Source organism: Yersinia sp. 22-579 (genome assembly GCF_030433455.1).
Taxonomy (GTDB): Bacteria; Pseudomonadota; Gammaproteobacteria; order Enterobacterales; family Enterobacteriaceae; genus Yersinia; species Yersinia enterocolitica.
Genome location: NZ_JAUJTZ010000010.1, coordinates 1 through 57,671, shown reverse-complemented (window position 1 = coordinate 57,671; position 57,671 = coordinate 1). Strand labels below are relative to the sequence as shown.

Here is a 57,671-nt window from a genome sequence, read left to right as displayed (position 1 = left end):
AAGCATCATGAAAAGCTTGTTGAGACAGCAATGTCAGTGCTTCCGGCTCAATTTTTAATATGTCTTTATCTTCAACTTTAATAGTAGAAACATACTTATCTGTTAATAAATAATACTCTGTTTGGTCCTCAGAAAGAGGGAATAGCTCTTGATAAAAAAAGTCATTTTTATACATTATATTCACTCAATTAGCTAAATGATAAATAGCGAGCAGAACTGGCCATTAATTACATAAAATTATTAAGTAATAACCGATTAACATACCATATGTGTTACTGAACCATTATTGATGGAATGAAATAAAAAGCAATTGTTCTCTCTGCAACACATAATGCTTATTAGTTAATAAGACTCTAATGACTTTTTTAATTTCAAAAAAACACGCTACTCTCTTAACGAGAATTTTATATTTAATCACTTCACGAACAAGTAATTTATAAAAATTAGTCAACCCACGTTCTTTTCAACTCTTCTTCTTTCGATTTATCGTGGATCCAGCGGCTAAATTTTTGCAAACTCCGTAGCCCTCTTTTTCCGTCCTTATAAGTCAAAACAAAATGGTTTCCGGTGCTCATCGGTAAATCACAAGGAATGACCATATCCCCATTTTCTAAATCTTTATGAATCGCAAAACGAGGTAATAACGCCACCCCAAGGTTGGAACGAACAGCAGAAATCAACATTGATAGCAGATCCAAACGTGGCCCCATCCTGACTTTCGGACTATTAACACCCGACAATGCAAACCAGTCATACCAGGCATCCAAACGTGTTGTTTGATGAAGTAATGTAAATTCTTCCATCAATTGCTCCGCGCGCATCACTTTTTTATCATCACGCCACAACATACGGCTGCAAACAGGGACCAACTCTTCTTCAAACAGATGCTCATTTTGCGCCCAAGGACTACTGAAATCTTCGCGCATAATTGCCGCATCATATTTCAGATTCAAAAAGTCAGCACCTGTGGTAAGTGCAGTTAAATTGAGTACAATTTCCGGATGATCTTCATGAAAACTACTGAGATTAGGAATAAGCCAATGGGTACTAAACGTGGGAGTTACAGCTAATTCCAGCACTTGTTGTGTCGACTGGTAAGACATAATGCTTTGCGTATCTTTTTCCAGTTGTTCTAGTGTATCCCTGACTAAATCGAGGTAATAACGCCCTGCATCATTGAGAAAAATCCGTTTACGAACATGGTGGAATAATGACACGTTAAGGAATTCTTCCAGGGCGGTGATCTGGCGGAAAACGGCACTTTGCGTTAGCGCTAGCTTCTCCGCAGCTCTTGTGTAGCTTTCATATTGAGCTACGGCTTCAAATGTGACTAATAAGTCAGTTTTTGGAATTTTGTAACGCATTGTAACTCACCCATTATTTCATAAAATAATTCGCTAAACGGCCGGTGTTGCCGAGGCAGTTATATTAGAAATATATATCGTATTTTATTGGTTTTTTAACATACACAGTTTTATTTATATGGACATAGTACTCAGTCGTTTTTGTGATAGTCTTCATAATTATAAATAATAAATGTAATGTTACAGTTAAAAACAAAATTAATTAATAAAAACACAACTGATAACAATGCAATTTTAAATTCAAAAGAAAAATTGAACATCATATATTTTGAAGAGTTCATTCCATAAAGTGATTAAATAATGGGAGCAAGGTCAAATATCGGATGTATCTATTCATGGATAATGGCGCGGTATTTTTAAGTTGTTCGTGGCTTATATAATATATTTTTAATAATTAACGTTAAGAAATCATATATGCTAAATAATTCGAGTTGCAGGAAGGCGGCAAGCGAGAAAATCCCGATGAGCTTACACGAGTAAGTGATTCGGGTGAGTGAGTGCAGCCAACGCATATGCAGCTTGAAGTATGACGGGTATAAACCGCATCTGCTATAAAGGTTATTCTAATGAGAATAGGGAAAGTATTGTTAGTTGGTGCGGGTCCAGGGGATGCATCATTAATCACTGTAAAAGGATTGCTTGCCATTCGTGAAGCTCAAGTTCTTGTTCATGACCGTTTAGTCAATTTGGAGTTAATTTCTCAAGCTCCGGCCAATTGCCAGATTATTAATGTCGGAAAAACCTCAAACCACCATCCGGTACCTCAGGAACAGATCAATCAAATCCTCATTAATCATGCTTTAGCGGGCAAGAATGTGGTGCGCCTCAAAGGTGGTGACCCTTACGTGTTTGGCCGTGGTGGTGAGGAAGTTGAAAGTCTTTCGCGCTATCAAATCCCCTTTGAAGTTGTTCCCGGTATCAGTTCTTCTATTGGTGGATTGGCCTATGCCGGTATTCCTGTGACCCATCGCCATTATGCTTCCAGCTTTCATGTGGTCACCGGGCATATGTGTCAGGGAAATGAGCCACAAAATTGGAACGCGTTGGCACAATTAGACGGCACACTGATCGTACTGATGGGCATGACCCGACAAGAAGAAATTTGTCAGTTGTTAATCCAGGGAGGGAAATCACCAGATACCCCCGCTGCCGCAGTGATGTATGCCAGCCATCAACAGCAGAAAATGGCCAAAGGGACACTTAGTACACTGAAAGACGAAATCGCACGTCAAAAGTTGCACGCCCCCGCACTGTTGGTGATTGGCAACGTCGTGAATCTGAGTGATGTTTTGGCTTTTACTGCCCAGCAAACCGATATCAATCATAAGTCACTGTCACCGGCAATATAATGTGCTACCAGCAAAAATATTTTGGCGGTGAGGCTCCCTCGCATGGCTGAAGCGTGCTGCCCCGCCTCTTGCGGTGAATTGCTCCAAGGATGGATCCTCGGTGGAGAAAAACTAATCTCTTGTCCAATAAATTGGTATAGCAGAGTCTCGGTTACACCAGGAAAACCGGGGCGAAATGAGCGGCCACGGATGCGTCAAATGCTTAGGCAAGTCCTGGTGCACTTTGGTGAACCCCCATTGCTGGCAGAGAGCATCTGTATCGAGTTTGAATCAACAATTCCCGTTGCAAAAGGTTTAGCCAGTAGCACCGCTGATATTGCAGCAACAGCCATTGCCACAGCGCGGTTACTTGGGCAATCACTGAGTGACATGGCATTGGCCCGACTCTGCGTCGCGCTCGAGCCAACTGACAGCACCATATTTAAAGCCCTTACCCTGTTTGATCATCAGACGGCACAAACTCAACTGCCATTCTCTTGGTTACCTGATATCGATATTGTGTTGCTTGAAAGTTCACAGACGCTGGTGACAGCAGAATTCCACCAACGAAATCGCCATTCCCTTTTGTTGAAACAAGCACCCAATTTGGCAAAGGCGATGCAGCAATTTCGCCTGGCGAATGAGAGGCGTTGCTGTCATAGGCTTGGGGAGGCAACCACATTGAGTGCTATCGCCAGTGAATCCGCACTGCCTAAACCGCAATTTCGCCAATTACTAGATATTGTTGAACACAGTGGCATTTATGGTTTGAATGTGGCCCATAGTGGTAGCGTTATTGGATTGTTATTTAATCCTCATCAGCATGATCGAGATCGTCTTATTCACACTTTGCATCACAAATCATTAATACAATATTATCCAAAGATACATTTAGTCAAAATAGTGGCTGGCGGGGTGAGTTAATAAATATGCCTCTATTACTAACATTACTAATAACAGTTATTAATCATGATGGTTAAATATATGAGCAGCATCACAATACTGACATAAATAATAATCATACCTGGATCACGCTTTTGATTTAAATATGACTGTCAATTCACATTGCATTTATAGATGGTTATTAAAAATCAACATAAAACAAAAAATAAGGTGATGATTTAATTCGAAATAAATTAAAATCATTTTTTTACAACCTGTTTTTTCAAGATGTTCTGACAATAAATCAATTGTATTTGACTTATCGGAGAAGCACATTACGAACCAATGAAATCCCAGCTAGCCACTATCTGGTTTTATATAGAGCACGTGAATGAAGTAAGTCATGAAAAATATAATAGTTTCATGTGGAAACCTTGTTAATTTTTAACTTTCCACCAAAAAAAATATATGGAATGTAATCTACATAGAGGGCAAAACATGCAAAACCCAACAATTGTTATTGGCGTCATTGGTGCTGATTGCCATGCTGTTGGTAATAAAGTGCTCGACCGGGTATTTACCATGCACAATTTCAGCGTAATTAATCTCGGTGTCATGGTAAGCCAAGATGAATATATTGATGCAGCCATTGAAACCGGCGCTCAGGCCATTGTCGTTTCCTCTATTTATGGACATGGCGAAGTAGATTGCATCGGTATGCGTGAGAACTGTGTTGAACGCGGAATTGGTGAAATATTGCTCTATGTCGGCGGAAACCTGGTTATCGGTAAACATGATTTTTCAGAAATCGAAACCAAGTTCAAAGGAATGGGCTTCAACCGTGTTTTCGCACCCGACACTGATCTGGAATTAGTCTGTTCCCTGATGAAACGCGATATTGAGCGTGTTATGCAGACAGAGGAAGCTGCTGAGGGTATGCAATGATCAGCGTTTCTATCGATATCGGCTCCACCTGGACCAAAGGGGCGGTATTCGAGGTAACAGATGACTCTCATATTGAAGTGAGAAACTACGCATTATCCCCAACGACCCCACACCATTTAGCTGAAGGGTTCTTTTCAGTATTAAATAAGGTGCTGGATGTCCGCGATGCGCGGCCAATGTTGGCTTCAGGAGAGCTCAATATTGATTACTCTTCTTCTGCTAAGGGGGGGCTTGCCGTTGCCGCCATTGGGTTGGTACCCAGTATTACACTTGAGTCAGCTAAGGTCACCGCGCATTCTGCCGGGGCTAAAGTGTCACAGCACTTTGCCTATAACCTGAATAAGTCAGATGTGCGGGCTTTAGAAGTATCACCCCCCGATATCCTGCTATTTACTGGTGGTACTGATGGTGGTGATTATGGCCACGGCTTGTTAAACGCCAAATTGTTAGCTCAATCTAACCTTGAGTGCGCCATTATCTATGCTGGAAATCGTGACCTGCAAGATGATGTGCAAGAGATCCTCGGTGGTAAAGATTTAACCATCGTCGATAACGTGTTACCCAACCTCGATAGCCCGAATCCTCATAGTGCGCGTAAAGCCATTTGCGACATTTTCCTGCATAAAATTGTTAAGGGGAAAGGTTTAGATGTCATCGTCGATCTGACCGGTGAAGAACCCCTGCCAACCCCTTATTCAGTCTTTGAATTGGTACAGCAAATTCGCCAACACGTCCCCGATTGGGAAACCTTCATGCTGATCGATATGGGAGGTGCGACTACCGATGTTTACTCCTCTTATAACAACCATTTACTGCCTGACACCGTCATGCACGGTATCCCTGAGCCACTGATTAAACGCACTGTTGAAGGTGATCTGGGGATGCGCGTTTCAGCACTCAACGCGGGCGAGACTGGCACGATGATGATTGATCACTATTTTGCTCATCAACAAACCAAGATTGATGCTTTTCATCACTATCTAAAATACATCTCCGCCCATCCCGACTATTTGCCCCAGAGCGATGAGGAAATTGTATTCGACCAATTACTCGCCGGAATGTGTATCGGATATGCATCTGAACGCCATGCGGGTACCAAAACGCAGGTTTGTACCTGTGCTGGCAACATTGACCTACAAATTGGGCGCGATTTAACCCAAGTGAAAAAAGTCATCGGTACCGGAGGTTGGCTCTCCCGAGCAGATTCATTTGATATTCATAACTGGCTGAAATATCGAAATTTAGATGATAAAAGCCGGAAAGTGCTGCTCCCTGACCAGTTTGAGTATTACAGAGATACCCAAGGCTTATTCCCCCTGCTCGCTAATGTCTCCCGTCGCTTTCCTAAAGCTGCCGCCCAGACTGGTGTTCGAATTTTGCACAAATAAAAATTGGAGTCATGATGGAACTTCGAAACAAAAAGATTTCTTTAGATGATTTTATGTCCGAGCGCTTTCACGTATTAAAAACCTGGCATACCGGCAAAGATGTTGAGAATTTTGAAGATGGGGTCAAGTATCAACAAACCATTCCTGAGTCGAAAAACTTTGCCAGAGCCTTGTTTGAAGCTGACTGCAACGGCATCACGCTGAGTCAACCTCGTGCAGGGGTAGCGTTAATTGAAGAACACATTGAGCTACTGAAAACACTACAAAAAGATTGCGACCTGTTACCGACCACCATTGATGCTTATACCCGTCTCAATCGCTATGAAGAAGCGGCGGTTGGTATTCAAAAATCCATTGAAGCGGGTACTTCCAAACTCAACGGGTTACCGGTGGTCAATCATGGCGTAAAAGCCTGTCGCCGCATTACCGAGTCCTTATCTAAGCCACTGCAAATTCGGCATGGTACACCCGATGCACGCCTGTTGGCTGAAATCGCGATGGCCAGTGGATTTACCAGCTACGAAGGTGGTGGCATCTCTTACAACATCCCTTATGCAAAACGTGTGACGTTGGAGAAATCCATTCGTGACTGGCAGTACTGCGATCGTTTGATTGGGGTCTATGAAGAACACGGTATTCGTATCAATCGCGAACCATTTGGCCCGCTAACCGGCACCTTGATCCCGCCATTTGTTTCCCATGCAGTTGCCATCATAGAGGGTCTACTAGCACTGGAACAGGGGGTGAAATCCGTCACCGTCGGTTACGGTCAGGTGGGTAATATTGTGCAAGATATTGCTGCAATTCAGTCATTACGCGAACTGGCACATGAGTATTTCCGTGGCAATGGTTACGAAAATTACGAGCTCAGCACAGTATTCCACCAATGGATGGGTGGGTTCCCGGAAGATGAATCTCGTGCCTTCGCGGTGATCTCTTGGGGAGCGGCGGTCGCCGGGATGGCAGGGGCAACTAAAGTAATAACTAAAAGCCCTCATGAAGCCTACGGCATCCCTACTGCTGAGGCTAATGGTCAGGGATTGCGGGCATCCAATCAAATGCTGAACATGGTTCGTGACCAAAAATTCCCACCTTGCGTGGAAGTTGATCGCGAAGTTGCACTGATTAAACGCGAAGTACGCGCCGTCATGGATAAAGTCCTGGAACTGGGCCAAGGCGACATTGCGATAGGGACTGTACGGGCCTTTGAAGCCGGCGTGCTTGATGTACCTTTTGCTCCAGCCACCTGCAACTCCGGCAAGATGATGCCAATCCGTGATAACCACGGCGCAATCCGCGTGTTCGATCCCGGTTCAGTTCCCCTGCCTAAAGATGTGCTGGCACTCCACCATGATTTTATCGCTGAACGCGCTAAAGAAGAGGGACGCATCCCTTCATTCCAAATGATTATTGACGATATTAACGCCGTATCCCACAGCAAATTAATAGGAAGACCATAATGAAAATCAAGCACGCACTATTCACCGCAGGCAACTCATCTTTCTACTTCGATGACCAGCAGGCCATCAAAAATGGTGCGAAATTGGATGGATTTATCTATCAAGGTAAACCTGTAACTGAGGGATTTAGCGCAATTCGTCAGGCGGGTGAATGCGTTAACGTCCAACTAATCTTAGAAAATGGTGCTGTCGCTGTGGGCGATTGTGCTGCCGTACAATACTCAGGTGCCGGTGGCCGTGATCCTTTGTTTATCGCTGCAAATTTTGTTCCTTTCCTGGAAAAACACATCAAACCTCTGCTGGAAGGGCGCGATATCAGTGAATTTCGTCTGAACGCAACCTTCTTTGATGAAGTGACTATTGATGGCAAACCGCTGCATACAGCCATCCGTTATGGTCTTTCTCAGGCATTACTGGATGCAACCGCATTAGCGACTGGCCGTTTAAAAGCAGAAGTGGTGTGCGATGAATGGCATCTGCCATTGGTTGCCAAACCGATCCCTCTGTTTGGTCAAAGCGGTGACGACCGTTATATCGCCGTCGATAAAATGATTCTTAAAGGTGTGGATGTTCTGCCACATGGCCTTATCAATAATGTTGATGAAAAACTGGGGCGTAATGGCGAGAAACTGCGTGAATATGTGAGCTGGTTGGCTAAACGCGTCAGTGATTTGCGCGTCGACCCGAGCTACAAACCGGATTTACATATCGACGTTTACGGCACTATTGGCCTGATTTTCGACATGGATCCGATGCTATGCGCAGAGTACATCGCCAGCTTGCAGGAACAGGCCGGTGAACTGAATTTATATATCGAAGGGCCGGTTGATGCGGGCAATAAACCAGACCAAATCCGTCTGTTAACCGAAATCACCCACAACCTGGAAAAACTGGGTTCGAACGTCAAAATCGTGGCCGACGAATGGTGTAACACCTACCAAGACATCATCGATTTTACTGATGCAGGTAGCTGTCACATGGTGCAGATCAAAACCCCAGACTTGGGCAGTATTCACAACATTGTTGATGCTGTTCTGTATTGCAATAAAAAAGGTATGGAAGCGTATCAAGGCGGTACTTGTAACGAAACCGATATCAGCGCTCGCACCTGCGTACATGTTGCTATCGCCTCCCGGCCAATGCGTATGCTCATCAAACCGGGTATGGGTTTTGATGAAGGGATGAACATTGTGTTCAACGAGATGACTCGCACCATCGCGCAACTGAAGACAAAGGCTAACTGATATGTCTAAAACTTTTAAAATCCTATCGCCAACAGCCATTCTGGGATATGGATTTCCAGAAGAAAGCTTTATAAGGGCGATGGAGGAATCACCTGATTTAATCGCCGTAGACGCGGGTTCCTCTGATCCCGGCCCGCACTATCTGGGTTCAGGCAAACCATTTACCGATCGGGCGGGAGTCAAACGGGATCTGCGCTATATGATAACCGCAGGTGTCAAACAGGGCATTCCGGTGGTTATCGGCACCGCAGGGGGATCAGGGGCTGCACCGCATTTGGAATGGTGTCGCCAGATCATTTTAGAAATTGCCCAAGAGGAGTCGCTAAACTTTACTCTGGCGGTTATTCCAGCTGACGTGAGTAAAGAAGCAGTTCATGCAGCCCTTGATGCTGGCAAAATTCAGGCGCTGGATTTTGTCCCTGAATTGACTCATGAAGCCATTGATGCAACCACTTATATCGTTGCGCAAATGGGAATTGAGCCTTTCCAGGAAGCATTACAGGCTGGCGCACAAGTGGTGTTAGGTGGCCGTGCTTATGACCCCGCATGCTTCGCCGCGCTCCCTATCATGATGGGGTTCGATGAAGGCCTGGCGTTACATTGCGGCAAGATTCTGGAGTGCGCTGCCATTGCAGCAACACCAGGTTCAGGTTCTGACTGTGCCATGGGTATTCTGGATGAAACCGGTTTTACGTTGAAGACCTTCAACGAGAAGCGCCAGTTCACTGAAACCTCTGCTGCCGCACATACATTATATGAAAAATCAGATCCTTACTTCTTGCCTGGCCCCGGTGGGGCATTGAATCTGAAAGCATGTAACTTTAAAGATGTGGGTAATGGTCAGGTGCGTGTCACTGGATCGGTACATGAACATACGCCCTACACCGTGAAGCTGGAAGGTGCTCGTCCGGTGGGTTATCGCACGCTAAGTATTGCCGGTACTCGTGACTCGATTATGATTGCCGACATCGATAACATCTTGCTGGAAGTGCGCAAAAGTGTGGAAAAAAATCTGAGTATCGAGCCAGACTCAGTGCAGCTTAATTTTCATCTGTACGGCAAAAATGGCGTGATGGGAAAAATGGAGCCAGAGCCGGATACCACATCTTATGAATTGGGTATTCTGCTTGATGTTGTGGCTCCGTCTCAAGCGACAGCCGACAGCATTTGCTCACTGGCCCGCTCTACCTTGCTTCATTATGGCTATGCTGGCCGTATTGCAACCGCAGGTAATTTAGCTTTCCCATTTTCCCCATCAGATATTAGGGCCGGTCTGGTTTATGAATTCTCCATTTATCACTTAATGGAATACACACCAGAGATTGCCTTTAAGTTTCGGCTGGAAAATGTCACAGCAGAAGGAGTGATGGCATGAAAATATCAATTCTAGATTTAGCTCATGTCGTCAGATCAAAAAATGCCGGGCCATATGAATTAGTGCTAGATATTTTGTTTAAGGATAAAGATATATATTCATCCATTAAAACATCCGGCCAATTTAAAAAAGAGCTAATAGCAGGGCTTTATAAAATTGAACCTGCCCTTGTTCATCGTATTGTTTGGTTTGATCCGGCCAACGCCGTCAAAATAGTTATGCCGCGTAGCCTGGTATCTGGTGCCGTAGGCGACACTGACGTCTATGGAGCCCAACAACATGCACCATTATTGAAACTTGAGTTCAATATTTAGTTTTTCATTAGTTGTAACCGTAGAACATATTTCCTAAATCATCCGGTGCATTGTGCTGCGCTATGTGCTTCGCCCTGCACCGTTTTCAATATACCGATAAATACAGCATCATTAAATGACTTTAGAAAAACAATACCACCCTACTTATAAATGGAATCATTATGAAATCAAAAAATTTGACCACAATGATCATATTGGGTCTGATAATAGGTATTATTGTCGGGTTTTTAATAAACTCCTTTAGCAGCCCTGATTTTGCAAAGTCGTACTCTTCTGAAATATCTATTTTCACCGATATATTCCTACGATTGATCAAAATGATCATTGCCCCGTTAATCATCTCAACATTAGTGGTTGGGATTGCCAAAATGGGTGATGCCAAAACATTAGGGCGCGTTTTCTCAAAAACACTGTTCCTGTTCATTTGCGCAGCATTCATTTCCATTCTACTCGGTCTCGTGGTGGTTAACCTCTTAAGACCGGGTGATGGTATTAACTTCGTGGCCGCAACCGCCAGCGCTGTGGATGGTATTGCACCGGTTCCATTCTCTGCGAAGGTCTTTATCTCACATGCCATTCCAACCAGTATTGTTGACGCAATGGCACGCAATGAAATCCTGCAAATTGTCGTCTTCTCCATTTTCATGGGGATTAGCCTTTCCGCCATTGGTGAAAAAGCACAACCGATTGTTTCCGTATTAGATTCACTGGCTCACTTGATGCTGAAACTCACAGGCTACGTCATGCTATTTGCGCCATTGACTGTATTTGCCGCCATATCCGCGATGATTTCTGAACGTGGTTTAAGCGTATTGATCAGTGCCGGTATTTTTATGGGTGAGTTCTATCTGACCCTGGGCCTGTTGTGGCTTATTTTAATTGGCTGTTCAATTCTTCTGATTGGTCGCTGTACGCTTCGATTAATAAAAGGTATCAGTGAACCGGCATTGTTAGCTTTTACCACTTCAAGTTCTGAAGCCGCCTTCCCCGGCACATTAGAAAAACTGGAAGAGTTCGGCGTTTCTAACAAAATTGCCAGTTTTGTTCTCCCTATCGGTTACTCATTCAACCTGGTAGGTTCAATGGCATATTGCTCATTTGCAGTCATATTTATTGCTCAGGCATGTAATATTCATCTGAGCATGGGCGAGCAAATCACCATGTTGTTAATTCTGATGCTGACCTCTAAAGGTATGGCGGGTGTGCCGCGCGCGTCATTAGTGGTTATCGCAGCCACTCTCAGCCAATTTAATATCCCGGAAGCTGGCTTGATTCTATTAATGGGTGTTGATCCCTTCCTCGATATGGGTCGTTCAGCCACTAACGTGATGAGTAATGCGGTTGGTGCAGCACTGGTTGGGCGTTGGGAAGGTGAACATTATGGTGACGGTTGCCGTGGTGTGGCGAAAATAGGTACCGAAACGGTAGTCATCCAAGAAGCCGTCGCCGTTCAAGAGAGTTTCACTCTTGAGGCGCAAGCTAAATAACGCCACCTAAGCCTTTACGCCACATCAGGGAAACAAAACCCCAGGCTTATATAAGCCTGGGGCCGATGGCTGATTAGCAAACGCTATGATCTCGGTTTGGCCGCCAGTGCCTGCGCACAGGCCCAGGCAGAGCTCCAGGCCCATTGGAAGTTATAACCCCCTAGCCAGCCAGTGACATCAACCACCTCGCCAATAAAGTACAGCCCAGGCACTTTATGAGCTTCCATGGTTTTGGAAGAGAGCTCTTGGGTATCGACGCCACCCATCGTGACCTCAGCAGTACGATAGCCTTCTGTTCCATTAGGTTGTACCCGCCACTGTTGCAGGTTTGCCACCAACGCAGCCTGTTGCGGTACATTTAACTGCTTCAAGGTGACATCCGGCAGTTGTTCCAGCGTCTGTAGACATTCCACCAACCGCTTAGGTAACAGTTGAGCCAGCGTGTTCTTCAACGTCTGATTGGGGTGAACTTGCCGCTCATTGTTCAGAAATTCGTCTAAATCAGTATCAGGAAGTAAGTTAATGCTCACATACTCGCCAGCCTGCCAATAGCTTGAAAGTTGTAAAATAGCTGGGCCAGAAAGACCACGATGGGTAAATAAAATACTCTCACGGAAACTGACACCATTCTCTGCCGTCACCACCGCTGGGACTGAAACACCCGAAAGTGTTTGTAGATGATCTAACAAAGGCTTATGCAACGTGAAAGGAACCAGTGCTGCGCGGGTCGGTAATACTTTCAAACCAAACTGTTCTGCCAACTTATAGCCGAAGGGAGAGGCTCCCAATCCGGGCATAGACAATCCACCTGAAGCCACCACAAGTGAGTGAGCGCTCACTTTCAAATCATTAACCTGCAACACGAAACCCGTTTCGGTTTTTTCAACTGACAACACATCGCTGCGTAATCGAATCGTGACTTGCCCCAATTCGCACTCTTTCAGTAAAAGCTCAACCACTTGTTGGGCTGAATCATCACAAAACAGTTGCCCTAGCGTTTTTTCATGCCAGGCGATGTTATAGCGATTCATCAGGTCAATGAAATCCCATTGGGTGTAACGTGCTAAAGCAGATTTACAGAAATGAGGGTTTTGTGAGAGGTAAGCTGCGGGTTCGACAAACATATTGGTAAAGTTACAGCGGCCACCACCGGACATCAGGATCTTACGCCCAGCTTTTTTGCCATTATCCACCAAGAGTACCCGGCACCCGGCTTGCCCAGCTTGAGCTGCACAAAACAGGCCCGCAGCACCTGCGCCTATCACTACCACATCAAACTGTTCCACACTGGGCCTCACTGAGTAAAATCATCATCACTGCAAAAGTGTCCGTTTTTTTTCGCCAGGTCGCATGCTATTTGTTCATTCAACCGACAAATTAGCGGCGGGAGATTGTAAGTCGCCCACTCTCAGGAAGCTATAGTAAGAAAATGTCTCATAGAGTAAAACTAAGTAACCTGCTGATATAACATGCATATGTTGTTAAAAATGGCGAATTCATCCGCGGTCATGTCAAAAAAAGGTCATATTTTCCTTTTCCCCACCCCCCATTGTCACTGATAATGCGCCGCGTTCATGTCCACAAACTGGCGTAACGCTTATGCTACATCTTTTCGCTGGCCTGGATTTCCATACCGGCCTAATGTTAGTTCTTGCTTTGTTGTTTGTGCTGTTTTACGAAGCCATCAATGGTTTTCATGACACAGCCAATGCGGTTGCAACCGTAATATATACCCGCGCCATGCGTTCACAGGTGGCTGTCGTGATGGCAGGGGTGTTTAACTTCCTCGGCGTGATGCTGGGTGGTTTGAGCGTGGCTTATGCCATTGTTCACTTACTGCCTACTGATCTGCTGTTAAATGTCAGTTCGGCACATGGGTTGGCGATGGTCTTCTCTATGCTGCTGGCGGCGATCATCTGGAATTTGGGCACTTGGTATTTCGGTATCCCAGCCTCCAGTTCGCATACGCTGATTGGTGCAATCATCGGTATTGGTTTAACCAATGCATTAATGACCAGTACATCTGTAGTAGATGCACTGAACGTTCCTAAGATGATTCAAATCTTCCTGTCTTTAATCCTGTCCCCGATTGTGGGTCTGGTTATTGCCGGTTTGATGGTGTTCCTGTTACGTCGTTACTGGAATGGAACCAAGAAGCAGCAACGTATTCACCTGACACCTGCTGAACGTGAAAAGAAAGACGGTAAACGTAAACCGCCATTCTGGACCCGTACTGCCCTGATCCTATCGGCTATTGGCGTGAGTTTCTCTCATGGCGCTAACGATGGTCAGAAAGGGATTGGCTTGATCATGCTGGTATTAATCGGCGTGGCTCCGGCTGGGTTTGTCGTGAATATGAATGCAACAGGCTATGATATTGCCCGCACCCGCGATGCAGTGACTCATCTGCAACAATATTATCAGCAGCATGTTGAAGCATTGCCTCATGCTGTCGCGCTGAAGCCACTGGTACCGACACCAGATACATTGCCAAACACCCCAGAACAGTTCCACTGTGATAGTTCACGCGCCATGATAGCAATTGATCATGCACAGACGCTGTTAGCGAATTTGCAAAGCTATGACGACCTGACGGTCGATCAACGTAGCCATATGCGCCGCTTGCTGATGTGTGTTGCTGAGACCGCTGGGGCCGTTGCCAAACTGCCAGAAACCAGTGCTCAAGACCGCCGTTTCCTCAATAATCTGCGTACAGATTTGTTAGAAACCGTGGAATATGCACCAACCTGGATTATCGTTGCCGTCGCTCTGGCCCTGTCTTTGGGTACCATGGTTGGCTGGAAACGTGTTGCAGTGACTATCGGTGAGAAAATCGGTAAGAAAGGCATGACCTACGCACAAGGGGTTTCTGCCCAGATGACTGCGGCGGTCTCCATCGGTATTGCGAGTTATACCGGTATGCCAGTATCGACAACTCAAGTGCTCTCATCAGCGGTTGCCGGCACCATGTTGGTGGATGGCGGTGGTGTACAGAGTAAGACGGTGAAGAACATTATGTTGGCGTGGGTCTTAACCTTGCCAATCTCAATTCTTCTTTCCGGCGGGTTGTACTGGATCGCGTTGAAATTTATCTAAATCCAGCGAAATAGTCATACTCAAATTGAGCAAACTCGAATTTGAGATAAATAAAAAGGCGGCCTTATTGGTCGCCTTTTTACCTATTTTTATGCCAAAAGTTCATACTAATACCACAATATTAAGCCCACCAGACTGACCATAACCAAACCACATAACGCGCTGGTCAGCATAAACTGTCCACGTAGCCTCTCACAACGGCGGATAAATTCCGGGTCATGATGATCAAGATAACGTTGAGCAAAGATATAACCGACTAATCTAATCTGTTTGCTCGGCTGACCGTGAGAGGTGAAAAATCCACCGCCATCAACGTATTGATACAGCAACGGGTCGCAACCACGTAATACCACTAACAAAGCACGCAGTGATGAATAATAACGTGCCATATTAATTACACATACCACACACAAAGCCCAAAAAAGCGCGACGGTACTGATCATAATCATCCTCCCAGCGATATCACACGCACCAGATCCATTCCCCTGAACCCTTGCGCCATCGCTCACTCTAGCCGATACAAACACCCCCAGGGCCTCAAAAGCCACCCCCTATTGTTCGCTCACTGATGGTGACTCGATGTGATATTCACTCGACACACTATCCGAACGTGTTGAACTCCCTTTATGAGTGTAGGAAATGAAATGAGAAATAGCCTGATAATCTCTAAATTAAGCCAAATTGGGTGTTTGTTAAGTATCGATTAGTATTAACTTATAACGAACTTTGCTCTCTATAAAATGCGGGTTGCACCCGAAAACAGTGTCTAAATATTAATCTTTCTTAACTGATTTATGTAAATCAAACAGCCATTATTTTTAGGTTATATTTGCATCACAAATATGAAATTCCCCACATCATGCTATCTGAACAGCGCTATACTTAGGATAATGATCTGCTTTAAATTCAATCAGTGCGACGATATATTAGGGCCATGCGCGGTAGAGTTTGGTCAGTTTTTGGTGTAAAAAGACAGACACTGACTTTAGTGATCATCATCAAAACAGTGTGTTGTGATCCGTGAAACACTTCGGTTAGGGGTCATAATGGTACTATGTAGATATCGCGTTAGCACCCGTTCAACAGGTTGAATGTTTGCTTACCCATTAATTAACATTATGGAAGGAGTTTACTTATGGCTTACAAACACATTCTGATTGCGGTTGACCTATCTCCGGAAAGTAAGGTGTTGGTGGAAAAAGCGGTTTCAATGGCCAGACCGTACAATGCCAAAGTTTCCCTGATCCATGTCGATGTAAACTACTCAGATCTCTATACCGGCCTGATCGACGTTAATCTTGGCGATATGCAGAAACGCATTTCTGAAGAAACACACAATGCGTTGACCGAGCTTTCTCAAAACGCAGGCTATCCAATTGAACAAACGCTGAGTGGTAGTGGCGATTTGGGTCAGGTACTGGTTGATGCCATTAAAAAATACGATATGGACTTGGTATTATGTGGCCATCATCAGGATTTCTGGAGCAAGTTGATGTCTTCAGCACGCCAACTGATCAACACCGTACATGTCGATATGCTCATCGTACCACTGCGCGATGATGAAAATGGTGAAGACGATTAAGCTACATAAACCACACTAGCTTAGCATTATCACCTCTCACGCCCGCCTTTCGCGGGCGTTTTTTATGCTGAACCCCACCCTCACCCTATATTTCCTCACATTAATAACCCTGCTAAGTTTTTGTCAAAATCCCTTGCGGCATGAATATAAACCAGTGATATAGTCGAAGATGCACAACATCGTCTCCTCACTATTTTGGATAATAATAATAGGCCGCAAAAATCTGTCAGGAGAGTCTTAATTGGTACAAGGAATTATTAGTGATGAATGCTTTAACCTCTCTGGAGTCATTTTTAGAATCTTTACAACAACGTGATGCCAACCAACCAGAATATCTCCAAGCCGTACGTGAAGTTTTCACGTCACTTTGGCCCTTTCTGGAGCAAAACCCTCATTACCGAGAACAGAGCCTACTGGAACGTTTAGTCGAACCGGAACGCGTCATCCAATTTCGCGTTGCCTGGACTGACGATCAAGGAAAGGTACAGGTTAACCGTGCATGGCGTGTTCAGTTTAACTCCGCGATTGGCCCCTATAAGGGCGGGATGCGCTTCCATCCATCAGTAAACTTATCCATCCTTAAGTTCCTGGGTTTTGAACAGACCTTTAAAAATGCCCTGACAACACTGCCAATGGGCGGGGGCAAAGGCGGCTCTGATTTTAATCCGAAAGGGAAAAGTCAGGCTGAAGTGATGCGTTTTTGTCAGGCGTTGATGACCGAGCTTTTCCGTCATCTTGGTCCGGATACTGATGTTCCTGCGGGTGACATTGGTGTTGGCGGCCGTGAAGTAGCCTTTATGTCCGGCATGATGAAGAAACTGTCTAATAACACCGCCTGTGTTTTCACCGGTAAAGGGCTTTCCTTCGGCGGCAGTCTGATTCGCCCGGAAGCGACCGGTTACGGTTTGGTTTATTTCACCGACGCGATGCTAAAACGTCACGGTTTAGGTTTTGAAGGTAGAAAAGTTTCTGTTTCCGGTGCCGGTAACGTAGCCCAATATACTATCGAAAAAGCCATGGAACTGGGTGCTAAGGTCATTACTGCTTCTGATTCCGGCGGCACAGTGGTTGATGAAGCCGGTTTCACACCGGAAAAACTGGCCCATTTAGCTGAGATTAAAAACAAACGTTATGGCCGTATTGAAGATTATGCGCGCGAACGTAATCTGGTTTATTTAGCCGACCAACAACCGTGGAATGTGCCGGTTGATATCGCCCTGCCATGTGCAACACAAAACGAGCTGGACTTACCTGCCGCCCGCCAGCTCATTGCCAATGGGGTTAAAGCCGTGGCCGAAGGCGCTAATATGCCAACGACCATTCAGGCTACTGATGCTTTTCTCGATGCCGGTGTACTGTTTGCACCAGGTAAAGCCGCCAATGCCGGTGGTGTTGCAACCTCTGGCCTGGAAATGGCACAGAATGCGGCTCGCCTGAGCTGGAAGTCAGAGAAAGTTGATGTCCGCTTGCATCACATCATGCTGGATATTCACCAATCTTGTGTCGAATATGGCGGAGAAGGTAAGCAAACTCACTATGTTCATGGCGCTAATATTGCCGCCTTTGTCAAAGTGGCCGATGCTATGCTGGCCCAAGGCGTGCTGTAAATAATAAAACTCCCATATTCTTTGAGATAAATATTGATAAGAATATGGGATTATACCCAATTACATTCACCACTCGTATTTATATACGTTAACTCATTAATATTAAAATCTCTCTTTAAGATTTCACTTATTTAAAATAGAAATCTCATCAGTAATATCTAACCGCACTAATAAATATCAAAGTATATTATTTTAAATCATTACAGGATGAAGTATTCATGGAAGAGATAAGAAACGTTATTGATAATAAGTTACGAAATATAAAGCACGCAACAATACCTTATAATGAAAAATGGAAAACAAAAAAAAGCGATAGTATCCCTGTTGTAACTTATTCATTTACTCAGAGCATCCCACGTGGATATTATAGTTATGAACTCAATCATAAACATCCAATATCGTCTCTTAATCAGTTACAGATTGACCAGGCAAAAACCGCGTTTAAAAATATAGCAGATGTGGCAAATATAAGATTTATTGAGGTTAACGATACTAAAGCTAATATTCCCATCATTAATGCATACCCAGAAAGCCCGATGAATATCAGCGGTTATGCGTTCTCACCTAACTCAGGAAACTTAAGCCCAATATGTATTAATGCCGATCACTCAGAGAATCTTACTCCCACTTACTTAAACAGGGGCGGTTACGTTATCGTTCATGAAATTTTACATGCTGTTGGTTTGAAACATACCGATGGGTTATCACACCGAGAAAGTGTCATGCACCCGTTTATCAAGTCATACCCAAGTAAAAACCATGACGAGTATTTTGCTTCCACGCCACAACTGTATGATATCGCTGCACTCCAATATCTTTACGGTGCCAATATGCATACCCGTACCGGTAATACTACTTATGGTTTTAATTCTAATAGTGGTAGAAGGCATTTCAGTGCGCGCAACAGTAACGATCCATTAATATTCTGTGTATGGGATGCGGGTGGTATTGATACTTTTGACTTCTCCGGTTATACGCAGGATCAAATGATTAACCTTAATCAGGGCAGTTTCTCGAATGTCGGAGGATTAACCGGGAATATCTCTATTGCTTTTAATGTGACAATTGAAAACGCCAATGGAGGCAGTGGTGATGATGTATTAATTGGCAATCAGGTAAATAACACTTTAAAAGGGGCCGGTGGCGATGATCAATTATATGGCGGGCCAGGAGCTGATCATCTTTGGGGAGGGGAAGGGCGAGATATATTTCGTTATAGTGATATAAATGATTCAACACTAAATGCTGCGGATACAATATATGACTTTGAATCTGGTCAGGATAAAATAGATTTATCATCTCTGGCGAACGGTAACATTATACTAACGGATGAATTTAGATCTACAGACCATCATCGTGGTCGTACAGAAGTGGCACAATTTTATGGTGAGACGAGTGATCTCACTTATTTAATGATTAATTTTGATCATACCGATCAGACAGATATGGTGATTAAACTCGCGGGTAAGCATCAACTAACTGCCCACGATTTTATTTGTGCGCCACTACTAACGGCCTAACCCTTTATGACAGGCTGCAAACACTTAAGTGCCACAGCCTATATCTAAAGGCATGCCGCTAAGGCAAATAAAGATCAAAACGATGACTTTTAGTTGTCACTGCGGCCTGAGCAGCAACCCCTGCCAGTGGTTCGGCATAATCCGGGCGCTTAACCACCACCCGTTTGGTTGCCAATGCGCGCGCCGGTGCCAGTAAACCATCGGCGTCTTCGTCAGCCCCGACCAATGACTGGAATACCCGCATTTCCTTTTTAACCAACGCACTTTTTTGCCGGTGCGGGTACATAGGATCGAGATACACGACTTCGGGCCGAGGTTCAATTTCCGCCAGCGCGGTTAAACTGGAAGCATGTAATAGCGTTAACCGCTCGCGTAACCACGGGCCAATTTCCGCATCCTGATAACCACGGCGCAGCCCATCATCCAGCAATGCAGCAACCACTGGATTGCGCTCCAGCATCTGCACATGACAACCCAGTGCCGCCAGGACAAAAGCATCTCGCCCAAGGCCTGCCGTCGCATCAACCACGCGCGGCAGATACCCTTTTTTGATACCGACAGCTTTAGCCACCGCCTCACCGCGCCCACCACCAAATTTACGACGATGGGCTAGCGTGCCAGCAACAAAATCAACATAAATGCCGCCGAGTTTTGGCTCATCCCGCTTACGCAGCTCTAGGCGCTCAGGTGTTAATACCAGCGCCATAATAGACTGCTCGTCAGACACCAAACCCCAGCGTTCAGCCAGAATAGACAAGGCGCCGGGATCGGCGCCTGCTTCAGACAATAAACAAATACTTACTTGTGACACATTCTAGCCCTTAATACCGTAATGGCGCAGCATAGCATCCAACTGCGGCTCACGGCCACGGAAGCGCTTGAACAGCGTCATTGGCTCCTCAGAACCGCCACGGGACAGAATATTATCGAGGAACGACTGCCCCGTTGCGGCATTGAAAATACCTTCCTCTTCAAAGCGCGAGAAAGCATCAGCCGAGAGCACTTCCGCCCACAAGTAACTGTAATAACCCGCGGCATAACCACCGGCAAAGATATGGCTAAAAGCATGTGGGAAACGGCCCCAAGTTGGCGATGGTACTACCGCGACCTGTTTTTTCACTTCATATAAGATCGGCAGGATCTGCGCGCCAGTCAGCGGATCGAACTCATAATGCATCCGGAAATCGAATAGACCGAACTCCAGTTGGCGCAGGATAAACAGCGCCGCCTGATAGTTTTTCGCCGCCAGTAGTTTATCCAGCATCTCTTGTGGCAGTGGCTCATGGGTTTCGTAATGACCGGAGATAAACGCCAGTGCTTCCGGTTCCCAGCACCAATTCTCCATAAACTGGCTTGGTAATTCGACCGCATCCCACGGTACGCCGTTGATACCCGAGACACCGGCAGTATCAATTTTGGTCAACATATGATGTAAACCGTGGCCGAACTCATGGAACAGCGTGGTCACTTCGTTATGGGTAAACAGCGCCGGTTTGCCGCCCACAGGCCCGTTAAAGTTACAAGTTAGGTAAGCGACAGGTTTTTGTAATTGGCCATTCGCTAAACGCAAGCTGCCGACACAATCGTCCATCCAGGCTCCGCCGCGCTTGTGTTCACGGGCATATAAGTCCAGATAGAAGCTGCCGCGCAGTTCACCGCTGGCATCATATAGCTCGAAGAAACGCACATCTGGATGCCAGGTATCAACATCGTGACGTTCTTTGGCAGTAATACCATAAATGCGTTTAACCACTTCAAACAGCCCTTCTACCACCCGCTGTTCCGGGAAGTAAGGGCGCAATTGCTCGTCACTGATGGAGAACAAGTGCTGCTTTTGTTTTTCGGAGTAATAGGTGATATCCCACGCGGCTAACTCGCTGACGCCATAATGTTTTTCAGCAAAAGCACGTAACTGCGCCAGCTCTTCTTCTGCTTGTGGTCGCGCGCGTTTTGCCAAATCATTCAAGAAGCCCAGCACCTGTTGTGGGCTTTCTGCCATCTTGGTCGCCAGTGATTTATCGGCATAACTGCTAAAGCCCAGTAATTGAGCCAATTCATGGCGCAATGTCAGGATTTCGGCCATGATTTCGCTGTTATCCCATTTGCCCGCATTCGGCCCTTGATCAGAAGCGCGAGTGGCAAAGGCGCGATACATCTCTTCGCGCAATTCAGCGTTATCGGCATAAGTCAGCACCGGCAAGTAACTCGGCATATCCAGAGTCAGCAACCAGCCCTCTTGCTCTTTGGCTTCGGCCATGGCTTTAGCGGCGGCTAATGCACTTTCTGGCAAACCTTTCAGTTGCTCAACATCGGTAATCAACTTACTCCAACCCATAGTGGCATCGAGCACATTATTGCTGTAAGTCGACCCCAACTCAGATAAGCGGGCCACTATTTCGCCATAACGTTTTTGTTGTTCCGGCTCCAGACCAATACCGGATAACTGGAAGTCACGCAGCGCGTTTTCTACCGCTTTACGCTGTGGAGCCGTCAAGGCATCAAACCCCGGCCCTTCTTTCAAGCTGACATAGGCCTGATACAAACCTTTATGCTGACCGACCCAAGTGCCGTATTCAGATAGCAGTGGCAAACTTTGTTCATAAGCCGCACGCAATTCCGGGCTGTTTTTGACTGAATTCAAATGCCCGATGGGCGACCAAATGCGTGATAAGCGGTCATCGGATTCGGCCAGCGGCTGACACAAGTTATCCCAGGTGAAAGGCCCTGGCTGGGCGACCACCCGCTCCACCGCTTGACGGCATTCATCCAATGCGGATTTCACCGCAGGCACGATATCTTCAGGGCGAATAGCAGAAAATGGCGGCAGGGAGAACGGGGTCAACAGCGGATTTGTCATAAGGAAGTCCTGATTATTTTTTGAATTTCAGCGCCAGACAATGCCCAGCAACAGAGAATAAATTATGTATTAATAATTAAGATGAGGTCTGTCAGTATGAAAATCAATGGCTGACGGCTTAAATTGGTCAATCAACAGCCTCAACCTTTCCATTGCGTAACGGTGAGATTTTTATCACCAATTAATGCTTTTCACTTTTTATCCACCAGACAGTTTATACTAGTTGCCATAATGTGTTGGCTGCGGTGACTGACGACGATGTTTTGTCGCATTCACAAAGAAAGGCCGCAAGAAACACTGCCGCAATGTACAGACATATCAATTGGTTAAAATAAAATGTTAAGTTACCGCCATAGTTTTCACGCCGGCAACCATGCCGACGTTCTGAAACATACCGTTCAAAGCCTGATTATTGAGTCTTTGAAAGAAAAAGAAAAACCGTTCCTTTATCTGGATACTCACGCCGGTGCTGGCCGCTATCAGTTAAGCGGCGAACATGCTGAACGCACGGGTGAATACCTTGAAGGTATCGGCCAACTGTGGCAACGCGATGACTTACCCGCTGATTTAGCCCCGTATATGAGTGCAATCAATTATTTTAATCGTGGTGAGAAGTTGCGTTACTACCCCGGCTCACCGTTGATTGCCCGCCATTTACTGCGTGAATACGACAAGATCCATCTGACTGAACTGCACCCTAGCGATTACCCGCTGCTGCGCAATGAATTTGCCAAAGACGAACGCGCCAAAGTCCAGCGAGCCGATGGTTATCAGCAGCTTAAATCACAGTTACCGCCACCATCACGCCGTGGGCTGATTCTTATCGATCCACCATATGAAATGAAAACTGATTATCAGGATGTGGTGAAAGGTATTCAGGAAGGTTATAAACGCTTTGCAACGGGCACCTATGCATTATGGTATCCGGTGGTTTTACGCCAGCAAGTCAAACGTCTATTGCGGGATTTGGAAGCCACTGGCATCCGCCGTATCTTGCAAATTGAATTGGCCGTTCGCCCTGACAGTGACCAACACGGTATGACCGCGTCTGGCATGATTGTGATTAACCCGCCGTGGAAGCTGGAGCAGCAAATGAACACGCTGCTGCCGTGGTTGCACAAAGCACTGGTACCTTCTGGCCATGGCCATACGCTGGTGAAATGGGTAGTGCCAGAATAATTCTTTTCTAAATGAATCGCCTATCAGAGCCATTGATGCATAAAGCTTTATCAAGCGCTACACTGATAGGCAATTTTTTAAACGACTTGGAAACGACACTGATGACCAAACATTACGACTATCTGGCAATTGGCGGTGGCAGTGGTGGGATCGCATCGATCAACCGGGCAGCCATGTATGGCAAGAAATGTGCGCTGATCGAAGCTAAAGAGCTCGGTGGCACCTGTGTCAACGTCGGTTGTGTACCGAAAAAAGTGATGTGGCATGCGGCGCAAATTGCAGAAGCCATTAAACTGTATGGCCCGGATTACGGTTTCGACACCACAGTGAATCATTTCGATTGGAAAACGCTGATTGCCAATCGTACTGCTTACATCGATCGTATCCATCAGTCTTATGACCGTGGTTTAAGCAATAACAAAGTGGATGTTATTAAGGGTTTCGCGCGTTTTGTTGATGCGCATACCGTGGAAGTGAACGGTGAAAAGATAACTGCCGATCACATCCTGATCGCCACCGGCGGTCGCCCAAGTCATCCAGATATTCCAGGGGCGGAATACGGCATTGATTCCGATGGTTTCTTCGAATTGGACGAGATGCCAAAACGGGTTGCCGTAGTGGGTGCCGGTTATATTGCGGTAGAAATCGCAGGTGTACTCAATGGGTTAGGCACAGAAACGCATCTGTTTGTACGCAAACATGCACCGCTACGTACCTTTGATCCGCTGATTGTTGAAACCTTGTTGGAAGTGATGAATACCGAAGGGCCGAAACTGCATACCGAGGCAGTACCGAAAGCGGTTATCAAAAATGCCGATGGCAGCCTGACACTGCAATTGGAAAATGGCACAGAAGTGACTGTCGACCATCTGATTTGGGCCATCGGCCGTGAACCGGCAACCGATAACCTGAATCTGGCCGCCAGCGGTGTCAAAACCAATGAAAAAGGCTATATCGAGGTCGATAAATTCCAGAATACTAACGTCAAAGGTATCTACGCTGTTGGCGATAATACCGGTGCCGTTGAATTGACGCCGGTGGCAGTGGCGGCAGGTCGTCGTCTGTCTGAACGCCTGTTTAATAGCAAGCCAGACGAGCATCTGGATTACAGCAATATCCCAACCGTGGTATTCAGCCATCCACCCATCGGGACTATTGGCCTGACTGAACCGCAAGCGCGTGAGAAGTTTGGCGACGAGCAAGTGAAAGTCTACAAATCGTCCTTCACCGCGATGTACAGTGCTGTTACGCAGCACCGCCAACCATGCCGAATGAAACTGGTGTGCGCTGGGCCGGAAGAGAAGATTGTCGGTATCCACGGCATCGGTTTTGGTATGGATGAAATCCTACAAGGGTTCGCTGTCGCCGTGAAGATGGGCGCAACCAAGAAAGATTTCGATAATACGGTTGCTATCCACCCGACTGCCGCCGAAGAATTTGTTACCATGCGCTAAGGTCAGCTAAAAGAACGGTAAGGCTATAAACTGCATGGTTTATAGCCTTTTTTATTGCGTTGAATTCTAAATAAAGTGGACACGTTACTTATTTAATTTTACGTTAATGGCTGAGTTCAAATGCGCTTAAAGTGGCTAAGTGTCCTAGTCCCCATACTGATCGTTGTCGAATGAATAGCTCAACAATAATGTTCAGCAGCAGAAACATCTCACACAATTATTCCATTTAAAAAGATCATGATGATGTTGCATAACATATAGAACAGATAATTAAACTTATAAAGGATACATTGCTGTAGCCACGGTAGTAATTAAATTATATTTATATGAAAGCCATCAAGAGTGTAAATTTCCGACGCAATATTATAAACCAGTGTGATATCTTAAATAGCTCCTTAAATACCATATGAAGTTTCTAGAAAAAAATTTTCTATTACGATAGGAACCCAGATGAACCGCTTTGATATTAGGATAATAAATTATACTGAAACCCATTTCCCCAGCCCTTCTACATATGTCAGCATCCTCAAAATACATAAAGAACCTTTCATCAAATCCATTAAGACACCCATAAACATTAGATCTGAATAACATAAAAGACCCAGGCGCCCAATCTATATTAATAGCGTCATCTATTGAAGATTTAATATAGACATCCGATCGCTGCCTAAAAATAGCAGTTTTAATTGGTGTCGATAATCTTGGGAAGTTTCTTATTGATTCTTCAGGGATTAGTTTTTCCATATCTCTAAATAAATTTATAGTGCAAATTTCTGCATTATCCTTTTCAACCAAAAGTAATAGGTCATTTAGAGAGGTCTTATCAATAATCACATCTGGATTTAGAACAAGAAACAAATCTTCAGGACCCATGTTTAAAAGATCACAACAATAATTGTATATATAATTATTGTTCACCCCAAAACCACAATAAAAATCATTATTTATTAAATAAACCCCATTGTTTTTAGTATATTCTTTTAAGTTCTCAGTCGCAGGTGTATTGGATTTTAATACGACTGTAAAATCTGAAGCAAGCTCCGCTAGTACACCATTAGCAATGATCATTTCATCATTATAATGGCTTACAACAGAAATATAGAGGTGGACCATGTATTAACCTTTCTAAACTTAAACCACGGTATAACCTATGCTCAATTCTAAATTGCGAGAAAGTGAAAACATTCATCTTGTGCTAATATAAGCGTCATTATTTTAATACCATTGTGTTTCTTAATTTAAGAATTAAAGCAGGTATGGATTGAAACAAACAAAATATGAAAATAAAAAATTAGCACCAGAATATTATCATAGTATTAATTGAACAGCAGATATCCTAAAAATTTTACTAATAGAAATTGAGATGCCTTCTAGATAACTCCCACATCTATTCATACGATAGGAGTGTATTGTCAGAGGAATATAAAATATGCTTTATGTCTTTTGTACACTCTTCTGTATACTATAGTTAAACTCCTCAAAAGTTGTACGACTCAAGCCAGCATAAGCTGCGTAATCGAATCTAGTGTCTCCCTTAGATAAACTCAACGCCTCCTCAATCTTCTCCAATAAACTATCTACAACTGGATTATAAGGAATTAAATTATTGGATATTTTCAGAAAGTAATCTTTTTTTCTATTATCAAATTCATTAGTTACAGTTGGAATACCAGAGGCTGCAGCTTGGAATGCGATGACACCTGGATGAGCAGAATATATTAGTGCAATGACAACATCGCAAGAAGCCAATAAGTCTATATATTCTTTTTTGGGTAGTTTACTGAGTACGGTAACATCCGTGTTGTGGATCTTAATAGAATATGAAGTATCAACAGTCCCTACAAGAAATATTTCATATCCAGAATGTTTCTTGCAAAACTGTTCTACAGTTGTGAGGATTACTTCAGGCATATTTCTAGAGTTGAATTTTTCGGGTCTAAAATAGAAAAAAATCCTATTTTTCTTTTCTTTTACACACTCGATTGGTTCTATTATCGGGGCAGTAATATATAAGTTAGCATGACTATTTAATAGACATTTCTCAACAACGAAGTCTTTCAAGATCTTAGTGGAAAAGATAATGTTCTTAGAAAGATAAAGCGCCGAAAGAGCTCTTGTGTACATAGAGCCAAAAGGGAAAAAACCAGGCTCAAAATCTTGACAATAATAAACCGTAATTTCAGGACTTTTAAAAATATCGGAAGCCTGAAAGAAAGTTTCAGTATCAAAGCAATATATCAAATCAGGTTTTGACTCTATTTTTTCCACATCTGACAAAGAGATAACTTTTATTTTTGAGGAGTACCGATCAAGTAACCTAGGATTCGGACTTCCGATACTAACAACAACTGTTATGCTATCAAAATGGTCGAATATCTTGGATAGATCAGAGAAGAAGCCAGTGTAACCAGCAAAAAATAAATCATCAATCAAGTAAGGAATAAATATAACAATCGAACGATAATCACTGGGTGGTAACTGGCTAAGGTCAGGAGTATAAATTGGCAGAGCTCTAGCATTCAATGGTTCTGCAAGTCCTTCTGCAAGGTGGGGACCGCATGAATTATAGTCAAATATACGCTTTGTACTCCAAAACCTTGGTTCAAGGTGACCACAAAGACAGAAATGAATATACCCACAACAGAACGAACCATTTTCCACTGCCTTTCTAACATCAATATTATTTTTTAAATAAAACTCTTCATTGAAATCTATATGAGAATCTTTCTTAGTCGAAATTAGATAAACATTATCTAAGAACCAATCAAAGCTTTGTATATCTTTATAACTGGATTTAGAGTACGCGAGTCTGACCGAGTCACCAAACTTTTTTTGCCAACGCGATCTATGGCTCAACTTATTTAACATTTAAAATCCTCTCTGCATCAATTCTCAAATTGCCAGACAAGTATTGTAGCAGAATGCTTGCCTCTTGCTTTTTCCCGCAGTTATAAAGAGCTCTAATTAGAGTATAAATAGCGGTCTGGTCTGAAGGCATAATTCTATGAGCATTCTTTAAAAATCTAAGCGAAAGCCTTGTAAATCCAAGATCGAGTAGTGTGCAACCTAACCCATGATTAACACCTAAGTTATTAGGCATCGATCGATAACTTATCCCAAACCAATATAGTGCTCTGTAGAGAGCTCTTTTGGTAAAATAAAACTCAGCTAAGCGAATTTGCAAGGACGCTGATTTTTTAAAATATGGTTTTAATTTTTTAATAGCAACATTAATTAAGTCTTTATTTTGTGAGAATGTGAAAATATCCAACATTCTTTCAAGTACAAACAACTTATCATTATCAGATACATAATTTAATTTTTTATCATGCTCCAGCATCCAATGATAAACCATTTCCAGCGTATCTCTATCGCGCTGCCTTATATTCCAAGCTAAGGCATTACTTAGCAAGTTGGCATCTGGATTAATCTTAGAAAGCTCATTAGAAATTAACTTCTGTCTTAATATTACTATATCAGAGTACTCTCGTTTTTCTATATTCCTAATTTCCTCCAACTTATCTCTGAATGGTAACATTGGTGTCCACTCAGTTTCATTTGAAGGGCTAAAGATACTGGTCGAATTAATAAATGGTGCATCTATAGTCGAATTTATATCATATATAGGGTGACATGATAACAGAAGTTTTATTTTTTCATATTCATCTCTATCTCCTGTCTGATAACTCCAACTTCCTTCATTTATTCCCCAAGCATCAGCACGAGAACAGTGTATTACATCAGAAATAAACGTATAATTCTTATCAAAGGCATCAAACCATATTCTGAATAGAGAAACAATGGTAGGGTCTAATGTGCTCCAATCGAAATTAAAGACATCGCCATTAACCATCAGTTTATTTGAAACCTGCCTAAGATCTACTTTCTGTATTAATGACATAACGAGTGGATCAAGTGAGCATGATTCTAACCACAGAAAACATTCTGGACCAATACCATTGAATATATGATCGGCTGTATATTGAGTTCTAACGGAATAATGTACAACCTTTCTCATTGCCTCTCGCGTACCAAGATAAATCATATCCTTGGCCATAAACGGCAAACTAATAGACACATGCTCAACGGCTAGTTGATTATTTTCAATAGTAAAAATAATTTCAGGAGAATTTAAGTCTACTTGTAAAAATGCATCTATAGCATCTTTTCTTAATAGAAATTTATCAGTTCTTCCCTTTAGAATATAACTTTCTTGAGGTATTATACTTAAACCGGCATCAAGAGTTCGCCACTGCCTAAATATATTTGCGGGGCCGCCTATATCGATATTACCAGAACCAACAACACGAATGCCTTTCGATACGATCCAAGTAAACAGATCTATATTATTATTTATATCCTCATGCCAAGTTGAAATGATAATATCAACATCTTCTTTAATTAAACTTTTTTTATATAAAATATAATCAATTATGAGAATAAATTCTTCTGTATCTCTTATAGCACCATTCAGTAAAATAACTTTTCTCATTTATGAAACATCCCATTCATTATCAACGTCTCAATAGAGCAGCATTTACCGCCGTTCACTGATGCTATATACCCAAAATACCGCTCTATTGCGTGGACACAGCAGCCATCTAGTTGACCATTTTCTTTTTCTATCTGGAAAAGATGTAATTGAAGGTCACGTATCAAAACTAGAAAAGCTCTATTTCCGATAAACATAGTACCCGGTATGAATGATGCCTCAACTGAGGCTGGCTCTTTTTCTAACAAGTAAGTTAACCAATGAATATTATTCGCTATGTGATCTTGTATCGGAAGAATATACTCTCCATATATTTGAGGTTCATCATCGCTCATTATAGAAAACAGTCCATCAGTTGCATTTTTATTGCCAACAAGATAGTCTAAATTATTATTAAACCATGCACCATTGTCATTTAAATGTTGAGACCGCTTTGTATGTACTTTCACAAAATATTCATATTTTTCAATCACAATTAGCTGTAAGCAAATTAAAAACGGGAGAATATCTCGGCCATAGTTTGGCATTATGAACCCGATCACTCGTTCCTGTCCTAAGATTTCTTTAGCTTTGCATATAATATTGTTATATGGTGATGTAATCACAATATCATAGTCAGTAAAAGCCACTAACCGATTGAATATTTCTTCAGCTTCACGCTGATAAAATGCATGGACAATAATTAATTTTTTATTATCAGTATTTGGTTTTATTTTATTTAATTCAAAGGATCCGTCATTTGATACATGTTTATTCTTTTCACTTAATAAGAGATTGATGCTATAGATATTATTATTTTCATCAAGTTTACTTATATCAATAAAACCACTTGAATTATATTTTCCTGCTGGTTTTTGTGATAAGACTAGATTAGATAGCTTCTGGTACTTTATAAATCTATATATCCGTCTAAACGGTTTAATTAACGAAATACATATAAATCTGAAAGGGTGGTTGTATAGAAAATCGACACGAACCCTATCTTTATTAACTTGTTGTTTTAGCTTTATCATGGAAAAATATGACAAAAGATCCATCTTACTTCCCCTTTTTACGCATAAGATAACGAGCATAAAAATCGGTTAGTCTTGGCATTTTATACTTAAAGAAAACTATCGTACTTCTTGGTAGAAACCGACTTAGGATTCGATGAAAGAATGAATTACTAATAGTGACATTAAGTTCCTTTCTTAAAAAATCATTCTCACGCCGAAGAGCCGTCACTTGTTCATGATAGCGTTTACTTGCTGAGTCATTTTCATCTTTAACGAAGAAATGTTGCGCGGCTCCATGGATTAATAACTTCTTACTGGCTGAGCACGTAGCTTTGGGAGAAGGGAGATCGCTGAATTGTTTTAAGAAACGTTGATACTCATCGAATATCTCTCGTTCTATATTGAACATATTTATAGAACCACGTTCAGCCACTTTTCCCTTAATCATATCTCTCATATCTGTTGTAAAAAGGGAGTTCAATGATGCAATAAATCGTTGGTTTACGATAATGTCCGTTTTATTTCCATCAATTATCTTTGAGGCTCCACTATATTCAAAACTTTCATTAAAATCGTGTAGTTCTGGATAATCTGTATCGTACTCACCCCAACCAACTTTAAAATAGCTATCAAGGATGAGCCACCATGCTTTTAAGGCATCACTAATATACTTAGAATCCATAACTTCACGCACTTGCTCATCTCTGCGATCTGCTATTTCACTTATATGTGGTAAATTCCAATAGAAATGCTGCTTAAAAATCTTACAATCACTGAATGGTTGAAAGAAGAATGTCTGCTCTACAGCTAAACGATTATAAACAATCTCCATTTCGGCAGACATATTAACCGTTTTCTTTAAGTCATCGATATGGCCAAAAAACTGGGCATCGCCGCATAAAAATGGATACATCATCAACGCATTTTCAACTAAAATTTTATGCTTTAATCCAACACCCGCGAAATCATCCACCAAAGGAGTACCATTAGCAAAATCATATAACATAGATTCATGATTATCAGCTAAGTCAACGCGAGTTTTCAAAACAAACTGATCTTGGTTGTTTAATGCCGATAACCCATAATAGAATGACACCATTTGATGTAATTGGTGTCCACCTTTCAGCACAAGCCTTGGCTCTTCTATCTCAAGAATGGTGACTTGAGATTGCTCCAGTTCCCTTCTTAGGCCGCTATAAGAATCTACCTCACCGATCCAAGTTGAATACACAATTTGGTCGACTAGTCCTTGATCTCTCCAATCTGAGTAGTTTTGTATCTTCTTAAGAAGCCTTTGTTTATCACGAACCAATCCACATATAACGACTGAAATTGCCATATCTTTGACCTATTAGTTAATTGTACATTTCGCGGTATAATAATAATCCAGCATCCATAGCTCCGTCGAAAAATACTTTACCTTTTTCAATTATAACAAGTCGATTACATATGTTTTTAAATTGATCTGGTCCATGTGTAGCAATAAAGCTGGTTTCCGCCATTGCTATAGTTTCTTCCAACCTCTTGTTTGCTTTTTTCATGAAAAACTCGTCACCTCCTCCTAAAACTTCATCTAAAATAAGAATGTTAGGTTTTTCACTAATAGCGATAGCAAATGCCAAGCGACTTTTAAAACCCGTAGAGAGATGTTTATACTGTTTGTGCTGATCTTCCTCCAATTCGCAGAAACTGAGTATCTCTTGGCGCATTTGAGGGATATCGGTTTTTTTAATATTTTTGAGAATGAGGGAAAGATTAATATTTTCTATGACACTGAGTTCTTCTTCTAGCCCAACTCCAGCAGCTAATACTGCTGTTGGTTTATTACTCGTCCAAACAGTTCCGCTAGTTGTAGGGTAAATTCCTGAAAGAACCTTAAGGAAAGTAGTTTTTCCATTACCATTTCTACCAACAACGCAAATTTTGTCTCCTGACATGGCTTTAAAAGAAGGAACAGATAAAATAGATTTCTTTTTATTGGAGAATTGCCGTATATTCAGAATCAGGCTTTTTAAAGACTGAGGGCGATCAGATGCAGGAACTAACAATTCTACATTTTTGAATTCAACTGTTTTTTTCATAAACTAATTACCGTTTTCTTTCCTAACGAATTAGATAGTAAAATCCCAATGATTAATGCAGCGCCCGCTAGTAAGAAAGGAATGAGAAATAAGCTAAAAGTCAATTGCTTACCCATAAATATCGCTTGAGATAGCAATATGAAATGAGTAAATGGATTTAACGTGACGATAATGGCAGCAACTCCTGTCATATGAGTTTTTGCATACGCTATCGGAGTAAGCCAGAATGCTACTTGCAGAACAATGCCTAATAAATAAGGTAGATCTCTCAATATTGGTGTTAATGTTGCTAATATTAATCCAAGACCAAAAAGAAATACTATAAGAAATAAAAATAACACTGGGATGAATATAAGATTAAATAATGGAATGCCGTTATAGATAGAAACAATGATTCCAATAATATAGAACGGTGCTAGAACTAGTACTTCTGACAATATATCAGCCATTACTAACAAAAAACTTGATATATTATTATTTTGCATTAGCGCTCTACGCGAGACTAGGCTTTGACAACTTTTTAATAATGCACTTTGTATGATTATCCAGCTTGTTAAGCTGCTGATTAACCAAAGTGTCATATTTTCTATGTCACTTTTAAATACAAAATTCATGATAAAGTATAGAATCGCCATCTGAGCTAATGGATTCATTAAACTCCATGTCCACCCAGCATAAGTATTTAAAGAGCGTTTTTGTATTTCAAAAATTGCCAAACGAAAACTATTATAAATCATCAAAGTATACGTTCCTAAACAAGAAATACCGTGAATAAAGTATTCCAATGCATATGGTTATTTAAAATAACTGATAGTTAATATTATTGCTCAACGAGATACTTATCACCTAATGCTCCAGGAATTTTCACAACAACATTGCATGCATCTGTCAGAGCTTCAAAGCCTGTTATCTCGCCAGGTGAGAGGACAATAATATCACCCGGCCCCCATTCCTTTCCTTGCATTTTGATACGCCCACTTAATACCAACGTTATCTCTGTTGCAATTTTATGATAATGTGGAGCTTCACTATCACCATTAACATAATTCTTGACAGCGACTTCACATGCTTCTGTTTTATATGCAGTTGGTGAAAAACTGCCAACAAACCACCCTTTGATCATATCCTCTAACTTATGGTTTGTCATATCAAAGTCCACTCTCAAATTGTTGTGCTTGTCTTTCAGTTTTAAGTAACTTGTAGTCATCTACATTTAAGTCAATTGTTCCTACTTTCATCTGTTTTAAAATTAATTCATTGAAAGTTGGAGCAACATAAAACTTCCCATTAACACTCGCATTTTTTCGAATTAAATTCTTCGCAGCCTCCGCGAAATCATGCGTTCTTGCAAACCAAAATACACCTGCAGTTGCATTCTGACTTATAGGCTTCTGTTGGGCCGCCTCAATCACTATTCTATCCGTATTAAGACTTACATAAGAATATCGCGGATGAACAGATTTGAATATAAGAGTACCACCGTCTAATTTTCTTAAGTTAAAATCATTTAAAACATTGGAAAAATCTATATTAACTAATTCATTGGCACTTATTATCAATAATTCATCCTGCTGATTCAACTGACTCGCTGCAAGTAATGCAGTACAAGCCGAACCTTTCGTATATTCAGGAATCTTGATTACAGTACTATCTTTGACTAATAACTTAACAACTTTATCTAAGTGAAATTTTTCTGCATCTTTATCAAGAAGAGCAAAACAGTACTTGGAATCTGGAATTTTTTTTGTGTTTAAAACGATACGTTCAATTAATGACATACCATCAGTTTCAGTAAGACATAAAGGATAGCTATCCTCGCGCGATTCAGGACTCGATTGTCCCGCGGCTAGTATTAATATATTAACACCCATATTCACTCTCCTCAGAGACAGAATCAAGTTCTCTTATGCGGTCTACAATATTGGTATAATTTGTTTCAAATACATCATGGACAACAAGTAAGTGCCCCCCAGCAGCCTTAGCTGCTTTTATTCCATTTTCATTATCTTCGACTATAAGGCACTCTTCAGGACTAAGATTTAGTGAGTTCATTGCCAACAGATACATCTCAGGGCTTGGCTTCCCTTGTCCTACATCCTCGTTTGAAATCATTAGATCTATATAATGTGAAAGTGAGGCTTTTTCCATCATTGTTACAACTGTATTTCTAACTGAATTAGAACAAACGGCAATCTTGTACCCCATTGCTTTCAATGAAGAAAGTGCAAACTCATGTGTAAATTGAGGTTTACATTGCGTATGAACAATTTCCATGGTGTACTGCTGCTTCATTTCATTAATGAAATCATGCAATTCTCTAGGAAGGTGCCTTTCTTTACTTAACATTTCTAACTTTTTTTTGGTCGGTAGACCATCAAATGTCGTTAGATGATCAAAACGAGAGATCGGCATACCAAATAACTCTAATGCCTTATTCAAGGCCTCATAGTGCCATTCTTTAGCATCAATTAGAACACCATCCATATCGAATAATATGGCTTTGATTTTCATAATAATTAATCCTATTTCTTAAAGAAAAATTCTTGCGCATCCTCTGGCAAGTCGGTGCATAAAATCAGATTCTTTTCATGACGTAGAGAAAGCAAATTATTCCATAAGTTACTCTTATCACGTTTATGGAGTTCTGAAGAAACTACGCATATCCGTTTTCCCTGTGCCAAGACTGCTTTAATGTCTTCTGTTGTATACCATTCTGATTCAAAGGCATCTAACCAGACCCCGCAAGCTTTATCTAGCCATACAGGTTCTTTTTCAACTTCACTCATACGGGTAAAAACCGGAACACCCTCGTCAAAATAACTTCGTGTATCTGGTACAGACATATCAAACACAAAACAATCCAGTGCTGGATAATTTTTAATCAATTCACTAATGTGTTTCGCTAATCCATCAGCTTTTACATTTAAAGCCAATGTCAGTGTATTGTCATAGCTACTTGCCATTTCTAATAAATCAATAAAACGAATTGAGTTTTCGTCAGCGATATCGTGGGATACAACTAAATTACTCTTATAGTCTCGAATATCTGTCTCTGTGCCATATCCCAGACTAAAAGAACGGACGAATGCAGGCTTAGTATTTTTCTCCTCATCTATTAGCCAGAAACCGCGATGAGAAATAATTTTCATCGCAATTTCTCCAATGCTCTTTGACTTACAGCCAAAGACAAAAAGAGCCTGAGATCCGAGGGGATACCTAATCCATACATCCCATTAGCTTCTGATCCAATGTTATAAATACCAACTTTCCAATTATCTTGTTTTATTTTTTGGTTATATGCTGGTGCTACATAGAACTCATTATTTACTCGTAAGTTGCTGGCAATCATATCCTCCGCAGCTTGCACGAAGTCGGAACCACATTTAAAATTGTAAATACCTACAGTAGCCTCATCAGATATAACTTCTTTTTCAACAACTGTTGTTACATGATTATTGCTATCTAAACCAACAAAAGACCATTTTGGATCGTTTGCCTTCATTGTCATGATAAGCCCATCCAAATTTTCACTGTCCATCTTAGATAAATAGTCATTAATATCAGCATCAATGTATTGGTCACTATTTGCTATCATAAGAGCATCATTATTATTTATAAACTGACGGGCAGCTAATACCGTACAAGCAGCACCATCTGTTAGCCCATCAATCTCAACAATTTCAGCTCCTGGTGACCAATTAGTTAATTTATCTCTTAATCCATACTTATCGACATGCTCTTTTTGGCAAACAAAAATAAATTTATGAGGGACATTAGGCGTCAGATTATTTATAACAAGTTTAATCATAGGTACGTCATTAAGAGGTATTAATGGCTTTGGTTCTTTATAACCCGCTTTCGAAAATCGGCTTCCGGCTCCAGCCATCGGGATTACAATATTAATCATTTTACTCTCCGCTGATTGTCGTTAAATAATTCGTTAGATTAGTGAGATAAATTTATCTAAACTTAGTCCATTCTGATCTTTATCCGATAAAATAGGCGGATCAATTAGTGGCCAATTGATATCTAAACTAGGATCGTTCCATGATATAGAGTATTCAAATGCAGGATTGTAGTAGTCAGTACATTTATAAACAAATTCGGCTACTGGACTCGTTACATAGAAACCATGAGCGAAACCCTTTGGTATCCATAACTGACGTCTATTCTCTGCAGATAGGTATATACCGACCCATTGCCCAAATGTTTTTGAATCTCTACGGATATCAACAGCTACGTCGTATACCTCACCGGATATAACTCGAACTAATTTCCCTTGAGTATTAACAGACTGATAGTGTAATCCTCTTAAAATACCTTTACTTGATTTAGAGTGATTATCTTGTACAAAATCGCATGGATATCCAGTTACTAACTCTTCAAATTTTTGTTTCTGCCAAATTTCCATGAAGAAACCGCGATCATCACCAAATACGGTTGGCTCAATAATTTTCACATCGGGTATGTTTGTTTCAATTATTTTCATATTATCACTTATATTCCTGAATATTATTCAAAGCCACTTGCCAGTTACTTGGTTCTATATTGAATTGGGCTTTTATCTTATTACAATTCAATCTTGAGTTGGCAGGCCTACTCGCTCTTGTTGGATATTCTGATGTGTTAATTGGAGATAAAGTTGGTAGTTTATCTATTATTTTTTTGTCTCGAGCTTTGTTAAAAATAACCTTTGCAAACTCATACCAACTGACATGAGGTTCACCTGAAAAGTGATAACACCCCCATTCAGGCGTATTACCATCATCTATAAACTTCACCATTTTCACTAAAGCATTAGCAATATCGTCTGAATAGGTTGGCCCACCAAATTGGTCGCCAACAATACTAAGACACTCATGAGTAGTACCTAGTCTAAGCATTGTTTTTACAAAGTTATTTCCGTGTGTACCAAATACCCAGGAGGTTCTTACAATTAAAAATTTATCCATAGCTTCTGCTATTGCAAGTTCGCCAGCAAGCTTACTTTTTCCATATATAGATTTAGGTTTTGTCGGCGATGTCTCTTCGTAAGCTGCTTCATTTTCACCATCAAAAACATAATCTGTAGATATATGAAGAAGTACTGCCCCCATTTTGTTTGCTGCCTTTGCCAGATGAGCCACACCATCATGATTTATTGCATAAGAAAGTTCGATTTCTTCCTCTGCTTTATCAACCGCAGTATAGGCCGCTGAATTAATAATATAATCAGGTTTGAACTGTTCGATAATCTCATCCACCGCAGATTGATTTGTAATGTCCAATTCATCTCGGCCAGTTGCCAACAATTCAACCTTATCTTGATCTTGAAATTTCTCAACCAGACTGCAGCCAACTTGACCATGGGCCCCAGTAATTATCACTCTCATTATATTTTCCTAGCGTAATTTGTTACTCGAGTGACTTATAGAATGTCACTAATCTCAACAGAAATAAATATATCCATATTAATCATGCAGATATGATACTTATTTACAACTAAATACGATTTTTTAGAAGTCAGCTATTTCTATCTGTTTAAGAATAGCCAAGTAACAGAGGTATGCTCATAGCATATCTTTATTAAACTCTCGAAATATCTTGACCATCAGTGCAAATAAGGTGGCAGATGTGCACGTCAATTAAAAAACGGAGGCAAATGATAAAAGTAGCATACGTGATAGAAAACTGAGAGCTTAATTATTAAACACCAGGCACGCTACCGCCCTTAGGATTGCACCCAAGAGAAAGGACCTATGTTATGGCTTCCTTTTTCATAGTTGGCCAGAAAGCCTCGAACGCGATTGTTGCATCCTAAACTCTACAGATACTCGTTAGCCTAAAAGCCATAAGATTTCATACAGTATTTTGTACATAAGCAGCCATATTGTAAACATGCAATATGCCAGAATGAACATTTTAGGGTTCTTCTGAAACACAATGTCACTTATTAAGACCCCTATCAATAGGCATTTATTATCGATTAATTCGCTACTCTGGTTAATCTAAAAATGTAAACCAAATATAGTATTTGAAATATTATGGTGCAAAGATAAGGTACTACACTGGGTCTAGACAGGTCATGGTGACAGTTAAACTATATACTCAAGAACGGCACTCCTAGTACCACTAATCTGATACCATCGTATGGCAGAGTAGGTAAGTTCACGTTCTCAGAGTAGTGCCTGAAAGATTCAGATATACTTCGTGTCAATGCAATTACTTATCTTTCTCGTCTAAAAATGCTGTAATCTAATATTTTCAAAAGACTCATTGGCCTAATCTTGCGATTTTTCTGGATAGATTTTCTTTTCTTTATCATCCTGGGAAGTCCTTTAATAGCATCCCGTTTGGAACGTAAGATAACACTCAATTTCCCGTCGAGACCGAACTTAATAATTGATATTAAATTCAATAAAATATGTAGGGGAAAACTTAATATTAAAAGAGATATTGGCATATTCTTTACATATACCCACACAAGGTTTCTATGCCCATAATACACAGAGAAGTCACTATGTTTACCACCAGAGGTCCCTGAACCAACATGCTGAACGATAGCATTATCAACATAGAGCGCTTTATGCCCAATTAACCTTAGCCTAAAACCAAGGTCTACATCTTCAACATAGCAAAAGAAATCAGAGTCAAACCCCTCAACCTCAGCTAAAGCTGAACGTTTATACATCGCCGCTCCGGCGCAGGGTGAGAATATTTCTTTTGAATAATGGTCGCCTTGTTGAACCTTGACCCCGTGCCCTCGTCTCCAAGCTAAGCCAGAGATATGATAGACATCCCCTGTGCCATCAATAATATTAGTATCAGGGTAGCAAAGCTGCTTAGAACCGAAAATTACTATACTAGGATTCTCCCTAGCTGCAACCATCAATTTCTCAAGCCAATCCTTTTCAGGAAATGCATCTGGGTTTAATAAAGCAATATAGTCGGTACTACATAATGTGATAGCTCTATTATTTCCTTCTGCAAAACCTAAATTTTCAGTCATCCTTAAAATAGTCAGGTTAGATAACAGCTCTTTTGGGATCAGATCTATTGAACCATCCGAACTATTGTTATCAACTAGAATTATTTCACTTGGTTGGAATATTTGTTCAGATAACTTTTGTAAACATTTAGCTAATAGTTCACCACCATTCCAATTAACAATAACAACGGCAACGCTAGTTTGTTCAAAATCATTTTCATTACAGTTCATTAGTTTTGCTTTCTGAATAATTTTTTAGCTATTTTTTTTATACCGAGCATACCACTACTTTTATCTTTCGATATCGAGTTTAAATAGTTAACTACATGTATATTTACAGTTTCAGCAAGCCCACGACCAACATCACTTGTTATATGGGATACATAGGCGGCATGTTTATCAGCTTCTGCTTTCCACCATTTTTCTTTGGCCATATGTAAAAACACATTTCCAGACAGTTCGTATATTGCACGAACTATATCTAATAACTCAGCACTATGCGATAACTGTAACAATGCGTCAGGCTGCTCCTTACCAACTAATAGTACACCAAGTCCATTAGAATGAACAAAACTAAAAGATGGATAACTATCTTTTATCTCATTCCAATAACGCTTAGCTCCAAAACCCTCGGCTACAACAGAAGTGTCATGGAAGAGCACAACACCGTTACGTTTAGATATTTTTGGGAGCCAACTCTCAAAATCATGTTTCACTGCTTCATAGTGGTGACAGCCGTCAATATGAAGAATATCAACAGAATCATCAGCAAAGGATGTCAAAGCATCATCAAAAAGTCCTCTAAATAGAGTAGTTCTAATGAAATTAGATGAAAAATAATCTCTTACTTCAGAATAAACTTCCTCACCATAAACGCCTGTTGTACTGTCGCCGCCCCAAGTATCAACTCCTGTTATCTCGCAGTTAATATTTAATTCCTTGGCTGCTTGGGAAAAAGTAGAGAGGCTATCTCCCCTGAAAACCCCAAGCTCAACAAGCGCCTGAGGTCTAACTAGCTCCATCAACCAAGCGGCGAAGCAGAGATGTCCATGCCAGTCAATTGCTCTACTCAATCTCTGAGGAGTAAACCGCATACTATATGTGCTAGGAAAGCAACTATAGGGAGAAATAGGGGTTTCAGTACAAATATTGTTCATAGTCGATGACATTATCCTAAAATATTTTATTCCGAAAAACTCGTAAGTAACTAATCGATAAGATACTATGATTTATAGTGTCGCACTCTAGCTGTAATGGTCAAGTATTTAAAAACTCAAATTTACATATCTTATTGTAATTAAACACAATAGTATCGTTAGTGCTATACCCTACTACAATCCGTGCCTCCTAATTCCTTTATGGGATAACCAGCTGCGGCTTTCAGGTACCATAGGATTGTTCTGTTATAGTATTTTGAATACTTTCCATGTTCTAGACGCAAAGAAACATACTCCTGTTTTAGTTATCTCCGTATTTCGATTTCCAGTTATAGTGACTAATTTGTAACATACCATTGTAGTGTCGCTACATGTATCCTTCCCCCACAGCTACCTTCAGCTTGTTTTAATACCCCGTGGTTCTACTTTTCTGCGAAACATACTGCTCATATAATCCCCTCGATTGTATTTTTATCAAACAAATTTACTTTGTGGTGCTGCTAAATACAGCTAACAAAACCTATTTCACCATGCTTCAAGACCGATAAAGAGCTTCAAGCAATAATATATCCATACAATCATTTCTTTCACGTGCATCCATTTGTAAGGCTTCAATCATCATTTCCCTGCTAGGCTTGTTGGCAAAAACTAGTTTACATGGAAGCGGGATCCCTTCAACAATAATTCCGTTATATAATGTAGAATATGCAACATTAGTATGCGCCTTAAATTCTCGAGGAAAATGTTTCAAACACAACATGTTGCTATCCTCTCTAAGAGTCATTTTATAAGCGCTTGCATATCTATTCATCAAATCTGGAGTCGTGATAGCAATAAGATCAGGCATACAATATCCAATATTAGGAAACATGTAAGTCGGACAACCTGAATAATATTCCTCACAAAAAAGAACTTGTCGCTCTAAACACATTATATATATTTCATACCAATCTAAATTAATATTCTCAGTAAACTCAATATCTGGTCTTATTCTGACAACCAGATCAAATCCCTCCTGAAATTCATTAATCTTATTTTGACATTGCCAAATTTTGTAATACATTTTTTCAGGGTTTGAAAAATGGTTAAATGGCGGTTCGGAGTCATCATCAACAAAAACGAAATCGCTGCCATAAAATTTTTTTAAACTTTTTACATTTGCAACATCGCCATTATCAGGCCAAAGCGAAAAAAAATGTTGGTATCTCGCTTTCATTACTTCAGGGCCTAATTTATTCCACAAAGAACGAAATTCCATCTGAAACTGAGGAGGTAATGATCGCACATCTTTTGGTGGAGTTAGGGTGCTTTCACCTATGTCACTCCATGTATGAACAATATAGGTTACGTTATGATCTGCCAAACCCAATTTCGTCCAACTTTCGAACGCTTTCTTGTATCCTCGTAATTGCCCTGACACACAGAAGGCTATATTTAATGGGCGTTTGATATCAACAACAGCAGAACTATTACACTCTGAAACATCATGCTGCTGTACAATAAAAGATAAATCCTCTCTATATCCATCTAAATCACCAGTCTGGCTAAGTCCTGTATTTTTAATATACTTAATTAGAATAGGCAATTGATCTCGACAGCAAATACTGGTAATTATTACCATTCTATATAGAAGTGCTGGCTGTGTTACATCAGAACAGAATATTTTATTTTTTATTATTTTCCGAACACTTGTGATTGAATCTACACTACTCAACATTGACTCATCCCATAAATTGCTAGATCCAGATCCAATTAAAACGAATGACCAATGTGAATACAAATCGAATGACTCAAAATAAGTTTCAAGCAACCTCTCTCTAGTTTGTGTATCAACCAAACCAAAAGTAAGCATTATGGTGGCTGTGGTTTTTTGATATTCAAATGTTGAGTCATACATCTCAATAAATCGTTTAACTTGTTGTAATAAAAAAAGATAAAATGGCCGGTCATACTCATGATAATGAAATAATATTGAGCACAATATGGGGTTGGACTTTGGAGAAACAGAGCTATCCTGTTGAAAAATCAATCGTTCTAATAAGCTCGAGGAAAAACGTTCAAACTCAGTGCCCGACTTTAATAAAGATACGTATATTTCGCTTGTTAGAATGTAGAAGTCTTCGGGAAATTTCTCATTAAATTCTTGATCTAACTTATACCAATAAGACTCTAATTCTTCCCAAGATTTATTTTTTAGAAAACATCTTACCAGTAAAGTTAAGATCGCATCGTGCTTTCCAAAATAAAACTCCGCGTCTAGCATTGTCTTAATAGCACTTTCCGTCATGTCTAAATGGTACTGACATAACGCGATACCGATATAACACTCTAAGTTATTTGGATTGCAGTGTCTGGCATTTTCATAGCATTTATGGGCAGCCAAAAATTCACATTTTATAATTAAATCCCTAGCTTGTACTAAATATATTTCTGAATCATCCTGCTTAGAGCCAAATAAAAAATTCCGATACGATATAATATTTTTTTTCACCTTTTGATAAATATTCATTTTTATTTCATGCCCCTTCTCTGTCCACAATTTTATGAGACTTTCGCATAATCATATGACTATATATTGAAACCACGGCCAAGAGAATAGCGATATATCTTATATACAAATTGAGTGACTAGCCCCGGTCCAAAAACCATGTCTCACTCAGGACCTCGGTTGACATTTGATTTTAAATGCCCAGTTTAGTTTTTAACACTTCATAAGGCGTTTTTCCACCATGTACTGAATGGGGGCGATGACAGTTATAAAATGCCTCCTATTCCGCTAGTTTTTCATAGAGGTCGACATCATCCGTATAATCGATAAGCTGATAAAATTCCTGTTTATCTGTCAGATGAGAACATCCTACTTTTCCATTTAACCTCGGTATCGCTGGTTTGATATAAACATGTTCCATCCCTAACTCATGAACATGCCAGTTAAATTTCACCTGGAATTCATGGCCATTGTCTGTCCTGATAGTCTTTATTCGGAAAGGAAACTTATTCACAATGTAATCAATAAAATCAATCGTATTAGCTTGATTATGCCGCTCATAAATTTTTAAGGCACGTATCCGAGTCGCATCATCAATTGTGATATATTGAAAACGCTTAATCCGTTGACCATTAGGGCTATTAAAAAACAATAATTTAACATCAATCTGCACATGATGCCCAGGAGCTTGTTTCTCATAGTGCTTGAACAACGGCTTAGAGCGTTGTCGTTGATTTAGTCTATTTCGAAGAAGGACGTAATAACAGCCAGAGCGGGATACCTTGATATTATGAATATCATAACAAGTACCACGATATTCTCTGAGGTCCAAAATGGTATGTTGTACGCAAGTAAATTATTTGCTCTTCAATGTGCTTTGCCACACGTCGAGTAGAATTTTCTGGGCAAGGCTTATGATTGATTAACCCTTGTTCTCCATAGCACTCATAGGCTTTTTCCCATGTGTAATAGGTTTGCCTGCTAATACTAAAATGTCTGCAGGTTTTAGCGACATTTTTGGCATTACTTGCATAGTTTAAGACTTTTGTTTTTGAGCGCTATATCTCGCTCCGCTTTAGCATTCATCATATCCAGACCTCCGGCTACAGTTAGAAAACACTAACTGTCCACCGAGGTCCAGACTTTCATAGATTCAGATATTGCTACTTCAACTGCACTACAGTTCAATTTTCCAACTGCCAGCTATTGGATATGCCGACCCACTTTGGCAAACATCGCTACACCATAACCATTCAGGTTGGCATCATATTAGCTCTGATAACTGTTGCGGTATAAAACCACCTGACCAGCGATATTGAAATAGCTGCCCTGTGCCGTCATTAAGTATAGTAACTGCCCAGACCACAAGTATCGGTTTTGGTATGGATGAAATCCTACAAGGGTTCGCTGTCGCCGTGAAGATGGGCGCAACCAAGAAAGATTTCGATAATACGGTTGCTATCCACCCGACTGCCGCCGAAGAATTTGTTACCCTGCGCTAAGCTCTTTTGCTCGAACTTAAAGGCTATAAATCGTCCGGTTTATAGCCTTTTTATTGCTTTGCATTCGACCTTCAAGAATATTTTTTACTTTCGCGCAGGCGATTTCCCGCAAGTTTCCAGCCAAAATTCATACCCGCCGCAGCCAGCAGGATTGCACTGGCACCCACCATTTGCATAACACTTAGCCGGTGACCAAATACCAGCCAGTCGACAAAAATCGCCACCACCGGATAGATAAAAGAGAGCGCGCCAACCAGGCTGGTCGGGATCTTCTGAATCGCGCCATATAATAGTGAAGACATCAATCCGGTATGAATAACGCCGATTATGAGCAGTAATCCCCACGTGCTGCCTGGCAGCGGAAAATCAGACCACCTCACAAAGGGGGCCAGCAAAATAGCGCCAACCAACAACTGAATCAACACTATCAGATGCGGCGGTAGGCCTTTTAGGCGTTTGATAATCGCTGCGGTGACCGCATACATAAATGCCGCCCCTAGTGCCATTACTACACCAATGAGGTAGTCGGAACCTAAGGTGATAGCGCCTTGCTGTCCAATAATAATAAACAGCATTCCGCCAAAAGCGACCAGCAACCAACCCAATGTATTCGCCGTTAATTTTTCACCAAAAAACAACACGCCTAGCCCGACCAACATAAAGGGCTGAGTATGATAAGTTACCGTCGCGACCGAAATAGAAGCATAAGAGTACGCGCCAAACAGTAAAACCCAGTTCAATACCAGCGTAATGCCGCCAATAATAGCGATGGCAATGTGCTGTCGAGTGAGCACACCACGTTTAAGCAAACCCAGCACAAAGCAGGCAATAAACATCGCGAATGCACCAAACACACAACGCCAGAACACAACGGTCACGGCGGGTTGTCCTGATGCAATAACCGGCCAGCCCACCGTACCGGAGATAAGCATGGCGGCAATCATCTCCACTACGCCACGCGTTTTTATTTTCATCGTTTTTCTCCACAATAGCTGCCTGAATGCTTTGGTATTGAGTACTTGGCACTCAATCAAAAACACATTAAAATGAACAAGTGACTATTATGGTGAACGATATTCAGTTGTTCGTCAAGATGAACAAACGAACGATATGGTGAACAATGACTGATTCTGTGCTCGATAATTCAGACCATGCCGCAACCCCTATTGGCTTGCTTTCTGCCTCTATCCGGCGGGAACGTGAGAAGTTGGGGCTGACGGTAACGGAATTAGCCAAACGCGCCGGTATCGCGAAATCAACATTATCGCAATTGGAAGGCGGAGCCGGTAATCCCAGTCTGGAAACGCTCTGGTCGCTGGCAATGGCGTTGGATGTCCCCGTCAGTCGGCTCATCGCCCAGCCCCGCTTGCATGTTCAGGTGATCAGAGCGCATGAAGGAATTCCCGCAGTTTCTGAACAAGCGAATTACACCGCTACGTTACTGGCTGCCTGTCCCGCCGGGGTGCAGCGTGATATCTATCGAATTAACGTTCAGCCTGGTGAACCAAGGCGTTCCCGAGCGCATATGCCCGGCACAATTGAACATGTCATTATTGGTTCAGGCAAAGCCAGAGTTGGGCCTGTTGAGCAGACGGTTGAATTAAATAGCGGCGATTACATGAGCTATTCCGCAGATGTAGAACATATCTTTGAAGCACTGACCATGGACACCACTGCCGTGATGATGATTGAGCACGCATAAGATATTGAGGTATCTATGGAATTTACGACAGGAAAAAGTCATTTGCGGGCGGTTGTGCGCCACTTTGGCCCGGCCATCGAGTCTGTTCAACTTGAATCTTATGCCCCCGCTCTGCTTAAGGTTGGTGAGTTGCGGGTAAAAATGCAGTTCAGCACAATCAATCCCTCAGATCTGATTACTATTTCTGGTGCATATTCCTCACGAACCCCATTACCCTTCGTGCCCGGCTTTGAAGGAGTTGGCATAGTAGAAGCTGGCAGCGAATTGGTGGGTCAACGCGTCCTCCCACTGGGGAGTGCCGGTGCATGGCAGCAATATAAGCATTGTGATGCGAACTGGTGCTTTGCCGTTCCCGACTGGCTCACTGATGAGCAAGCCGCCACCTGCTATGTTAACCCGATGACGGCCTGGTTGATGCTAACAGAAGCCCTCGCCGCAGCCCCTGGAATGAAGATAGTGGTCAGCGCAGCGAACTCAACGATTGGTTTGATGCTGATCCGAATGGCAAAACAGTTGGGCCTAACGGTTACCGCGATTGTTCGCCACGCCGGGGCTGAAAATGTTGTTGATAATACTGAACCTGGTGAGTTACTGATATTACCGCATACAGGCAATACGACTTATAGCAATCCATTACCACCAATCGGGGATGCTGATGCGGTGCTCGATTGTGTTGGCGGCAAAACCGCAATGAAGCTGGCAGGAATGGTACGGCAAGGTGGGAAATTTATCTCTTACGGACTGCTGTCCGGTGACCCAATTCCCGCCTCATTTTGGCAATATCGGCCTGATATTCGCTTTAGTTACTTCCACTTACGTCAATGGGTTCATACCGCAGGCCGTGATGCACTGGCAGCAAAGCTAAATGAAATATTCCCGCTCATTCGTGATGGTATTGCCAGTTCAAGAATCGCAGGGATATTCCCTCTCAATGAGTTACCCGCTGCATTGAGTGTTATGAGTCAGAACTCTTCTCAAGGGAAAATTCTTATTCATTGTGATCGCTAAAAAAATCAGGCCAGAGCTAAGCCCTGGCCTGAAAATCATACTGTAACATGGTGAATTAGAAGCTAATCTTCACACCAACATTACCCGCATAGCCGTCCATTTTACCGTTAAAAGCGCGCTGGTATTTAGCATCTGCATAAATATCAACATTACTATTCACTTTAGCAGTCACGCCAGCACCGCCCTGCCAATAGGTTTTACTGAATTCAGGTCGCAGACTCGCCGTATCAATAGTGACCTGCGGGTTTTTACCTAACTGATACACCACATCAGCAGATAAATAAGGTTTGATGGTTTGCTGTTTGGTTGCCTCACTAAAGACACGCATCCCAGCGCGGGCCTGCCCGACAGAGTAAGAAGTACCGCTCACTCCTGAAATCTCGTCACTGAAACTGTTCAGATTCAGATATTGGTATTTCAGTTGCCCCTGGGGCTCCACTTTCCAACTTCCTGCAATAGGGTACGCCTGACCCACTTCGGCAGATAGCGCCGCACCATAACCATTCTGTTTGGCATCATGTTGACTCTGATAATTATTGCGGTATAACGTCCCTTGGCCAACGAGGTCAATATAGCCACCTTGTGGCGTCATTAAGGTGTAATAACCGCCCAGACCATAAGCATCAGTCTTAATCTTACCCGTATTTACTGATAGCTCCGGACGCACAGCCCGTGCCTTATCTTGCGTGTCAGTTTCCTGTTTACCCAGCGTTATCATCACGCCCGCTGTCGCCTGTGTTCCGGCAGAGTTTTCAGCTTGATAGAAATCATGACCCAATTGAGCGAACCAGATATCTGAGTCATAGCTAAAACGGCCCGCATCAAACTTATTATGCTGCCCGCTAATTCGGCCCCAGGAATCCTGATTAAAACCATTGGCCGCACCTTCAGCTGAACCACGGCGTTCGTGCAAACTGCCTAAAGTGGTAAAACCATAGAATGCATTTAACCACGGCGCGGCAATATATCCCGGCACTTCACTGCGATAAGCCGTTTCAGGTGGTTGTGGTGCCACAGGCGCAGGGTCAACACCAATACCTGTCCCCGGATCTGTCGGGCCAACAGGCGCCAGATTGGACTGCAAATTCCAGCTATGTTCATCTATCTTATATAAGAAATACTGATATGCCCCAGCAACAACCGCGTTGCTGGTGGTGAATTGCCCGGAGTGGGTATCACCATCAACGGTAATAAGGTTGATTCCGGCGCCGGTAGTTAGTGCCCCCAGCCCACCTTGATTAATCACCTGAACATAATGATCACCAGTGACATTCCCTATCACATGTAATCTATCTGCCGGTGAACTGTCATCGCCTAATTGTGCATTGAAAACAAAACTACCCGTGCCAGTGAGATTGCTATTAATGGTTAAGGTACTAAAACTGTTACCTAACGCGCGTGCATTTGGGTTACTGCCGCTTGGGATAAAGTTCATCTGACCCAAAATGTGCATCGACTCAACATCGGCATCACCGGTCAAATTCCACACACTGCTGCTATCAACATCAACACTTTTGGCGTTATATGCTGCACCCGTCCAGACCGAATTATTCTTCAGTGTTAAGCTAACATTATTATGCTCTTCCGCCTGAAGGTCACCCACCAGCACCGAATAGTTGTCAGCATTAAGATTGACGTTACTGATAATATTGAGCGGAGAAGCTACCGTTCCGACGTTAGTACTGGCGTTGACCAGCAACCCATTGCCGCCGATTAACTGTGAACCATTGTTCACGTCAATATTGATATTGGCACCATATGCACGAACACCAGCACCGTTCTCACTGACTATCTGAGAGTTATCCAACATAACCTGGCTATAAACCGCATTCGAGCCTGCGGCATAAATTCCACCCGCATTCATACCACTGGTCGTAATTTGGCTGTCTTTTAGCGCAATAGAACTGCTGGTTTGAGTCCACAAAGCATAAGCACTGGCACCGGTTGAGGTCGCGGTGATATTTTTAGCATTGATAGACGAACCGATAAAGGTGCCGAGCACCATGCCTGAAGCACCGGTGGTGTTAATCGTCGCCCCGGCCAGATTCAGATTTCCACCACGCGCAGCAGTAGCACCAATACTGCCAACACCCGCTGTGGAGATGCTCATATTGGTGGCATTAAAAATTGATTCTGAGTAAATGCCGTGAGAGCTATTGCCGCTTGTTCTCACGACTGTACTATCGACGGTTGCTGTGCCCCGGTTCTCTATAGCGGTGGCACCATCCCCTTCGGTAATGAACTCGGCATTATTTACCTTCACCGATGACGTCGTATCCGGTACCCAAATTCCCATGGCATAAGTGCCTTTGGAATGGTAGGAGCCACCATTGATCGTGACGTCAGCATTCATATTAACGTTAACCATCGTCGCGTTGCCGCTATGAGATATCGCATTGATATTATTTAATATAATGACTGCTTTATTGGTCGAACTGTTACCCATAGCGCGTAACACTGCGCCAGAAGCCAAATCAATATTGGCATTGCTGACTGTAGCCGAACCGGTAATATCAAAAACCTGATTCATATTACCCGTAGCCGTCAAGCCATCCATGGTAATAGTCGAATCCCGGCCAACACTCACCCCGGCGTAGCCGTTGGTCATATTAATTGTGGTGTTATCTAAGGTGGCATTTATACCGCCATTCCCAATATAAACCCCGGTGCCACTGGCACTGCTGGTGTTATTTATGGTGTTATTCGCCCCACTTAACGCACTGCCAATATCACTCAAATAAATACCGTAACTACCACCACCACTGGAATTGATAGTCGTATTATTGACTGTTAATTTAGCACCACCGGCCCCCGAAATACCGTAAGCCGATGAGCCACTGGTGGAGATCACAGTACCATTAATATCCGCACTGCTCCCCAGACCCGTCGAAGCAACACCATAAGCGGTGGAGCCAGTCGTCGTCACCGTCCCCCCCTGTAAGTTCACGGTGCCTTTATTATTGCTGATACCAAATGCCACGACACCATCAGTCTTGATAGCCGATCCATTCAGTGTCAGAGTGCCACCATTAGTCACATTGGCACCATTTGCACCGCGCCCCGTGGTAGTGATAGCGACATCTGAGTCGCCAGTTACCTCGCTGGTAGAACCTTGCACGCTGACCGGAGACAGGTTGTCACCATCGGTGCCATATTCACCTAAAATCGCAACAGAATTACCATCAGTGACACTCACTGTCTGTGCCGCCCAACTATAAAGTGGGGTTAGCAGCGGCACCAGTAAACTGGCCAGCAACGTTTTACGAAAACAAGGTAAGCGCGCTATATTATTTATATTCATGTTGACAACCTGGTTTTATAACAAATTCAAATAGAAAAAGTTTTTAACTTTATTTATTAGGTCTTGTTTTATCTGTAATATTTATATTTATTTGTCAGGTTTAATTTAAAGGAAATAAATAACCCACCCTATTGGGAATATATGCGATAAGAAATATTTTTAATATGGGACTACATGCCAAAATATGTAGTCCATTTCCTACAAAATATAAATAGAGACCTGAATCAGTCGTTTAAAACGGTTGAATTGAAAAGATAACTGACGTTAATTTCAGTATGCCAAAATGCTGGAATTTACCCACTACGGTTGTGATAGACCTCGACTCTGCTATTATCAACAGATTAGCCGCTGTTTTATGTCATATTTTGTAGAAGAATCATCTGCATAAGGCATGGATAACTGTATTCGAGGAGAATTATGCCGAACGCACCACGAGACAACCCAGCCCCGCTGGCTGCTGGGATTGAAACTGGCAAAAAAGCGATTTCCTTTATGACACGGATAAGTGAACGTGTGAAAGCTTACCCGGCAGTCGCCCATATTATCCGTGCAACAGACCGTTTCAATGATCGGTTAGGCAGCCAGTTTGGGGCCGCTATTACTTATTTTTCATTTTTGTCACTTATTCCTATTTTGATGGTTTCTTTTGCCGCCGTGGGTTTTGTGCTGGCATCCAATCCTGACTTATTGGCTGAATTAATTAACAAAATTGTTAATACCATCAGTGACCCAAGTTTGGCAGCCACACTTAAGAACACCGTAAATACCGCTATCCAACAGCGTACGACCGTGGGATTAACCGGTTTGGCGATTGCACTTTATTCTGGGATAAGTTGGATGGGAAATCTGCGCGAAGCCATTCGCGCTCAGTCACGAGATGTTTGGGAGCGCAATCCGCAGGATCAGGAAAAATTCTATTACCGCTATGCGCGTGATTTTGTTTCGCTCACTGGGTTAGTTATTGCGCTAATCATTACCCTGTCTCTGACGTCTATCGCCGGTGCGGCGCAATCTGCAATTGTTGATGCATTAGGGTTAGGGGGGATCGAGTGGTTGCGGCCAGTCATGACACTCATTGCCTTATCAATCTCTATTGCCGCTAATTATCTATTATTTTTATGGATCTTCTGGATTCTGCCACGACATAAGCCGAAGAAAAAAGCACTGTTGCGCGGCACCCTGATTGCCGCAATCGGTTTTGAAATCATCAAATTCATCATGACCATGATGCTGCCGCGCCTTGCCAGCTCTCCATCGGGAGCGGCTTTTGGTTCAGTCATCGGCCTAATGGCCTTTTTCTATTTTTTCGCTCGCTTAACCTTATTTTGTGCTGCCTGGATAGCCACCGCTCGCTACGCCGAGGACGGAACCTTGCCCCAGACAAGCGGCAATAACACCGCAGAGTAACCCCTGATCATGGAGGATCACCCATGTCTCGCAAGATAAAATTACTGATACTACTCGCCGTTGTCATGCTAGCGGCTTTGCTGGTCTATCAATTTCGCTTTAGCCACGCCGATGCGCTGTGGAAAATTGTTAGCCAGCAGTGTGTTCCGCATATGGAACAGGAACATAACCCGCAACCCTGTGTTGAGGTCGATACACAAGCGGGTTTCGTGGTGTTTAAAGATAAGAATGGGCCATTACAGTATTTATTAATGCCGACCGCCAAAATCAGCGGCATAGAAAGCCCACAGTTATTAGCCGCCAGCAGTCCCAACTATTTCTTTGATGCCTGGCAAGCTCGCCACATTATGGCGGATAAATATGGTGTGCCCATTGATGACGCGGATATCTCGCTAGCTATCAATTCAAAATATGGTCGCAGTCAGGATCAACTACACATTCATATTTCGTGTCTAAAGCCAGCAGTCAAAACGGCTCTGGCAGCACAGGAAACTGATTTCCGTCAGCAATGGCAGCCCTTACCCGGCGGTTTATTGGGACACGATTATTTAGTTCGGCGCACTACAGCAGCAGAATTGCAGCGATCAGGGGCGTTTCGTTTGTTAGCAAGCGAAGTGCCGGGCGCGAAAGATGAAATGGGGCATTATGGTTTAGCCATGACAGCATTACCGGATGGGCAATTCTTACTGCTCGCCAGCAAAGCGAGTCTGACAAAGTTGCATCGTGCATCGGTGGAAGAGTTGCAAGACCACAGTTGCCAACTGCTCCCCCAACCACCGATACATTAACCCGTTATTTTTTCTGCTTCATTTTTTGCAGCAGCGGCGTGCACTGATTTTCTTCTGCTTCACTTGGGGAAATCAGTGCCAGCAATGCAGCGGCAGGTGTGAGTGCCACACCTAATACCGCAGCAACCGCACCACGGGCCAGTAAAGGCCCAGCTTTGACCCCGGCATCAGGCTGTTTAAATGTGCCTTTCACATACAGCGGAGAACGTAGAGTCAGAATTCGCAGCCCTTTGCTTTCCGGATCAATAGATAAATCCAGCCGTTCGGTAGCAAAATTGATATTACCGGTAATATTGATAATGGCATTTTCGGTATCAATAACAAATAAGCGCGGTGTCGCCAGGCCATTGCGTAACTGAATATCCGCCACTGCGCAGTTAATTTTGACCTCATCATCGCCAAACAGCTTCGCCACCAGATAGTTACCCACATTCAGGCCGAGTAATTCCATTAAGCTGCGGCTGATAAGCCCCTGATTCAGTAACAAGCGCAGGTTACCATTACTGGTTGCCAACAGCGCAGCAACTGAGTTACCGGTAGCAGTAAATGATGCATCGCCATTCAACTGTCCCAAGCTGTTGCGCATTGCCTGTACCTGTGGCAACAGCTCTTTCAGTTGTAGGCGACGGGCATGCAAATCAACTTTACCCTGCATCGGGTCTTTGTTGCCATTCAGGCGCAGAGTTGCATTGAGATTCCCCCTGGCCATGCCAAATCGCAGTGGGTCGAGCAGCAACTCACCGTTATTCAGCACCACGTGAGTGGAGAGGTCGGTCAGCGGTAATGATTTATCCCGATCTATACGTTTAGCCGCATAGGTAACATCTGCATCCATCACTCCCCAGCTTTTGGTATCAAATTTTTCAGTCGGTAGCACCTTATTGCTCGGTTGTCGGTTGCGCTCACCACGATTGGCTTTTTCCTGATTGGAATCAGCCCCAATTAAAGGGGCCAAATCAGCAAAACGTAATTTATCTGACGACATGTTGCCGACTAATTTCGGGCGCGGCTGGCTATTGGTGTAAGTCAGGTCACCATGAATATCGCTATCGCCGATTTTGCCATTAAAGTTTTCATAACGATAAACTGCCCCACCAGCCTGTTTGAGGCTCGCAATTAAGCGACCATCGGTATTAAATGGGGGAGTAGCCGGCAATAACACACCAATCAGCGGATAGAGGTTATCCAAACTGGCACCGGAGAATTTCAATTGCAGATCCAGCCCTGCCAAATTGGCAGGATCGGTTAATGTACCCGCTACCGCCACCCGAGTGGAACCAGAGCGGACATCTGCCTGTAATGGGAAGGGAATGCTGGCATCCCTCATCGACAACATCCCACCGATTTTGCCACTGCCGGTTAAAGGCTGCCCCTGATACTTACCGTCAATCTTCCAACCAAATACAAAGTCCGGGGCGTTGTTCTGCGTTTTTTCAGTAGCTTTTTTCTCGTTACGGGCACCAGTCACCTCAGCAAATGGCAACGGCTTACCCAGTGGGTCAATCACCGCCTGCAAGTCTGCTTTTAGCACCGCATCTTTCAGGTTTATCTGGCCGCGATCAAACACAATATCATCAATATTTACCGACCAATCAGACGCGCTACTCTTATCCCCGGTCGGGCTATTCGCCAGGTTAAATGTCCAGTTATTCTTACCATCCGCCAGCCGTAGCAGGGTGGCATCCGGTTGGGTCAGCCAGATGCGCGGTATCCAGACTTCTTTCGCCAGCAACGCCAACGGAGCAATACTGGCATCAACCCGTTTCAGGGTGACCATCTCGCCAGTAGGGAACGCGGTAGATTCTGTTTTTCCTTCGGCGGTATTGTTCTTACCAGCGGCGTTATCGCCGGCTAAATCGGACGGGTTGCCCAGCACCAAATCCTCAGCGTGGATATGCGGCCATGGCACCCAACCGCGCCAGCCTGGCTCATCACCTTTGCGTGACCAGTCCACACCCAGATTGCCGCGAATAGCGAAAGGCCGTTGCAGCTCGGTCGAGACTTTCTCATTGATAGTTGGCTTTAGACGATTCCAGTCGAAAGTCTTAATAAACACGATGGCTGCTATCAGTAACAGCAGAATAACCCCGACTATGCCTGTCAGCACTTTTCCAGTTTTGGTCATAACAGCTCCATGCCAGTACTCATGATGTTAAGAACGTAAAAGTACTTTAACCATAGTCGAGAATGAAGCAACAGGGCGAGATGGAGGAAAGAGCTGCTGATTTATTGACCCAAAAACATTAGCCGCAAAACAGCATAGGGAGGGTCTGTAAACGATCAAATGACGTAGGTCGAGAGAGATAATAGCCTTGTGCGGCAACGGCATCAGACTGCTGCACCATTGCCCATTCTTGTGAGGTTTCCACCCCTTCAACAATCACGCCTTTGCTATAGCTCGCCATGAGAGTCACCAATTTGAAAAACAGTTGGTTTCCGACATCACTTTCTTGCAGCACGATAAACAGGTCTCTGGCGACTTTGATGTACTCATAGCGCCAGCTAATAAATGAAGTGAAATTTGCCAGCCCGCTGCCGAAGTCATCCAGCCATAGGCGGTCTGCTTCAGCAATACGTGCAAAGGGGGTATCAAGAGAGGTATCGACATGCTCGAGCAATTCAAAGCGAATGTAAGGCATGGCATCGATTAACACCTTAGCCTGCAAGTCGTCCTGCATCGCCATCAAAGCCTGACCATCAATGTTAATCGAGACCAACACCGAGTGATGCACAAATATCGCATGCCATTGTTTAACCATATTCAACTGCTCCAGCACCACATTCAAACGGGCGCTGATACTGATTGCACTGAAGTAATCTTCCGGATTCAGACGAGTATCCGGTGATGAGGGGTGAAAAACTGCCGTAAGCAGCTCGATAGCCAGCAGCGCACCGGAGGTACGATAGATAGGTTGAAAAGTGTACCGACGCTGACATTGCCGCCAGAAGCTCTGTCCTTTATTACGATCAATGGCGGCAAAGGATGGCGCAAGTAAACCTGATACTTTATTGGTCATCATCAGTTTAGTCGCCATGTTTTAGGGCACCAGACCGTCAAGGCAATAGGTATCGCCGTCAGTTTGAGCCACCCTGTGATAAACAGTTTTCCTTCTGGAGATGTTATCGACTCGGGCGAACAGAACTTTATATCGCAGCATGACAGATTATTATTTCCAGCCAGATTACAGGCCTAAACAGGCTGGCGCGGCACATTTAAGCCACCTATATTACTTAACTCAATGATGCTTTACTGGAGATGAATATGCCTTACGTCAATATTAAAATTACGCGCGAAGGCGCGACGGCGGAGCAGAAAAAACAGCTGATCGCCGGAGTGACCCAACTGTTAGTCGATACTCTGGGTAAAAACCCGGCGACGACCGTAGTCGTGATTGATGAAGTGGATACCGATAACTGGGGAATTGGCGGCCACAGCGTGACCGACCTGCGAAAGTCATCATAATTGTGTTCAGAAGCGCGGGAAACTTGCCAGTTTCCCGACCTATGTCATAAAAAATTTAAAACGTCGTTTTAATACTATTGACTCTAACCAAGCCAGCAGTGAGACTAACCTTATTTCCATTATCGACTCACAGGCCAGCTTTCCATGACCAGCAAAAATATTGCCGTTATCGGCGAATGCATGATTGAACTGTCACAAAAAGGTACCGACCTTAGCCGGGGCTTTGGCGGTGATACGCTGAATACGGCGGTATATGTTGCCCGTCAGGTGTCAAAGCAAGACTTGAATGTCCATTACGTCACGGCGCTGGGTACTGATAGCTTCAGTAACGAGATGTTGGCAGCCTGGCAGCAGGAAAACATTCACACCGACCTCATTCAGCGTATGGATGATAAATTGCCAGGGCTGTACTTTATCGAGACAGACAGCACCGGTGAGCGCACCTTCTATTATTGGCGCAATGATGCTGCCGCACGTTTCTGGCTCACCAGCCCGGCGGCAGACGAAATCTGCCAACGTCTGGAAAAGTTTGATTATCTGTATCTTAGTGGTATCAGCCTGGCAATTCTCGACAGTGCTTCCCGCCAGCGCTTACTGAAATTGCTGCGTGCCTGCCGTGCTAACGGTGGCAAAGTTATCTTTGATAATAACTACCGCCCTCGCCTGTGGCAGAGCAAGGAAGAGACGCAACAAGCCTACCGCGACATGTTGGCTTGCACGGATATCGCCTTCCTGACACTGGATGATGAAGACATGCTGTGGGGCGAGAAGCCACTGGAGCAGGTCATCGAACGCACACAGAATTTAGGTGTAAGCGAAATTATTATTAAGCGCGGCGCTGATTCCTGCATCGTCTGGGTGAAAGAGGGTTTTGAGGCTCACCAGTATGATGTGCCAGCAGTTAAACTGCCGAAAGAAAAAGTGGTCGATACCACCGCGGCTGGGGACTCCTTCAGTGCCGGTTATTTGGCTGTTCGCCTAACCGGTGGTAGCGCACATGACGCCGCAGTGCGTGGGCATTTAACCGCCAGCACCGTCATTCAGTATCGCGGCGCCATCATCCCACTGGCAGCCATGCCTGTAGTGTGATTGATAATATTTCTCGCCAGAAATCAGAATGAAGGGGAAGCGTGCCGTTGGGGTCGTAACGGCGTAAGCCGTCGGAGCGCCCCTTATATCTTGATCTCTTTCCTCACAGGATCGATGATCCCCGACTGATCATCGGGATGTCATGGGTG

48 protein-coding genes and 2 pseudogenes (1 of these 50 running past the window's edge) are annotated in these 57,671 nt (G+C 42.8%); 22 read left to right on the top strand and 28 right to left on the bottom strand.

From position 1 onward, the window contains the following. Both QSV56_RS13315 and QSV56_RS13310 read right to left on the bottom strand, forming a co-directional pair. Positions 1–175 carry the beginning of a fumarate hydratase gene (locus QSV56_RS13315; protein ID WP_046694405.1) on the bottom strand. The gene continues 1,472 nt to the left of window position 1, outside the view, so 175 of the gene's 1,647 nt are visible here — the first part of the coding sequence; it begins with the start codon at positions 173–175; its stop codon lies beyond the left edge, outside the window. A gap of 268 nt (positions 176–443) precedes the next feature. Next, a complete protein-coding gene (locus QSV56_RS13310) occupies positions 444–1,364 on the bottom strand; it encodes a LysR substrate-binding domain-containing protein (protein ID WP_005157417.1) in 921 nt (306 codons plus the stop codon). A gap of 566 nt (positions 1,365–1,930) precedes the next feature. On the opposite strand from QSV56_RS13310, the gene cobA reads away from it, so the two are divergent. From cobA to QSV56_RS13265, 9 genes are all read left to right on the top strand, one after another. Further along, complete coding sequence (cobA, locus tag QSV56_RS13305) at positions 1,931–2,713, top strand: uroporphyrinogen-III C-methyltransferase (RefSeq protein WP_046694404.1); 783 nt, start codon at positions 1,931–1,933, stop codon at positions 2,711–2,713. Between the two features lie 42 nt (positions 2,714–2,755). Then, on the top strand, positions 2,756–3,616 hold the full coding sequence (locus tag QSV56_RS13300; protein WP_032901220.1) for a GHMP kinase: 861 nt from the start codon (positions 2,756–2,758) through the stop codon (positions 3,614–3,616). Positions 3,617–4,072: 456 nt separating this feature from the next. Continuing rightward, positions 4,073–4,519 carry a methylaspartate mutase subunit S gene (glmS, locus tag QSV56_RS13295; protein ID WP_019081590.1) on the top strand — a complete coding sequence of 149 codons (447 nt, stop codon included), beginning with the start codon at positions 4,073–4,075 and terminating at the stop codon, positions 4,517–4,519. Next, complete coding sequence (gene glmL / locus QSV56_RS13290) at positions 4,516–5,907, top strand: methylaspartate mutase accessory protein GlmL (protein ID WP_019084123.1); 1,392 nt, start codon at positions 4,516–4,518, stop codon at positions 5,905–5,907. The genes glmS and glmL overlap by 4 nt, the downstream gene beginning before the upstream one ends. Positions 5,908–5,921: 14 nt before the next feature. Next, entirely contained in the window at positions 5,922–7,367 is a 1,446-nt protein-coding gene (locus QSV56_RS13285) for a methylaspartate mutase subunit E (RefSeq protein ID WP_019081592.1), read from the top strand. Further along, positions 7,367–8,611, top strand: a complete 1,245-nt coding sequence (locus QSV56_RS13280; RefSeq protein ID WP_019081593.1) for a methylaspartate ammonia-lyase — start codon at positions 7,367–7,369, stop codon at positions 8,609–8,611. Before QSV56_RS13285 ends, QSV56_RS13280 begins: the two co-directional genes overlap by 1 nt. Before the next feature lies 1 nt (position 8,612). Next, entirely contained in the window at positions 8,613–9,986 is a 1,374-nt protein-coding gene (locus QSV56_RS13275) for an acyclic terpene utilization AtuA family protein (RefSeq protein WP_046051866.1), read from the top strand. Continuing rightward, complete coding sequence (locus QSV56_RS13270; protein WP_046694401.1) at positions 9,983–10,300, top strand: DUF4387 domain-containing protein; 318 nt, start codon at positions 9,983–9,985, stop codon at positions 10,298–10,300. The genes QSV56_RS13275 and QSV56_RS13270 overlap by 4 nt, the downstream gene beginning before the upstream one ends. 161 nt (positions 10,301–10,461) lie before the next feature. Next, positions 10,462–11,787 carry a dicarboxylate/amino acid:cation symporter gene (locus QSV56_RS13265; RefSeq protein ID WP_046694400.1) on the top strand — a complete coding sequence of 442 codons (1,326 nt, stop codon included), beginning with the start codon at positions 10,462–10,464 and terminating at the stop codon, positions 11,785–11,787. A gap of 83 nt (positions 11,788–11,870) precedes the next feature. Here QSV56_RS13265 and QSV56_RS13260 read toward each other — a convergent pair whose 3' ends face one another. After that, positions 11,871–13,073: an NAD(P)/FAD-dependent oxidoreductase gene (locus QSV56_RS13260; protein WP_019081595.1), complete on the bottom strand. Its 1,203-nt coding sequence runs from the start codon at positions 13,071–13,073 to the stop codon at positions 11,871–11,873. Between the two features lie 313 nt (positions 13,074–13,386). Here QSV56_RS13260 and pitA point away from each other — a divergent pair, with 313 nt between their 5' ends. Next, on the top strand, positions 13,387–14,883 hold the full coding sequence (gene pitA, locus QSV56_RS13255) for an inorganic phosphate transporter PitA (RefSeq protein WP_005157393.1): 1,497 nt from the start codon (positions 13,387–13,389) through the stop codon (positions 14,881–14,883). A gap of 107 nt (positions 14,884–14,990) precedes the next feature. On the opposite strand, the gene uspB is transcribed toward pitA, so the two are convergent. Continuing rightward, entirely contained in the window at positions 14,991–15,326 is a 336-nt protein-coding gene (gene uspB / locus QSV56_RS13250) for a universal stress protein UspB (protein ID WP_026018074.1), read from the bottom strand. 692 nt (positions 15,327–16,018) lie between these two features. Between uspB and uspA the strand changes: the two genes are divergently transcribed. The 3 genes from uspA to QSV56_RS13235 all read left to right on the top strand — a co-directional run bounded on the left by uspA (position 16,019) and on the right by QSV56_RS13235 (position 19,592). Continuing rightward, complete coding sequence (gene uspA / locus QSV56_RS13245) at positions 16,019–16,465, top strand: universal stress protein UspA (protein WP_005157389.1); 447 nt, start codon at positions 16,019–16,021, stop codon at positions 16,463–16,465. A gap of 263 nt (positions 16,466–16,728) precedes the next feature. Continuing rightward, complete coding sequence (gdhA, locus tag QSV56_RS13240; RefSeq protein ID WP_019081597.1) at positions 16,729–18,072, top strand: NADP-specific glutamate dehydrogenase; 1,344 nt, start codon at positions 16,729–16,731, stop codon at positions 18,070–18,072. A 218-nt stretch (positions 18,073–18,290) separates the two neighbouring features. Beyond that, positions 18,291–19,592 (top strand): M10 family metallopeptidase C-terminal domain-containing protein, encoded by a 1,302-nt coding sequence (locus QSV56_RS13235; protein ID WP_301212692.1) that lies wholly within the window; start codon positions 18,291–18,293, stop codon positions 19,590–19,592. A 58-nt stretch (positions 19,593–19,650) separates the two neighbouring features. Here QSV56_RS13235 and rsmJ read toward each other — a convergent pair whose 3' ends face one another. Both rsmJ and prlC read right to left on the bottom strand, forming a co-directional pair. Then, on the bottom strand, positions 19,651–20,403 hold the full coding sequence (gene rsmJ, locus QSV56_RS13230; protein WP_019081599.1) for a 16S rRNA (guanine(1516)-N(2))-methyltransferase RsmJ: 753 nt from the start codon (positions 20,401–20,403) through the stop codon (positions 19,651–19,653). Between the two features lie 3 nt (positions 20,404–20,406). Then, positions 20,407–22,449 carry an oligopeptidase A gene (prlC, locus tag QSV56_RS13225; protein ID WP_050335341.1) on the bottom strand — a complete coding sequence of 681 codons (2,043 nt, stop codon included), beginning with the start codon at positions 22,447–22,449 and terminating at the stop codon, positions 20,407–20,409. Positions 22,450–22,785: 336 nt separating this feature from the next. Here prlC and QSV56_RS13220 point away from each other — a divergent pair, with 336 nt between their 5' ends. Both QSV56_RS13220 and gorA read left to right on the top strand, forming a co-directional pair. Continuing rightward, positions 22,786–23,628, top strand: coding sequence for a 23S rRNA (adenine(2030)-N(6))-methyltransferase RlmJ (locus QSV56_RS13220; RefSeq protein WP_004388937.1), 843 nt, complete (start codon positions 22,786–22,788; stop codon positions 23,626–23,628). A gap of 101 nt (positions 23,629–23,729) precedes the next feature. Beyond that, positions 23,730–25,082, top strand: a complete 1,353-nt coding sequence (gorA, locus tag QSV56_RS13215) for a glutathione-disulfide reductase (protein ID WP_050158741.1) — start codon at positions 23,730–23,732, stop codon at positions 25,080–25,082. Positions 25,083–25,445: 363 nt separating this feature from the next. Here gorA and QSV56_RS13210 read toward each other — a convergent pair whose 3' ends face one another. From QSV56_RS13210 to QSV56_RS13125, 18 genes and pseudogenes are all read right to left on the bottom strand, one after another. After that, the gene (locus tag QSV56_RS13210; protein WP_046694396.1) at positions 25,446–26,195 is read right to left on the bottom strand and encodes a glycosyltransferase family 2 protein; all 750 of its coding nucleotides are present in this window, start codon (positions 26,193–26,195) and stop codon (positions 25,446–25,448) included. Positions 26,196–26,516: 321 nt separating this feature from the next. Continuing rightward, positions 26,517–27,950 carry a glycosyltransferase gene (locus QSV56_RS13205; protein ID WP_046694395.1) on the bottom strand — a complete coding sequence of 478 codons (1,434 nt, stop codon included), beginning with the start codon at positions 27,948–27,950 and terminating at the stop codon, positions 26,517–26,519. Continuing rightward, complete coding sequence (locus tag QSV56_RS13200) at positions 27,940–29,574, bottom strand: tetratricopeptide repeat protein (RefSeq protein ID WP_046051871.1); 1,635 nt, start codon at positions 29,572–29,574, stop codon at positions 27,940–27,942. Before QSV56_RS13200 ends, QSV56_RS13205 begins: the two co-directional genes overlap by 11 nt. Further along, on the bottom strand, positions 29,571–30,611 hold the full coding sequence (locus tag QSV56_RS13195; protein ID WP_046694394.1) for a rhamnan synthesis F family protein: 1,041 nt from the start codon (positions 30,609–30,611) through the stop codon (positions 29,571–29,573). Before QSV56_RS13195 ends, QSV56_RS13200 begins: the two co-directional genes overlap by 4 nt. Position 30,612: 1 nt before the next feature. Next, positions 30,613–31,908 carry a hypothetical protein gene (locus tag QSV56_RS13190; protein ID WP_046051873.1) on the bottom strand — a complete coding sequence of 432 codons (1,296 nt, stop codon included), beginning with the start codon at positions 31,906–31,908 and terminating at the stop codon, positions 30,613–30,615. A 16-nt stretch (positions 31,909–31,924) separates the two neighbouring features. After that, a complete protein-coding gene (locus QSV56_RS13185) occupies positions 31,925–32,650 on the bottom strand; it encodes an ABC transporter ATP-binding protein (RefSeq protein ID WP_050123130.1) in 726 nt (241 codons plus the stop codon). After that, complete coding sequence (locus QSV56_RS13180) at positions 32,647–33,387, bottom strand: ABC transporter permease (RefSeq protein WP_050919803.1); 741 nt, start codon at positions 33,385–33,387, stop codon at positions 32,647–32,649. Before QSV56_RS13180 ends, QSV56_RS13185 begins: the two co-directional genes overlap by 4 nt. Positions 33,388–33,470: 83 nt before the next feature. Then, positions 33,471–33,797, bottom strand: a complete 327-nt coding sequence (locus QSV56_RS13175) for a cupin domain-containing protein (RefSeq protein ID WP_019081614.1) — start codon at positions 33,795–33,797, stop codon at positions 33,471–33,473. A gap of 1 nt (position 33,798) precedes the next feature. Beyond that, positions 33,799–34,521, bottom strand: coding sequence for a glycosyltransferase family 2 protein (locus tag QSV56_RS13170; RefSeq protein ID WP_019081615.1), 723 nt, complete (start codon positions 34,519–34,521; stop codon positions 33,799–33,801). After that, positions 34,511–35,161 carry an HAD family phosphatase gene (locus QSV56_RS13165; protein ID WP_019081616.1) on the bottom strand — a complete coding sequence of 217 codons (651 nt, stop codon included), beginning with the start codon at positions 35,159–35,161 and terminating at the stop codon, positions 34,511–34,513. The genes QSV56_RS13170 and QSV56_RS13165 overlap by 11 nt, the downstream gene beginning before the upstream one ends. An 11-nt stretch (positions 35,162–35,172) precedes the next feature. Continuing rightward, the gene (locus tag QSV56_RS13160) at positions 35,173–35,799 is read right to left on the bottom strand and encodes a hypothetical protein (RefSeq protein ID WP_019081617.1); all 627 of its coding nucleotides are present in this window, start codon (positions 35,797–35,799) and stop codon (positions 35,173–35,175) included. Beyond that, positions 35,796–36,557, bottom strand: coding sequence for a glycosyltransferase family 2 protein (locus QSV56_RS13155; protein WP_301212680.1), 762 nt, complete (start codon positions 36,555–36,557; stop codon positions 35,796–35,798). The genes QSV56_RS13160 and QSV56_RS13155 overlap by 4 nt, the downstream gene beginning before the upstream one ends. Before the next feature lie 33 nt (positions 36,558–36,590). Beyond that, on the bottom strand, positions 36,591–37,139 hold the full coding sequence (gene rfbC, locus QSV56_RS13150) for a dTDP-4-dehydrorhamnose 3,5-epimerase (RefSeq protein WP_301212678.1): 549 nt from the start codon (positions 37,137–37,139) through the stop codon (positions 36,591–36,593). 4 nt (positions 37,140–37,143) lie between these two features. Then, positions 37,144–38,022, bottom strand: coding sequence for a dTDP-4-dehydrorhamnose reductase (gene rfbD / locus QSV56_RS13145; protein WP_019081620.1), 879 nt, complete (start codon positions 38,020–38,022; stop codon positions 37,144–37,146). Between the two features lie 833 nt (positions 38,023–38,855). Then, a complete protein-coding gene (locus QSV56_RS13140; protein WP_019081621.1) occupies positions 38,856–39,848 on the bottom strand; it encodes a glycosyltransferase family 2 protein in 993 nt (330 codons plus the stop codon). Next, complete coding sequence (locus QSV56_RS13135; protein WP_301212675.1) at positions 39,848–40,774, bottom strand: class I SAM-dependent methyltransferase; 927 nt, start codon at positions 40,772–40,774, stop codon at positions 39,848–39,850. The genes QSV56_RS13140 and QSV56_RS13135 overlap by 1 nt, the downstream gene beginning before the upstream one ends. A gap of 535 nt (positions 40,775–41,309) precedes the next feature. Then, a complete protein-coding gene (locus tag QSV56_RS13130; RefSeq protein ID WP_301212673.1) occupies positions 41,310–43,283 on the bottom strand; it encodes a lipopolysaccharide assembly protein LapB in 1,974 nt (657 codons plus the stop codon). Positions 43,284–43,455: 172 nt separating this feature from the next. After that, positions 43,456–44,314: pseudogene (locus QSV56_RS13125) on the bottom strand (integrase core domain-containing protein); the annotation flags it as partial. 318 nt (positions 44,315–44,632) lie between these two features. On the opposite strand from QSV56_RS13125, the pseudogene QSV56_RS13120 reads away from it, so the two are divergent. After that, positions 44,633–44,764 (top strand): annotated as a pseudogene (locus QSV56_RS13120) (hypothetical protein); the annotation flags it as partial. A 71-nt stretch (positions 44,765–44,835) separates the two neighbouring features. Here the strand turns inward: QSV56_RS13120 and QSV56_RS13115 are convergent. Next, positions 44,836–45,738 carry a DMT family transporter gene (locus QSV56_RS13115; protein WP_019081627.1) on the bottom strand — a complete coding sequence of 301 codons (903 nt, stop codon included), beginning with the start codon at positions 45,736–45,738 and terminating at the stop codon, positions 44,836–44,838. 146 nt (positions 45,739–45,884) lie between these two features. Here QSV56_RS13115 and QSV56_RS13110 point away from each other — a divergent pair, with 146 nt between their 5' ends. Beyond that, complete coding sequence (locus QSV56_RS13110; RefSeq protein ID WP_019081628.1) at positions 45,885–46,466, top strand: helix-turn-helix domain-containing protein; 582 nt, start codon at positions 45,885–45,887, stop codon at positions 46,464–46,466. 15 nt (positions 46,467–46,481) lie between these two features. After that, entirely contained in the window at positions 46,482–47,474 is a 993-nt protein-coding gene (locus tag QSV56_RS13105) for a zinc-dependent alcohol dehydrogenase family protein (protein WP_050123135.1), read from the top strand. A 55-nt stretch (positions 47,475–47,529) separates the two neighbouring features. Here the strand turns inward: QSV56_RS13105 and yapE are convergent, their stop codons facing one another. Then, the gene (gene yapE, locus QSV56_RS13100) at positions 47,530–50,775 is read right to left on the bottom strand and encodes an autotransporter adhesin YapE (RefSeq protein WP_301212670.1); all 3,246 of its coding nucleotides are present in this window, start codon (positions 50,773–50,775) and stop codon (positions 47,530–47,532) included. Positions 50,776–51,192: 417 nt separating this feature from the next. Between yapE and yhjD the strand changes: the two genes are divergently transcribed. Both yhjD and QSV56_RS13090 read left to right on the top strand, forming a co-directional pair. Then, positions 51,193–52,182, top strand: coding sequence for an inner membrane protein YhjD (yhjD, locus tag QSV56_RS13095; protein WP_019081631.1), 990 nt, complete (start codon positions 51,193–51,195; stop codon positions 52,180–52,182). Between the two features lie 23 nt (positions 52,183–52,205). Beyond that, entirely contained in the window at positions 52,206–52,970 is a 765-nt protein-coding gene (locus tag QSV56_RS13090; protein ID WP_301212668.1) for a CDP-diacylglycerol diphosphatase, read from the top strand. Between the two features lie 4 nt (positions 52,971–52,974). On the opposite strand, the gene QSV56_RS13085 is transcribed toward QSV56_RS13090, so the two are convergent. Beyond that, complete coding sequence (locus QSV56_RS13085; RefSeq protein WP_263699044.1) at positions 52,975–55,095, bottom strand: AsmA family protein; 2,121 nt, start codon at positions 55,093–55,095, stop codon at positions 52,975–52,977. A gap of 118 nt (positions 55,096–55,213) precedes the next feature. Beyond that, positions 55,214–56,005, bottom strand: coding sequence for a cyclic-guanylate-specific phosphodiesterase (gene pdeH, locus QSV56_RS13080; RefSeq protein WP_019081634.1), 792 nt, complete (start codon positions 56,003–56,005; stop codon positions 55,214–55,216). A 227-nt stretch (positions 56,006–56,232) separates the two neighbouring features. Here pdeH and QSV56_RS13075 point away from each other — a divergent pair, with 227 nt between their 5' ends. Then, positions 56,233–56,433 carry a 2-hydroxymuconate tautomerase family protein gene (locus QSV56_RS13075; RefSeq protein ID WP_004388926.1) on the top strand — a complete coding sequence of 67 codons (201 nt, stop codon included), beginning with the start codon at positions 56,233–56,235 and terminating at the stop codon, positions 56,431–56,433. 144 nt (positions 56,434–56,577) lie between these two features. Then, entirely contained in the window at positions 56,578–57,522 is a 945-nt protein-coding gene (locus QSV56_RS13070; RefSeq protein WP_019081635.1) for a sugar kinase, read from the top strand. Positions 57,523–57,671: the final 149 nt, after the last annotated feature.

Coding starts and splice junctions, on each gene's coding strand:
- QSV56_RS13310 (WP_005157417.1), bottom strand. CDS start 1,364: ATGCGTTACAAAATTCCAAAAACTGACTTATTAGTCACATTTGAAGCC.
- cobA (WP_046694404.1), top strand. CDS start 1,931: ATGAGAATAGGGAAAGTATTGTTAGTTGGTGCGGGTCCAGGGGATGCA.
- QSV56_RS13300 (WP_032901220.1), top strand. CDS start 2,756: ATGGCTGAAGCGTGCTGCCCCGCCTCTTGCGGTGAATTGCTCCAAGGA.
- glmS (WP_019081590.1), top strand. CDS start 4,073: ATGCAAAACCCAACAATTGTTATTGGCGTCATTGGTGCTGATTGCCAT.
- glmL (WP_019084123.1), top strand. CDS start 4,516: ATGATCAGCGTTTCTATCGATATCGGCTCCACCTGGACCAAAGGGGCG.
- QSV56_RS13285 (WP_019081592.1), top strand. CDS start 5,922: ATGGAACTTCGAAACAAAAAGATTTCTTTAGATGATTTTATGTCCGAG.
- QSV56_RS13280 (WP_019081593.1), top strand. CDS start 7,367: ATGAAAATCAAGCACGCACTATTCACCGCAGGCAACTCATCTTTCTAC.
- QSV56_RS13275 (WP_046051866.1), top strand. CDS start 8,613: ATGTCTAAAACTTTTAAAATCCTATCGCCAACAGCCATTCTGGGATAT.
- QSV56_RS13270 (WP_046694401.1), top strand. CDS start 9,983: ATGAAAATATCAATTCTAGATTTAGCTCATGTCGTCAGATCAAAAAAT.
- QSV56_RS13265 (WP_046694400.1), top strand. CDS start 10,462: ATGAAATCAAAAAATTTGACCACAATGATCATATTGGGTCTGATAATA.
- pitA (WP_005157393.1), top strand. CDS start 13,387: ATGCTACATCTTTTCGCTGGCCTGGATTTCCATACCGGCCTAATGTTA.
- uspB (WP_026018074.1), bottom strand. CDS start 15,326: ATGATCAGTACCGTCGCGCTTTTTTGGGCTTTGTGTGTGGTATGTGTA.
- uspA (WP_005157389.1), top strand. CDS start 16,019: ATGGCTTACAAACACATTCTGATTGCGGTTGACCTATCTCCGGAAAGT.
- gdhA (WP_019081597.1), top strand. CDS start 16,729: ATGAATGCTTTAACCTCTCTGGAGTCATTTTTAGAATCTTTACAACAA.
- QSV56_RS13235 (WP_301212692.1), top strand. CDS start 18,291: ATGGAAGAGATAAGAAACGTTATTGATAATAAGTTACGAAATATAAAG.
- prlC (WP_050335341.1), bottom strand. CDS start 22,449: ATGACAAATCCGCTGTTGACCCCGTTCTCCCTGCCGCCATTTTCTGCT.
- QSV56_RS13220 (WP_004388937.1), top strand. CDS start 22,786: ATGTTAAGTTACCGCCATAGTTTTCACGCCGGCAACCATGCCGACGTT.
- gorA (WP_050158741.1), top strand. CDS start 23,730: ATGACCAAACATTACGACTATCTGGCAATTGGCGGTGGCAGTGGTGGG.
- QSV56_RS13210 (WP_046694396.1), bottom strand. CDS start 26,195: ATGGTCCACCTCTATATTTCTGTTGTAAGCCATTATAATGATGAAATG.
- QSV56_RS13205 (WP_046694395.1), bottom strand. CDS start 27,950: ATGTTAAATAAGTTGAGCCATAGATCGCGTTGGCAAAAAAAGTTTGGT.
- QSV56_RS13200 (WP_046051871.1), bottom strand. CDS start 29,574: ATGAGAAAAGTTATTTTACTGAATGGTGCTATAAGAGATACAGAAGAA.
- QSV56_RS13195 (WP_046694394.1), bottom strand. CDS start 30,611: ATGGATCTTTTGTCATATTTTTCCATGATAAAGCTAAAACAACAAGTT.
- QSV56_RS13190 (WP_046051873.1), bottom strand. CDS start 31,908: ATGGCAATTTCAGTCGTTATATGTGGATTGGTTCGTGATAAACAAAGG.
- QSV56_RS13185 (WP_050123130.1), bottom strand. CDS start 32,650: ATGAAAAAAACAGTTGAATTCAAAAATGTAGAATTGTTAGTTCCTGCA.
- QSV56_RS13180 (WP_050919803.1), bottom strand. CDS start 33,387: ATGATTTATAATAGTTTTCGTTTGGCAATTTTTGAAATACAAAAACGC.
- QSV56_RS13175 (WP_019081614.1), bottom strand. CDS start 33,797: ATGACAAACCATAAGTTAGAGGATATGATCAAAGGGTGGTTTGTTGGC.
- QSV56_RS13170 (WP_019081615.1), bottom strand. CDS start 34,521: ATGGGTGTTAATATATTAATACTAGCCGCGGGACAATCGAGTCCTGAA.
- QSV56_RS13165 (WP_019081616.1), bottom strand. CDS start 35,161: ATGAAAATCAAAGCCATATTATTCGATATGGATGGTGTTCTAATTGAT.
- QSV56_RS13160 (WP_019081617.1), bottom strand. CDS start 35,799: ATGAAAATTATTTCTCATCGCGGTTTCTGGCTAATAGATGAGGAGAAA.
- QSV56_RS13155 (WP_301212680.1), bottom strand. CDS start 36,557: ATGATTAATATTGTAATCCCGATGGCTGGAGCCGGAAGCCGATTTTCG.
- rfbC (WP_301212678.1), bottom strand. CDS start 37,139: ATGAAAATAATTGAAACAAACATACCCGATGTGAAAATTATTGAGCCA.
- rfbD (WP_019081620.1), bottom strand. CDS start 38,022: ATGAGAGTGATAATTACTGGGGCCCATGGTCAAGTTGGCTGCAGTCTG.
- QSV56_RS13140 (WP_019081621.1), bottom strand. CDS start 39,848: ATGAACTGTAATGAAAATGATTTTGAACAAACTAGCGTTGCCGTTGTT.
- QSV56_RS13135 (WP_301212675.1), bottom strand. CDS start 40,774: ATGAACAATATTTGTACTGAAACCCCTATTTCTCCCTATAGTTGCTTT.
- QSV56_RS13130 (WP_301212673.1), bottom strand. CDS start 43,283: ATGAATATTTATCAAAAGGTGAAAAAAAATATTATATCGTATCGGAAT.
- QSV56_RS13115 (WP_019081627.1), bottom strand. CDS start 45,738: ATGAAAATAAAAACGCGTGGCGTAGTGGAGATGATTGCCGCCATGCTT.
- QSV56_RS13110 (WP_019081628.1), top strand. CDS start 45,885: ATGACTGATTCTGTGCTCGATAATTCAGACCATGCCGCAACCCCTATT.
- QSV56_RS13105 (WP_050123135.1), top strand. CDS start 46,482: ATGGAATTTACGACAGGAAAAAGTCATTTGCGGGCGGTTGTGCGCCAC.
- yapE (WP_301212670.1), bottom strand. CDS start 50,775: ATGAATATAAATAATATAGCGCGCTTACCTTGTTTTCGTAAAACGTTG.
- yhjD (WP_019081631.1), top strand. CDS start 51,193: ATGCCGAACGCACCACGAGACAACCCAGCCCCGCTGGCTGCTGGGATT.
- QSV56_RS13090 (WP_301212668.1), top strand. CDS start 52,206: ATGTCTCGCAAGATAAAATTACTGATACTACTCGCCGTTGTCATGCTA.
- QSV56_RS13085 (WP_263699044.1), bottom strand. CDS start 55,095: ATGACCAAAACTGGAAAAGTGCTGACAGGCATAGTCGGGGTTATTCTG.
- pdeH (WP_019081634.1), bottom strand. CDS start 56,005: ATGGCGACTAAACTGATGATGACCAATAAAGTATCAGGTTTACTTGCG.
- QSV56_RS13075 (WP_004388926.1), top strand. CDS start 56,233: ATGCCTTACGTCAATATTAAAATTACGCGCGAAGGCGCGACGGCGGAG.
- QSV56_RS13070 (WP_019081635.1), top strand. CDS start 56,578: ATGACCAGCAAAAATATTGCCGTTATCGGCGAATGCATGATTGAACTG.